At 73.1% G+C, this 56,430-nt stretch carries 52 protein-coding genes and 1 riboswitch (1 of these 53 only partly in view); of the genes, 32 read left to right on the forward strand and 20 right to left on the reverse strand.

The window, feature by feature from the left end; genetic code table 11:
* The first annotated feature begins 156 nt into the window (after positions 1-156).
* The 3 genes from ACIBAD_RS32570 to ACIBAD_RS32580 all read left to right on the forward strand — a co-directional run bounded on the left by ACIBAD_RS32570 (position 157) and on the right by ACIBAD_RS32580 (position 4,004).
* Positions 157-1,299 carry a glycosyltransferase family 4 protein gene (locus ACIBAD_RS32570; protein WP_134075108.1) on the forward strand — a complete coding sequence of 381 codons (1,143 nt, stop codon included), beginning with the start codon at positions 157-159 and terminating at the stop codon, positions 1,297-1,299.
* A 167-nt stretch (positions 1,300-1,466) separates the two neighbouring features.
* The gene (locus ACIBAD_RS32575; protein ID WP_398910340.1) at positions 1,467-2,228 is read left to right on the forward strand and encodes an SDR family NAD(P)-dependent oxidoreductase; all 762 of its coding nucleotides are present in this window, start codon (positions 1,467-1,469) and stop codon (positions 2,226-2,228) included.
* 159 nt (positions 2,229-2,387) lie between these two features.
* Positions 2,388-4,004, forward strand: coding sequence for a GMC oxidoreductase (locus ACIBAD_RS32580; RefSeq protein ID WP_398910342.1), 1,617 nt, complete (start codon positions 2,388-2,390; stop codon positions 4,002-4,004).
* A gap of 30 nt (positions 4,005-4,034) precedes the next feature.
* On the opposite strand, the gene ACIBAD_RS32585 is transcribed toward ACIBAD_RS32580, so the two are convergent.
* A complete protein-coding gene (locus ACIBAD_RS32585; RefSeq protein ID WP_398910344.1) occupies positions 4,035-5,831 on the reverse strand; it encodes an AMP-dependent synthetase/ligase in 1,797 nt (598 codons plus the stop codon).
* 229 nt (positions 5,832-6,060) lie between these two features.
* On the opposite strand from ACIBAD_RS32585, the gene ACIBAD_RS32590 reads away from it, so the two are divergent.
* From ACIBAD_RS32590 to ACIBAD_RS32615, 6 genes are all read left to right on the forward strand, one after another.
* Positions 6,061-6,843: a metallophosphoesterase gene (locus ACIBAD_RS32590; RefSeq protein WP_398910346.1), complete on the forward strand. Its 783-nt coding sequence runs from the start codon at positions 6,061-6,063 to the stop codon at positions 6,841-6,843.
* Between the two features lie 79 nt (positions 6,844-6,922).
* Positions 6,923-7,363 carry an SRPBCC family protein gene (locus tag ACIBAD_RS32595; protein WP_134075105.1) on the forward strand — a complete coding sequence of 147 codons (441 nt, stop codon included), beginning with the start codon at positions 6,923-6,925 and terminating at the stop codon, positions 7,361-7,363.
* Positions 7,364-7,366: 3 nt separating this feature from the next.
* Positions 7,367-8,593: an ArsA-related P-loop ATPase gene (locus ACIBAD_RS32600; RefSeq protein WP_134075104.1), complete on the forward strand. Its 1,227-nt coding sequence runs from the start codon at positions 7,367-7,369 to the stop codon at positions 8,591-8,593.
* Positions 8,594-8,687: 94 nt separating this feature from the next.
* A complete protein-coding gene (locus ACIBAD_RS32605) occupies positions 8,688-9,158 on the forward strand; it encodes a DUF5304 domain-containing protein (RefSeq protein ID WP_398910349.1) in 471 nt (156 codons plus the stop codon).
* Positions 9,159-9,219: 61 nt separating this feature from the next.
* Entirely contained in the window at positions 9,220-10,161 is a 942-nt protein-coding gene (locus tag ACIBAD_RS32610) for an ROK family glucokinase (protein WP_134075102.1), read from the forward strand.
* 73 nt (positions 10,162-10,234) lie between these two features.
* Complete coding sequence (locus ACIBAD_RS32615; RefSeq protein WP_398910351.1) at positions 10,235-10,978, forward strand: endonuclease/exonuclease/phosphatase family protein; 744 nt, start codon at positions 10,235-10,237, stop codon at positions 10,976-10,978.
* A 111-nt stretch (positions 10,979-11,089) separates the two neighbouring features.
* On the opposite strand, the gene ACIBAD_RS32620 is transcribed toward ACIBAD_RS32615, so the two are convergent.
* Together ACIBAD_RS32620 and ACIBAD_RS32625 are read right to left on the reverse strand one after the other, a co-directional pair.
* Positions 11,090-11,674, reverse strand: coding sequence for a hypothetical protein (locus ACIBAD_RS32620; RefSeq protein WP_398910353.1), 585 nt, complete (start codon positions 11,672-11,674; stop codon positions 11,090-11,092).
* On the reverse strand, positions 11,667-12,446 hold the full coding sequence (locus tag ACIBAD_RS32625; protein WP_208329138.1) for an alpha/beta fold hydrolase: 780 nt from the start codon (positions 12,444-12,446) through the stop codon (positions 11,667-11,669). Before ACIBAD_RS32625 ends, ACIBAD_RS32620 begins: the two co-directional genes overlap by 8 nt.
* A 160-nt stretch (positions 12,447-12,606) precedes the next feature.
* On the opposite strand from ACIBAD_RS32625, the gene ACIBAD_RS32630 reads away from it, so the two are divergent.
* The 5 genes from ACIBAD_RS32630 to ACIBAD_RS32650 all read left to right on the forward strand — a co-directional run bounded on the left by ACIBAD_RS32630 (position 12,607) and on the right by ACIBAD_RS32650 (position 17,015).
* Positions 12,607-13,368: a lysophospholipid acyltransferase family protein gene (locus ACIBAD_RS32630; protein ID WP_398910413.1), complete on the forward strand. Its 762-nt coding sequence runs from the start codon at positions 12,607-12,609 to the stop codon at positions 13,366-13,368.
* 35 nt (positions 13,369-13,403) lie between these two features.
* Positions 13,404-14,615, forward strand: a complete 1,212-nt coding sequence (macS, locus tag ACIBAD_RS32635) for a MacS family sensor histidine kinase (RefSeq protein ID WP_134075097.1) — start codon at positions 13,404-13,406, stop codon at positions 14,613-14,615.
* 44 nt (positions 14,616-14,659) lie between these two features.
* A complete protein-coding gene (locus ACIBAD_RS32640) occupies positions 14,660-15,304 on the forward strand; it encodes a response regulator transcription factor (RefSeq protein WP_134075812.1) in 645 nt (214 codons plus the stop codon).
* Positions 15,305-15,479: 175 nt separating this feature from the next.
* Positions 15,480-16,508: a 6-phosphofructokinase gene (locus tag ACIBAD_RS32645; RefSeq protein ID WP_134075096.1), complete on the forward strand. Its 1,029-nt coding sequence runs from the start codon at positions 15,480-15,482 to the stop codon at positions 16,506-16,508.
* A gap of 222 nt (positions 16,509-16,730) precedes the next feature.
* On the forward strand, positions 16,731-17,015 hold the full coding sequence (locus tag ACIBAD_RS32650) for a hypothetical protein (RefSeq protein WP_134075095.1): 285 nt from the start codon (positions 16,731-16,733) through the stop codon (positions 17,013-17,015).
* A 70-nt stretch (positions 17,016-17,085) separates the two neighbouring features.
* On the opposite strand, the gene ACIBAD_RS32655 is transcribed toward ACIBAD_RS32650, so the two are convergent.
* Complete coding sequence (locus ACIBAD_RS32655) at positions 17,086-18,984, reverse strand: anthranilate synthase family protein (RefSeq protein ID WP_398910356.1); 1,899 nt, start codon at positions 18,982-18,984, stop codon at positions 17,086-17,088.
* 281 nt (positions 18,985-19,265) lie between these two features.
* Here ACIBAD_RS32655 and ACIBAD_RS32660 point away from each other — a divergent pair, with 281 nt between their 5' ends.
* Together ACIBAD_RS32660 and ACIBAD_RS32665 are read left to right on the forward strand one after the other, a co-directional pair.
* Positions 19,266-20,630: a class II 3-deoxy-7-phosphoheptulonate synthase gene (locus tag ACIBAD_RS32660; protein WP_398910358.1), complete on the forward strand. Its 1,365-nt coding sequence runs from the start codon at positions 19,266-19,268 to the stop codon at positions 20,628-20,630.
* Positions 20,631-20,798: 168 nt separating this feature from the next.
* Positions 20,799-21,038, forward strand: a complete 240-nt coding sequence (locus ACIBAD_RS32665; RefSeq protein WP_398910360.1) for a bacterioferritin-associated ferredoxin — start codon at positions 20,799-20,801, stop codon at positions 21,036-21,038.
* A 15-nt stretch (positions 21,039-21,053) separates the two neighbouring features.
* Here ACIBAD_RS32665 and bfr read toward each other — a convergent pair whose 3' ends face one another.
* Positions 21,054-21,533, reverse strand: a complete 480-nt coding sequence (gene bfr / locus ACIBAD_RS32670; protein WP_134075091.1) for a bacterioferritin — start codon at positions 21,531-21,533, stop codon at positions 21,054-21,056.
* Positions 21,534-21,735: 202 nt separating this feature from the next.
* Between bfr and ACIBAD_RS32675 the strand changes: the two genes are divergently transcribed.
* Entirely contained in the window at positions 21,736-22,368 is a 633-nt protein-coding gene (locus ACIBAD_RS32675; protein WP_134075090.1) for a sulfite oxidase-like oxidoreductase, read from the forward strand.
* Positions 22,369-22,386: 18 nt separating this feature from the next.
* Here the strand turns inward: ACIBAD_RS32675 and ACIBAD_RS32680 are convergent, their stop codons facing one another.
* The 6 genes from ACIBAD_RS32680 to thiO all read right to left on the reverse strand — a co-directional run bounded on the left by ACIBAD_RS32680 (position 22,387) and on the right by thiO (position 28,116).
* Positions 22,387-22,935, reverse strand: coding sequence for a DUF4396 domain-containing protein (locus ACIBAD_RS32680; protein ID WP_398910363.1), 549 nt, complete (start codon positions 22,933-22,935; stop codon positions 22,387-22,389).
* An 85-nt stretch (positions 22,936-23,020) separates the two neighbouring features.
* Complete coding sequence (locus ACIBAD_RS32685) at positions 23,021-23,890, reverse strand: deoxyribonuclease IV (protein WP_398910365.1); 870 nt, start codon at positions 23,888-23,890, stop codon at positions 23,021-23,023.
* 4 nt (positions 23,891-23,894) lie between these two features.
* Positions 23,895-25,823 (reverse strand): Stk1 family PASTA domain-containing Ser/Thr kinase, encoded by a 1,929-nt coding sequence (gene pknB, locus ACIBAD_RS32690; protein WP_134075087.1) that lies wholly within the window; start codon positions 25,821-25,823, stop codon positions 23,895-23,897.
* 162 nt (positions 25,824-25,985) lie between these two features.
* The gene (locus tag ACIBAD_RS32695; RefSeq protein ID WP_398910367.1) at positions 25,986-26,780 is read right to left on the reverse strand and encodes a thiazole synthase; all 795 of its coding nucleotides are present in this window, start codon (positions 26,778-26,780) and stop codon (positions 25,986-25,988) included.
* A gap of 5 nt (positions 26,781-26,785) precedes the next feature.
* Entirely contained in the window at positions 26,786-26,986 is a 201-nt protein-coding gene (gene thiS, locus ACIBAD_RS32700) for a sulfur carrier protein ThiS (protein ID WP_134075085.1), read from the reverse strand.
* The gene (thiO, locus tag ACIBAD_RS32705; protein WP_398910415.1) at positions 26,983-28,116 is read right to left on the reverse strand and encodes a glycine oxidase ThiO; all 1,134 of its coding nucleotides are present in this window, start codon (positions 28,114-28,116) and stop codon (positions 26,983-26,985) included. Before thiO ends, thiS begins: the two co-directional genes overlap by 4 nt.
* Before the next feature lie 144 nt (positions 28,117-28,260).
* Positions 28,261-28,373, reverse strand: a riboswitch (TPP riboswitch).
* Positions 28,374-28,478: 105 nt separating this feature from the next.
* On the opposite strand from thiO, the gene ACIBAD_RS32710 reads away from it, so the two are divergent.
* The 5 genes from ACIBAD_RS32710 to ACIBAD_RS32730 all read left to right on the forward strand — a co-directional run bounded on the left by ACIBAD_RS32710 (position 28,479) and on the right by ACIBAD_RS32730 (position 32,963).
* Entirely contained in the window at positions 28,479-29,699 is a 1,221-nt protein-coding gene (locus ACIBAD_RS32710) for an FAD-dependent oxidoreductase (protein ID WP_134075084.1), read from the forward strand.
* A 91-nt stretch (positions 29,700-29,790) separates the two neighbouring features.
* Positions 29,791-30,156: an Rv2175c family DNA-binding protein gene (locus tag ACIBAD_RS32715; protein WP_134075083.1), complete on the forward strand. Its 366-nt coding sequence runs from the start codon at positions 29,791-29,793 to the stop codon at positions 30,154-30,156.
* Between the two features lie 119 nt (positions 30,157-30,275).
* Positions 30,276-30,938 (forward strand): thiamine phosphate synthase, encoded by a 663-nt coding sequence (thiE, locus tag ACIBAD_RS32720; RefSeq protein ID WP_398910370.1) that lies wholly within the window; start codon positions 30,276-30,278, stop codon positions 30,936-30,938.
* 92 nt (positions 30,939-31,030) lie between these two features.
* Entirely contained in the window at positions 31,031-31,948 is a 918-nt protein-coding gene (gene metF, locus ACIBAD_RS32725) for a methylenetetrahydrofolate reductase [NAD(P)H] (protein WP_398910372.1), read from the forward strand.
* 52 nt (positions 31,949-32,000) lie between these two features.
* Positions 32,001-32,963, forward strand: a complete 963-nt coding sequence (locus tag ACIBAD_RS32730; RefSeq protein WP_398910374.1) for a hypothetical protein — start codon at positions 32,001-32,003, stop codon at positions 32,961-32,963.
* Positions 32,964-33,035: 72 nt separating this feature from the next.
* On the opposite strand, the gene ACIBAD_RS32735 is transcribed toward ACIBAD_RS32730, so the two are convergent.
* From ACIBAD_RS32735 to ACIBAD_RS32755, 5 genes are all read right to left on the reverse strand, one after another.
* Positions 33,036-34,448 carry a phytoene desaturase family protein gene (locus ACIBAD_RS32735; protein ID WP_398910376.1) on the reverse strand — a complete coding sequence of 471 codons (1,413 nt, stop codon included), beginning with the start codon at positions 34,446-34,448 and terminating at the stop codon, positions 33,036-33,038.
* Between the two features lie 53 nt (positions 34,449-34,501).
* Positions 34,502-35,137 (reverse strand): DUF4126 domain-containing protein, encoded by a 636-nt coding sequence (locus ACIBAD_RS32740; protein ID WP_134075079.1) that lies wholly within the window; start codon positions 35,135-35,137, stop codon positions 34,502-34,504.
* Positions 35,138-35,265: 128 nt separating this feature from the next.
* Positions 35,266-35,667: a DUF3040 domain-containing protein gene (locus tag ACIBAD_RS32745; RefSeq protein WP_134075078.1), complete on the reverse strand. Its 402-nt coding sequence runs from the start codon at positions 35,665-35,667 to the stop codon at positions 35,266-35,268.
* A 306-nt stretch (positions 35,668-35,973) separates the two neighbouring features.
* Positions 35,974-36,747: a methyltransferase gene (locus ACIBAD_RS32750; protein ID WP_134075077.1), complete on the reverse strand. Its 774-nt coding sequence runs from the start codon at positions 36,745-36,747 to the stop codon at positions 35,974-35,976.
* Positions 36,748-36,834: 87 nt separating this feature from the next.
* The gene (locus ACIBAD_RS32755) at positions 36,835-37,326 is read right to left on the reverse strand and encodes an SAV_6107 family HEPN domain-containing protein (protein ID WP_398910378.1); all 492 of its coding nucleotides are present in this window, start codon (positions 37,324-37,326) and stop codon (positions 36,835-36,837) included.
* 195 nt (positions 37,327-37,521) lie between these two features.
* Here ACIBAD_RS32755 and ACIBAD_RS32760 point away from each other — a divergent pair, with 195 nt between their 5' ends.
* The 3 genes from ACIBAD_RS32760 to ACIBAD_RS32770 are packed head-to-tail and all read left to right on the forward strand — an operon-like array spanning position 37,522 to position 41,154.
* On the forward strand, positions 37,522-38,427 hold the full coding sequence (locus tag ACIBAD_RS32760; protein WP_398910379.1) for an ATP-binding cassette domain-containing protein: 906 nt from the start codon (positions 37,522-37,524) through the stop codon (positions 38,425-38,427).
* A complete protein-coding gene (locus ACIBAD_RS32765) occupies positions 38,399-40,483 on the forward strand; it encodes a YhgE/Pip family protein (protein WP_398910380.1) in 2,085 nt (694 codons plus the stop codon). Before ACIBAD_RS32760 ends, ACIBAD_RS32765 begins: the two co-directional genes overlap by 29 nt.
* Before the next feature lie 44 nt (positions 40,484-40,527).
* Positions 40,528-41,154 (forward strand): TetR/AcrR family transcriptional regulator, encoded by a 627-nt coding sequence (locus ACIBAD_RS32770; protein WP_134075074.1) that lies wholly within the window; start codon positions 40,528-40,530, stop codon positions 41,152-41,154.
* Positions 41,155-41,510: 356 nt separating this feature from the next.
* Here ACIBAD_RS32770 and ACIBAD_RS32775 read toward each other — a convergent pair whose 3' ends face one another.
* From ACIBAD_RS32775 to ACIBAD_RS32790, 4 genes are all read right to left on the reverse strand, one after another.
* The gene (locus tag ACIBAD_RS32775) at positions 41,511-43,934 is read right to left on the reverse strand and encodes a DUF3488 and DUF4129 domain-containing transglutaminase family protein (RefSeq protein ID WP_398910382.1); all 2,424 of its coding nucleotides are present in this window, start codon (positions 43,932-43,934) and stop codon (positions 41,511-41,513) included.
* Positions 43,931-45,304, reverse strand: a complete 1,374-nt coding sequence (locus ACIBAD_RS32780; protein ID WP_134075072.1) for a DUF58 domain-containing protein — start codon at positions 45,302-45,304, stop codon at positions 43,931-43,933. Before ACIBAD_RS32780 ends, ACIBAD_RS32775 begins: the two co-directional genes overlap by 4 nt.
* Positions 45,304-46,314, reverse strand: a complete 1,011-nt coding sequence (locus ACIBAD_RS32785; RefSeq protein ID WP_134075071.1) for a MoxR family ATPase — start codon at positions 46,312-46,314, stop codon at positions 45,304-45,306. Before ACIBAD_RS32785 ends, ACIBAD_RS32780 begins: the two co-directional genes overlap by 1 nt.
* Positions 46,315-46,449: 135 nt before the next feature.
* Positions 46,450-47,001 (reverse strand): carbonic anhydrase, encoded by a 552-nt coding sequence (locus tag ACIBAD_RS32790; protein ID WP_166682155.1) that lies wholly within the window; start codon positions 46,999-47,001, stop codon positions 46,450-46,452.
* A gap of 341 nt (positions 47,002-47,342) precedes the next feature.
* On the opposite strand from ACIBAD_RS32790, the gene rsmH reads away from it, so the two are divergent.
* The 7 genes from rsmH to murD form a co-directional block, all read left to right on the forward strand.
* Positions 47,343-48,272, forward strand: coding sequence for a 16S rRNA (cytosine(1402)-N(4))-methyltransferase RsmH (gene rsmH / locus ACIBAD_RS32795; protein WP_398910385.1), 930 nt, complete (start codon positions 47,343-47,345; stop codon positions 48,270-48,272).
* Entirely contained in the window at positions 48,269-48,811 is a 543-nt protein-coding gene (locus ACIBAD_RS32800) for a hypothetical protein (protein ID WP_398910387.1), read from the forward strand. The genes rsmH and ACIBAD_RS32800 overlap by 4 nt, the downstream gene beginning before the upstream one ends.
* An 84-nt stretch (positions 48,812-48,895) precedes the next feature.
* Complete coding sequence (locus ACIBAD_RS32805; protein WP_166682154.1) at positions 48,896-50,896, forward strand: penicillin-binding protein 2; 2,001 nt, start codon at positions 48,896-48,898, stop codon at positions 50,894-50,896.
* Between the two features lie 45 nt (positions 50,897-50,941).
* The gene (locus tag ACIBAD_RS32810) at positions 50,942-52,675 is read left to right on the forward strand and encodes a UDP-N-acetylmuramoyl-L-alanyl-D-glutamate--2,6-diaminopimelate ligase (protein WP_398910389.1); all 1,734 of its coding nucleotides are present in this window, start codon (positions 50,942-50,944) and stop codon (positions 52,673-52,675) included.
* Positions 52,672-54,096 (forward strand): UDP-N-acetylmuramoyl-tripeptide--D-alanyl-D-alanine ligase, encoded by a 1,425-nt coding sequence (gene murF / locus ACIBAD_RS32815; protein WP_134075066.1) that lies wholly within the window; start codon positions 52,672-52,674, stop codon positions 54,094-54,096. The genes ACIBAD_RS32810 and murF overlap by 4 nt, the downstream gene beginning before the upstream one ends.
* Positions 54,093-55,163, forward strand: coding sequence for a phospho-N-acetylmuramoyl-pentapeptide-transferase (mraY, locus tag ACIBAD_RS32820; RefSeq protein WP_030156005.1), 1,071 nt, complete (start codon positions 54,093-54,095; stop codon positions 55,161-55,163). Before murF ends, mraY begins: the two co-directional genes overlap by 4 nt.
* Positions 55,145-56,430 carry the 5' portion of a UDP-N-acetylmuramoyl-L-alanine--D-glutamate ligase gene (gene murD, locus ACIBAD_RS32825; protein WP_398910391.1) on the forward strand. It continues 286 nt past the right edge of the window, so the window shows 1,286 of its 1,572 coding nt (coding positions 1-1,286); its start codon is at positions 55,145-55,147; its stop codon lies off the right edge, out of view. Before mraY ends, murD begins: the two co-directional genes overlap by 19 nt.

Consider the following 56,430-nt stretch of genomic DNA (forward strand, 5'->3'; position numbering starts at 1 on the left):
CTGCACACCTACAATCACCACCGCGGACACACCGCGCTCGCAGGCAAACCACCCGCCAGCCGCGTCCCCAACCTCACTGGGCAATACACCTAGGGGGTGCGGCTCGCGTGCCTGGGGGCGGGGCCGCGCGAGGGCGTCCGGTACTGTCGGCAGGCGATGCACAAGACGCTGATCGTGACCAACGACTTCCCGCCGCGACCGGGTGGCATCCAGGCCTTCCTGCACAACATGGCACTGCGGCTGGATCCCGACCGGATCGTCGTCTACGCCTCCACCTGGAAGCACGGCGCGGAGGGCCGCGAGGCCACCGCCGCCTTCGACGCCGAGCAGCCGTTCCAGGTCGTGCGCGACCGTACGACGATGCTGCTGCCGACCCCGCGCGTGACCCGGCGGGCGGTCGGGCTGCTGCGCGAGCACGGCTGCGAGTCGGTGTGGTTCGGGGCGGCGGCCCCGCTGGGGCTGATGGGCCCGGCGCTGCGCCGGGCCGGGGCCAGGCGGATCGTGGCCACCACCCACGGGCACGAGGCGGGCTGGGCGCAGCTGCCGGCGGCGCGGCAGCTGCTGCGCCGGATCGGCGAGGGCACGGACACGCTGACGTACCTGGGCGAGTACACGCGCTCGCGGATCGCCTCGGCGCTGACGGACCGGGCGGCGGCGCGGATGGTGCAACTCCCGCCGGGGGTGGACGAGAAGACTTTCCACCCCGGGTCGGGCGGTGCGGAGATCCGGGCCCGGCTGGGGCTCTCGGACCGGCCGGTGGTGGTCTGCGTCTCCCGGCTGGTCCCGCGCAAGGGGCAGGACACGCTGATCGAGGCCATGCCGCGGATCCTGGCCGCCGTGCCGGACGCCGTACTGCTGGTGGTCGGCGGGGGTCCGTACGAGGCGGACCTGCGGGCGCTGGCCGTCTCCACCGGGGTCGCGGACTCGGTGGTCTTCACGGGCGCCGTCCCGTGGGCCGAACTGCCCGCGCACTACGGCGCCGGGGACGTCTTCGCGATGCCCTGCCGGACCCGGCGGGGCGGACTGGACGTGGAGGGCCTCGGCATCGTCTACCTGGAGGCCTCGGCGACCGGCCTGCCCGTGGTCGCGGGCGACTCGGGCGGGGCGCCCGACGCGGTGCTGCAGGGCGAGACGGGCTGGGTGGTCCGGGGCGGAGTCCCCGAGGACGCGGCGGACCGCGTGATCGCCCTGCTCCAGGACCCGGAGCTGCGCCGCCGCATGGGGGAGCGGGGCCGCGCCTGGGTCGAGGAGAAGTGGCGCTGGGACCTGCTGGCCGACCGCTTGCGCGAGCTGCTCTGAACGACCCGCGCGGGCGGGTCCGCCCCGGGCACCGCCGGCCGCCCCGGCCGCGCGATTACGCCGACCCGGGCGGGTCGACGGCGCGGCCGTGCACGTGCCGGCGGACACGGAAGGCATGTCTGCGGACGTGCCCGACCGCGGTGCGCCGGCGAGGAGTGGTGAGGACGATGGACGACGTGCTGCGCGGCACCGTGGCCCTGGTGACCGGTGCTTCGAGCGGGATCGGCCGGGCGGCCGCCCTGACGCTCGCCGGAAAGGGCGCCGCCGTCGCGCTCACCGCACGGCGTGCGGAGCGGCTCACGGAACTGGCGGCCCGGATCGAGGCCGGCGGGGGCGCCGCGCTCGTCCTGCCCGCCGACATCGCCGACGAGGCCGAGGCCGCGCGCGTGGTGGAGCGGACGGTCGAGGAGCTCGGGCGCCTGGACACCCTGGTCAACAACGCGGGCCTGATGCTCCTCGGGTACGCGTCCGAGTCGCCCCTCGCCGAGTGGAAGCGCACGGTGGACGTCAACCTGACGGCCCTGATGCACACCACCCACGCGGCCCTGCCGCACCTGGTCGGCGCCGCCGGGAACGGCCCCCGGAAGGTGGCCGACATCGTCAACGTGTCCTCCCTGGCGGGCCGCCGGGCCGCGGCCACGGCCACGGCGTACTGCGCCACGAAATTCGGCGTGGTCGCCTTCAGCGAGGCCCTGCGCCAGGAGCTGGCGCCGCAGCACGTACGGGTCTGCGTCGTGGAGCCGGGCGCCGTGGACACCGAGTTGCGCGGGCACAACTCCCCCGAGATGCAGCAGGCGCTGGAGCAGATGTTCGGGGGCATCGAGCGGCTGGAGGCGCAGGACGTCGCGGACGCGATCGCGTACGGCGTCACGCGGCCGTGGCGGGTCGCGGTGACGGAGATGGTGGTCCTGCCGACCGAACAGGTCTGAGGCCGGGGACGCGTAGGGGATCCGGCCCCCGGCCCCCGGCCCCCGGCCCCCGGCCCCCGGCCCCCGGGCACGGTGATCCTCCGCCACGCCTGACTGTTCCTCAGATGTCTGTCAACACCGCCTCTGGGTGGACGGCCCGATTCCGCCCATGATGCGGCCATGACACCTCAGCTGACGCGCCGTCAATTCCTGGGGATCGGCGCCCTCCAGACCGCTGCAGCCCTCGGCTTCACCCGCATAGGGCTGCAATCGGCCGCCGCCGCCGAGCCCCCGGCCGCGCAGTACGCCCCGGCCATCGTCGTGGGCTCCGGCTACGGCTCGGCCGTCGCCGCCCTCCGGCTCGGGCAGGCCGGCGTACGGACCGTCGTCCTGGAGATGGGCAGGCTCTGGAACACCCCAGGCCCGGACGGCAAGGTCTTCCCCTCCACCTCCGCGCCCGACCAGCGCTCCATGTGGTTCCGCACCCGCACCGAGGCCCCGCTCGCCCAGTTCCTCTGGCTCGACGTCGTCAACCGGGACATCAGCCCCTACCCCGGCGTCCTCGACCGGGTGAACCACGGCGACATGTCCGTCTACGTCGGCCGCGGCGTCGGCGGCGGCTCCCTCGTCAACGGCGGCATGGCCCCGACGCCCCGGCGCTCGTACTTCTCCGAGGTGCTGCCCCGGGTCGACGCCGACGAGATGTACGGCACGTACTACCCGCGCGCCCGCGCGATGCTCGGCGTCAACGACATCGACCCGGGCTGGTTCGAGTCCACGGAGTGGTACCGGTTCGCCCGGATCTCCCGCAAGCACGCCCAGAACACCGGCCTGAGGACCACCTTCGTGCCCAACGTGTACGACTTCGGGTACATGCAGCGCGAGGCCGCCGGCACCGCCACCCGCTCGGCGCTGGCCGGCGAGGTCATCTACGGCAACAACTTCGGCAAGAAGAGCGTCGACAAGACCTACCTCGCGGCCGCGATCGGCACCGGCAACGTCACCATCGAGACCATGCAGCGCGTCGTCGGGGTGCGCCAGGACCCGGCCGGCGGCTACGTGCTCACCGTCCGGACCAGCGATCTGACGGGAAGGGTCACCCAGGTCAGGGAGCTCGGCTGCAAGCAACTCTTCCTCGGCGCCGGCAGCCTCGGCACCACCGAGATCCTGCTGCGCGCCCGCGAGCGGGGCACCCTGCCCGGGCTCAGCGAGAAGGTCGGGCTCGGCTGGGGCCACAACGGCAACATCATGACCGCCCGGGCCAACCACCTGTGGGACACGGTCGGCTGCAACCAGGCCACCATGCCCGCCCTGGGCATCGACGACTGGGACAACGCCGCCAACCCGGTGTTCGCCGAGATCGCCCCGCTGCCGATGGGATTCGAGCACTGGATCTCGATGTACCTGGCCATTACCAAGAACCCCGAGCGCGGGTACTTCACCTACGACGCGGCCACCGACTCGGCGCGGCTGAACTGGCGCCGCGACCAGAACACCCCGTCGGTCCAGGCCGCCAAGAACCTCTTCGACCGGATCAACCGGGCCAATTTCACGATCTACCGGTACGACCTGTTCGGCGACAACAGGAACTTCGCCGACAACTTCACGTACCACCCGCTCGGCGGCTGCGTCCTCGGCCAGGCGACCGACGACTACGGCCGCGCCAAGGGCCACCAGGGGCTGTACGTGGTCGACGGCTCCCTGATCCCGGGCTCGCTCGGGGTGAACCCGTTCGTCACCATCACCGCGCTGGCGGAGCGGAACATGGCGCGGATCCTCGCCGAGGACCCGCGCTAGACGGCGGCCGCGGGCGGCCGCCACCGCGTCTCAGCCCCGGTACAGGGCCTCGATCTCGTCCGCGAAGTCCTTCGCCACGACATTCCGCTTCAGCTTCAGCGAAGGCGTGATGTGACCCGACTCCTCCGTGAATTGGGAGGGCAGAATGCGGAATTTCCGCACCGATTCCGCCTTGGAAACCGCCGCGTTGCCGTCGTCCACGGCCTGCTGGACGGCGGCGATGAGGTCCGCGTCCTCGCGCAGCTCCGCCGCCGTGACCCCGGCCGGCTTGCCGTGCTCCGCGGCCCAGCGGCCCAGGAACTCCTCGTCGATGGTGACCAGTGCGGCCACGAACGGCCGCGCGTCGCCGACCACCATGCACTCCGCGACCAGCGCGTGCGCCCGGATCCGGTCCTCGATCACCGCGGGGGCCACGTTCTTGCCGCCCGCCGTGACGATGAGCTCCTTCTTCCGCCCGGTGATCGCGAGGTAGCCGTCCTCGTCGAGGGTGCCGACGTCGCCGGTGTGGAACCAGCCGTCGGTCAGGGCCTCGGCGGTCGCCGTCTCGTTCTTCCAGTACTCCTTGAAGATGTGTTCGCCGTGCAGCAGCACCTCGCCGTCGTCGGCGATGCGCACCACGGAGCCCGGCAGCGGCTGGCCGACCGTACCGATCTTCGTGCGGTCCCACGGGTTGAACGCGGTGGCCGCGCACGACTCCGTCAGGCCGTAGCCCTCCAGCACCGTGAAGCCGATGCCGCGGAAGAAGTGGCCGAGCCGCTCGCCCAGCGGGGCGCCGCCGGAGATCGCGTACTCGCCGCGCCCGCCGAGGACGGTGTGCAGCTTGCTGTAGACCAGCCTGGAGAAGACCTTGTGCTTCAGCTTCAGGCCGAAGGACGGGCCGCCCGGGGCGTCCAGCGCCCGGCTGTACGCGATGGCCGTCTCGGCCGCCGCGTCGAAGATCTTGCCCTTGCCGTCGGCCTGGGCCTTGGCGCGCGCCGAGTTGTAGACCTTCTCGAAGACGCGCGGCACGCCGAGGATCAGCGTGGGCCGGAAGGACTGCAGCTCATCGGTGAGGTTCTTGATGTCCGGTACGCAGCCCAGGCGGATCGGCGCCAGTACGGCCGCCACCTCCACCAGCCGCCCGAAGACGTGCGCGGCGGGCAGGAAGAGCAGCACGGAGCATTCGCCGGTGCGGAACAGCGGGCTCAGGCGCTCCACCACGTTGCCGCACTCGGCGAAGAAGTTGCGGTGGGTCAGCACACAGCCCTTGGGACGGCCGGTGGTGCCCGAGGTGTAGACGATCGTGGCCGGGTCGTCGGCGTTCGCGAGCGAACTGCGCTCGTCGACCTCGGCGTCGGTGACCTCGCCGCCTGCGGCGTTCAGCGCGGCGAGCGCGCCCTGCTCGATCTCCCAGACCTCGCGCAGTTCCGGCAGCCGGTCGCGCAGCGAGGCCACGGCGGCGCTGTGCGCCGGGCTCTCGACGATCACGGCGACGGCGCCCGAGTCGCCGAGGATCCACTGGATCTGCTCGGGCGAGCTGGTCTCGTACACGGGGACGGTGACGCCGCCCGCGCTCCAGATCGCGAAGTCGAGGAGCACCCACTCGTAGCGGGTGCGGGAGATCAGGGCGACGCGGTCGCCCGGCCGGATGCCGGCCGCGATCAGGCCCTTGGCGGCGGCGCGCACCTCGGCGAGGAACTCGGTCGCCGTCACGTCCTGCCAGCCGCCGTCGACCTTGCGGCCCATGACGGCGGTGTCGGGATGCTGCGCGGCATTGCGGCGGATGAGATCCGTCAGGTTCCCGTCCGACGGGACCTCGTACAGGGCCGGAAGGCTGAACTCGCGCAAGACTGCTGCTCCTCTGGGCGCCATCGCCACCATGTGGACCGACCGGACGTTACCCACCGGTAGTGGGTTCCGGATAGAGGGAACCGGCCAGATGTTCCGTGCGTCACATGACACGGCCGTGCCATGCCGACAGTAGTCGACCCCGTTCAGGACTCGGAAGTAACCGCAGGTAGGCCGCCTGTGCCACCCCCTCTACCCGCGGAACCCGGGCCCCCCTAGGGTGGAGCGCATGGGTGGCAGGAAAAGCAGCACGCGCGTCCACGTCGTCAGCGACGTCCACGGCAACGCCGAGGCGCTCGCCCGGGCCGGGGACGGCGCCGACGCCCTGATCTGCCTCGGTGACCTCGTGCTCTTCCTCGACTACGCCGACCACTCGCGCGGCATCTTCCCCGATCTGTTCGGCGTCGAGAACGCCGACCGGATCGTGGCCCTGCGCACCGACCGCCGCTTCGACGAGGCCCGCGACCTCGGGCGCCGGCTCTGGGCCGGGCTGGACCGGGAACGGCTGATCGAGGGCGCGGTACGCCGCCAGTACGCCGAGATGTTCGCCGCGTTCCCGCAGCCCACGTACGCCACCTACGGCAATGTCGACATCCCGGGCCTGTGGACCGAGTACGCCGGACCCGGTACCACCGTCCTCGACGGGCAGCGGGTGGAGATCGGCGGCCGCGTCTTCGGCTTCGTCGGCGGCGGACTGCCCTCCCCGATGCGCACCCCCTACGAGGTGGACGAGGAGGAGTACGCCGCCAAGGTCGAGGCGCTCGGCGAGGTGGACGTGCTGTGCTCGCACATCCCGCCGGAGGTGCCGGAGCTCTGCTACGACACGGTCGCGCGGCGGTTCGAACGGGGCAGCGAGGCCCTGCTCGCGGCGATCCGGCGGACCAGGCCGCGGTACGCGCTGTTCGGGCACGTGCACCAGCCGCTGGCGCGGCGGATGCGGATCGGCGCCACGGAGTGCGTGAACGTCGGGCACTTCGCCGCCACCGGAAGGCCTTGGGCCCTGGAGTGGTGACCTCCGCACGCACGGTAGCCTGCACGCGGCGGCCGTGGGCCGCACACTTCCTCGAACACTCCCTGGAGGGGCGACCGCCATGGCCGAACACACCAGCTCGAGCATCACGATCGAGGCGGCGCCGGCCGACGTGATGGCCGTGATCGCCGACTTCGCCCGCTACCCCGAGTGGACCGGCGAGGTGAAGGAGGCCGAGGTGCTGGCCACCGACGCGGAGGGCCGCGCCGAGAAGGTCCGGCTGCTGCTCGACGCGGGCGCGATCAAGGACGACCACACCCTCGCCTACACCTGGAAGGGCGCGGACGAGGTCAGCTGGACCCTGGACAAGTCGCAGATGCTGCGCCAGCTCGACGGCTCGTACCGGCTCGCCCCGCTGGAGGGCGGCAAGCGCACCGAGGTCACCTACCAGCTGACCGTCGACGTCAAGATCCCGATGCTCGGCATGATCAAGCGCAAGGCCGAGAAGGTCATCATCGACCGCGCCCTCGCGGGCCTGAAGAAGCGCGTCGAGTCGGCCTGATCCATGCGCATCCTGCTGATCACCGGTCCCGGCGGGGCCGGCCGGACCACCGTGGCGGCGGCCACGGCCGTCGCCGCCGCACGGACCGGGCAGCGGGTGCTGCTGCTCTCCGGGGACCCCGGGGATCCCCTGGCCGCACTGGTCGGGGAACCGGCGGGGGAGCCCGTCGAGGCCGCGCCCGGACTGGCCGCCGTACCGGCCGGCGGGGTCCTGGTGGCCCGCGTGGACTCCGGCGAGGAGTTCCGCCAGGAGCTCGTCGCCCTCCAGGAACGCGGATCGGCCCTCCTCGGCATGGTCGGGGCCCGGCCGCTGGGGGCCGAGGAGCTCACCGAGCTGCCCGGCGCCGAGCAGTTCGCCCTGCTGCGCGCCCTGCGCCGGGCCGCCGCCGCCCCCGGCACCGACCTCGTCGTCGTCGACCTGCCCCCGCTCCACCAGGCCGTGGCCGCCCTCGCCCTCCCCGCCCAGCTGCGCCGCTACCTGGCCCGGCTGCTCCCGGCCGAGCGGCAGGCGGCCCGCGCCCTGCGGCCCGTACTGGCCCAACTGGCCGGCGTACCCATGCCCGCCCAGTGGCTGTACGAGGCCGCCGCGCGCTGGGACGAGGAGCTGGCCGCCGTCCAGGCCGTCGTGGAGGCCGCCGACACCTCGCTGCGGATCGTCGCCGAGCCGGGACCGGGCGCCGACGCCGCGCTGCGGACCGGGCTGCTCGGCCTCGCCCTCGAACAGCTCCCGGTCGGCGCGATCGTCGCCAACCGGATGGTGCCGCAGGGCTCGCCCGACCCGTGGCTGGCCGGGCTCGCCGCCCAGCAGGAGAAGTACGCCGCCCAGTGGGCCGGGGCCGGGTCGGCCGCAGACGTGCCCGTGCTGCCGCTCGGCCACCTCGGGCGGGACCCCGCGGGGCCGGAGGACCTGACCCGGCTGGCCGGGGCGGAGGGGCTCGTTCCGGGGGCCTCCGAGTCCCGGGCGCGGGCCCGCAGCGCGTGGGTGGTCGAGGACAGGATCGCCGACGACGGGGTACTCGTCTGGGTGGTGCCGCTGCCCGGCGCGCACAAGCGGGACCTCGACCTGGTCCGGCGCGGCGACGAGCTGCTGCTCGCGGCCGGCCCGTACCGAAGGATCGTTCCACTGCCCTCTGCGCTGCGCCGCTGCACGGTCTCCGGCGCCGCCCTCGCCGACGGGGTGCTCCGGATCCGCTTCACGCCGGACCCGGACCTGTGGCCGCGCAGGCCCTGAACGTCGAGCAGGCCCTGAACCGCGTACCCCCGTTCGGGTACCGTCGAAGGTAGTACGTACCGCACGCCCAGCAGCTGCCGCAGGAGAGTCCGCCATGAGCGAGGCCACCGACCGTCCCACCGACGACGACGCCTGGGCCAAGGCCTGCGCCGAGGACCTCGCCGCGGAGCAGGAGCGCCGCCGGGCCCGCCAGGGCGCCGGCGAGGGCACCGGGACCGCCGCCGAGGAGCTGTTCAAGCTGTTCGAGGCCGTCGCCGACAAGGTGTCCGGGCTGAACAACCCGCTGATCGGAGCCACAGCCCAGGGCGCCGTACGCCAGTTCGTCAACCAGGCGAAGGCCGCCGCCAAGCCCGTCGTCGAGCGCAACCCCGAGGTCTTCGACCACCTCGCGGCCGCCGGCTCCGAACTGCTCGCCGCGTACCGCTCGGCCGTCGAGCGCCACGAGCGCCGCTGGACCCGGGACGAGCCCGCTCCCGGCTCTCCTCCGGAGGGCCCCTCCGGCGACCGTTCCGACCCCCGCGACGAGGGTGGGAGCGGTCCGACGCAGCGGATCGATCTCGACTGAGACCCCGCTGCCCTCGGGTACCGTTGGCCGTGGCGGGGTTTGACCGGAAACCGAGGGACTAATGGGACTCACCATCGGCGTCGACATCGGCGGCACGAAGATCGCGGCCGGCGTGGTCGACGAAGAGGGCACCATCCTTGAGACGTACAAGGTGCCCACCCCGCCGACCGCGGACGGAGTGACGGACGCGATCTGCGCCGCAGTGTCCGAAGTCAGCAGCAGCCACACCATCGAGGCCGTCGGCATCGGCGCCGCCGGATACGTGGACGACAAGCGCGCGACCGTGCTCTTCGCGCCGAACATCAACTGGCGCCACGAGCCGCTCAAGGACAAGGTCGAGCAGCGCATCGGCCTGCCGGTCGTCGTCGAGAACGACGCGAACTGCGCGGCCTGGGGCGAGTACCGCTTCGGCGCCGGCCAGGGCCACGACGACGTCATCTGCATCACGCTCGGCACGGGCCTGGGCGGCGGCATCATCATCGGCAACAAGCTGCGCCGCGGACGCTTCGGCGTGGCCGCCGAGTTCGGGCACATCCGGGTGGTCCCGGACGGCCTGCTGTGCGGCTGCGGCAGCCAGGGCTGCTGGGAGCAGTACGCCTCCGGCCGCGCGCTCGTCCGGTACGCGAAGCAGCGCGCCAACGCCACCCCCGAGAACGCGGTGGCCCTCCTCGCGCTCGGCGACGGCACCCCCGAGGGCATCGAGGGCAAGCACATCAGCGAGGCGGCGCGGGCCGGCGACCTGGTGGCCATCGACGCCTTCCGCGAGCTGGCCCGCTGGGCGGGCGCGGGCCTGGCCGACCTGGCCTCGCTCTTCGACCCCTCGGCGTTCATCGTCGGCGGCGGCGTCTCCGACGAGGGCGACCTCGTCCTCGACCCGATCCGCAAGTCCTTCAAGCGCTGGCTGGTCGGCGGCGCCTGGCGCCCCCACGCGCAGGTACTGGCCGCGCAGCTCGGCGGCAAGGCCGGGCTCGTGGGCGCGGCGGACCTGGCCCGCCAGGGCTGACACACCCTGTGTTGTCCGAACTGCCCGCCGCGCCCTCTGTGGCACGGCGGGCAGTCTGGCTATGTTGCCGTGCATGCTGCCGAACCCTGTGACGGAACCCGACGGTTCCGCGGTGATCCGAGCCCTCAGCTACAACGTCCGCTCGATGCGGGACGACGAGGAGGCGCTGGCCCGGGTGATCCGCGCCTGCGCCCCCGACCTGGTCTTCATCCAGGAGGCCCCGCGGTTCTTCCGCTGGCGCAAGCACGCGGCGCGACTGGCCGCGAAGACGGACCTGGTGGTGCTGAGCGGAGGCGCCACGGCCGCGGGCCCGCTGCTCCTGTGCTCGATGCGGGCCTTCGTGGAGCGGACGGAGGACGTCCTGCTCCCGCGGACCCCGGGCCTGCACCGGCGGGGCTTCGCCACGGCGGTGGTCCGCTTCGGGGCCGCGCGGGTGGCGGTGCTCAGTGCGCACCTGTCGCTGGACGGGGCGGAACGCCGGGCCCAGGCCGAGCTCTTGCTGGAGCGCCTCACCGCGATGGATGCGCCGTACGGGATCGCGGCCGGCGACATCAACGAGGGCCCGGCCGGGCCCTCCTTCACGAGGCTGGCCGGTGTGCTCCAGGACTGCGGGGCCGTCGCGCCCTGGGGCGGGGGGCCGACATTCCCTTCCCGGGCCCCGGAGCGGCGGATCGACGCCGTCTTCGCCACGAAGGGCGTGGAGGTGCTGGCCTGTGGTGTCCCGGTGGACCTGCCGGGCCTGACCCCCGCCGACCTCGCCGCGGCCACGGACCACCTTCCGGTCCTGGCGGCGCTGGGCCTCGCGGCCCCGACGTAGGAGCGCGGGGGTTTCGGCTCCGCGCAGCGGCACCGAAACCCCCCCGCCGGCACCCGGCGGACGGAGTCCGGCGCAGCGGCGCGCGGGGAAGGCAGCGGCGCGCCGAGAAGGTCAGACCACGGCTCCGCGGCCCGGATCGTCATCCTCGTCGTCGCCCTGCGACATCCGCGCGACGAGCGTCGCGAACCCGCCCAGGAACCCGCCGATCCCCAGCGTCGTGAGCCACCAGGTCATGTCCCACTGCAACAGCACGGCCACGAGCAGCAGCACCGGGCCGCCCACCACCGCCAGCCACGCGAACTTCGCCGTCGTGTCGGCCGGCGGCAGCTCCGGCTCCGGGGGGACGAAGTGCCCCTCGTCCTTCTCGTCCGGCTCCGCCGGCGTGTGGTCCCGGGGGCCGCTCCCGGGCCCCGTACCGCCGACGCCGACGCCGGGCGCGAACACCACCGAGCTGCCCAGCGCCTTCGGCGCCGGCGGAGGCTCCGCCGGCGACTCCGCGGCCGGCTCCGCGGACGGCTCGGCCGGAGGCTCCGGCTCCACGTCCTCCTCCGGCAGCATCAGGTTCTCGATCGGCCGGTACGGCCTGGCCCCCGGCGGATCCGGCGGCTCCTGGCCGTACCCGGCGACGATCGCCGCCCAGGCCGCCTCCTCGTCCAGCGGGGGGACACCCCCCGGGGACTCCTCGTGCTCAGCCACCGCTGGCCGCCCCCTCCCTGCCGACGCTCTCCGCGAGCCGCCCGACGAACGCAAAACTGTCCGCGAAGATCTGCTCCGCGTCATGGTCCAACGTCGCGACGTGGTAGCTCTGTTCCAGCAGGGTCTCGGTGACGTCCGTCGACGAGATCCGGGCGAGGATCCGCGCCGAGTCGGCCGGGTCCACGACGTGGTCCTGCAGGCTGTGCAGCAGCAGTACCGGCTGCGTGACCTGCGGCAGCTCGGTGTCGACCAGCTTCAGGAACTGCCGCAGCGAGGCCGCGGCCCGGGTCGGGACCCGGGTGTAGCCGACCTCGGCGACGCCCGGCTTGGCGATGTCGCTCGCGATGCCCGGCGTGGAGCGCAGGAAGTGCTGCGCGACCGGAAGGGCGAAGGCCATCGGGTCGTTGATCTTGTTGACCGGGTTGACCAGGACGATGCCGCGCACGGCGTCCCCGTGCCGGGCCGCGAGCCGCAGCGTCAGGGCCCCGCCCATCGACAGCCCGAAGACGAACACCTGCGCGCACCGGTCCAGCAGCTCCCGCAGCGCCCGGTCCACCTCGGCGTACCAGTCCTGCCAGCCGGTGAGCTGCATGTCCTGCCAACGCGTCCCGTGCCCGGGCAGCAGCGGCACGGAGACCGTCAGACCCCGCCCGGCCAGGTACTCCGCCCACGGGCGCATGGACTGAGTGGTGCTGGTGAAGCCGTGGCAGAGGAGGACACCGACCTCTCCGCCCTCGTGGCGGAACGGCTCGGCTCCAGGGAGGACGGGCACCAGGGTCTCCTTCGACGGGTGGGGGGTGCGTAGCGCTGTGTGACTTCACCGTACGCGACGGGGGTGACACCGACCAGGGTCGTCGCCTCCTCCGCCCCGAGCCAGGGGTTATGGTCTGTTCGACAGACACAGGAAGGCGCATCAGTTGATCTACGGCGCAATGAAGTTCTCCATCGGGGGGTCCCTGAAGCTCGCCTTCAGGCCGTGGGTGGAGGGCCTGGAGAACATTCCCGCCGAGGGGCCGGCGATCCTCGCGAGCAACCACCTGTCCTTCTCGGACTCCTTCTTCCTGCCGGCCGTGCTGGACCGGAAGGTCACCTTCATCGCGAAGGCGGAGTACTTCACCTCCCCCGGCGTCAAGGGCAAGCTGACGGCCGCCTTCTTCAAGGGCGTCGGCCAGCTCCCCGTGGACCGCTCCGGCGCGCGCGGTGCGGGCGAGGCCGCGGTCAAGAGCGGCATCGAGGTCATCGAGCGCGGGGAGCTGTTCGGTATCTACCCCGAGGGGACCCGTTCACCCGACGGCCGCCTCTACCGCGGCAAGCCCGGCGGACTGGCCCGCGTGGCCCTGGCCACCGGGGCGCCGGTGATCCCCGTGGCGATGATCGACACGGAGAAGATCCAGCCGCCCGGCAAGGTCGTCCCCAAGCTGATGCGCCCCGGCATCCGGATCGGCAAGCCGCTGGACTTCAGCCGCTACCAGGGCATGGACGGCGACCGCTTCATCCTGCGCTCGGTGACCGACGAGGTCATGTACGAGATCATGAAGCTGTCCGGCCAGGAGTACGTCGACATCTACGCGACGGCCGCCAAACGGCAGATCGCCGACGCGGAGAAGGCCGAGAAGGCCGCGAAGGCCGCCGCGGACAAGAGCGCCGACAAGAACGACAAGCACGACAAGAGCGCCGAGACGGCCGCGGAGTAGAGCACGGGCGGCACCGCCCGCACGGGGTGGGGGAGATGGCGAAACGCGAGCGCGTCGTGCGCATGTCGGTCGAGCAGCCGCTGTGGCGGGCGCTGACCGCCTACCGGCTGATCACCATGGTCTACGCGGGCCTGCTGTTCGCCTCGGCGTACCGGGACTTCGACCGGCCCTGGGTCGCGGCCGGCTACCTCGCCGTGCTCGCCGCCTGGACCCTGGCGACCCACCGCCGGGTGGCGAACGCGGCCAGCTGCACCAAGCGCTTCCTCGGCGCCGACCTCACCGTCGCACTCGTCGGCATCCTGCTCACCCCGCTCGCGGACACCCACGCGCGGATCGCCGCGGGCGGCCCCACCCTCCCCTCCATCTGGACTGCGGGCTCCGTCCTCGCCTTCGCCATCAAGGGCGGCTGGCGCTGGGCCGGCTTCGCCTCGACCTTCGTCGCCGTGGCCAACATCGCCGTCCACGGCGGCGAGCCCACCCGCGACACCCTGCACAACGTGCTGCTGGTCTGGGTCGCCTCCATAGCCATCGGGTACGTCGTCGAGGTCGCCCGGGCCAGTGAGGCCACCCTGGCCCGCGCCCTGGAGATCGAGGCCGCCACCCGCGAGCGCGAGCGGCTCGCCCGCGACATCCACGACGGGGTCCTCCAGGTCCTCGCCATGGTCCAGCGGCGCGGCACCGAGCTGGGCGGCGAGGCCGCCGAGCTCGGGCGGATGGCCGGGGAGCAGGAGGTGGCGCTGCGCACCCTGGTCTCCAGCGGGCTGGTGCCCACCTCCCGGATCTGCCGGGACGAGTCGCTCGGCGCGCTGGTCGACGCGTACGAGGTGGAGGAGCCCGGCGCGGACGAGGGCGAGCTGGACCTGCGGAACCTGCTCGCGCCGCATGCCGGGTCCCGGGTCAGCTTCGCCGAGCCGGGTACGCCGGTGCTGCTGCCGGTGCCCGCGGCGAAGGAGCTGGCCGCGGCCGTCGGAGCCGCCCTCGACAACGTGCGCAAGCACGCCGGGGACGGGGCCCGGGCGTGGATCCTGGTCGAGGACTGGGGCGACGAGGTGATCGTGACCGTCCGCGACGACGGGCCGGGCATCCCGGCGGGGCGGCTCGACCAGGCCGAGGGCGAGGGCCGGATGGGCGTGGCCCTGTCCATCCGCGGCCGGCTGCGGGACCTCGGCGGCAGCGCCGAGCTGGTGTCCGTCCCCGGGCAGGGCACCGAAGTGGAACTGAAAGTACCGAGGGGGAGGACCCAGTGAGCAAGACCGCCGAGCCGCAGCCGCAGCCGCACGAGATCAAGGTGATGGTCGTCGACGACCACCCGATGTGGCGGGACGCGGTCGCCCGCGACCTCGCCGCCGCGGGCTTCGACGTGGTCGCCACGGCCGGCGACGGCCCCGAGGCCGTCCGCCGGGCCGTACCGGCCGCCCCCCACGTCCTGGTCCTCGACCTCAACCTGCCGGGCATGCCCGGGGTGCAGGTCTGCAAGGAGCTCGTCGGCGCCGACCCCGCGCTGCGCGTCCTGGTCCTGTCGGCGAGCGGTGAGCACGCCGACGTCCTGGAGGCGGTGAAGTCCGGGGCCACCGGCTACCTGCTGAAGTCCGCGGGCGCCCAGGAGCTGATCGACGCCGTGCGCCGCACCGCGGCCGGCGACCCGGTGTTCACCCCCGGCCTGGCCGGGCTGGTGCTCGGCGAATACCGGCGCCTGGCCACCGACCCGGCGCCCGCCGCCCCCGACGAGCCGAAGGTCCCCCAACTGACGGACCGGGAGACCGAGGTGCTGCGGCTGGTGGCCAAGGGCCTCTCGTACAAGCAGATCGCGGAGCGCCTCGTCATCTCGCACCGCACGGTGCAGAACCACGTGCAGAACACCCTGGGCAAGCTCCAGCTGCACAACCGCGTCGAGCTCGTCCGGTACGCGATAGAGCGCGGCCTCGACGACGCGTGACGGGACGTTCACCGTCTCGTACCTCGTACGCATGTCCTCGTACGAGTGAACGGTGAAACGCAACACCCCGTGATTCCAGCGGAATTGACCCTTCCCGGGCCCTTGCTGTGACCTGAGTCACCACTAGCGTGACCGCCATGCGGGCTCGGTGGGCCCTGTGGCGAAGGGAGATTCCATGAAGGTCGGAGTGCTGACGGGCGGCGGCGACTGCCCCGGTCTCAACGCGGTCATCCGGGCCGTCGTCCGCAAGGGCGTCCAGGAGTACGGGTGCGACTTCGTCGGGTTCAAGGACGGCTGGCGCGGCGCGGTCGAGGGCGACACCGTGCCGCTCGGCATCCCCGCCGTCCGCGGCATCCTGCCGCGCGGCGGCACCATCCTCGGCTCCTCGCGGACCAACCCGTTCAAGCAGGAGAACGGGGTCCGGCGGATCAAGGAGAACCTCGCCAAGTACGAGGTCGAGGCCCTCGTCGCGATCGGCGGCGAGGACACCCTGGGCGTGGCCGCCAAGCTGTACGGGGAGTACGGCATCCCGTGCGTCGGCGTCCCGAAGACCATCGACAACGACCTGTCGGCCACCGACTACACCTTCGGCTTCGACACGGCGGTGGGCATCGCCACGGAGGCCATCGACCGGCTGCACACCACGGCCGAGTCGCACATGCGGGTGCTGGTCGTGGAGGTGATGGGCCGGCACGCCGGATGGATCGCCCTGCACTCGGGGCTGGCGGGCGGCGCCAACGTCATCCTCATCCCGGAGCAGCGCTTCGACCTGGACCAGGTGTGCGCGTGGGTGACCTCCCGGTTCAAGGCGAGCTACGCGCCGATCGTGGTGGTCGCGGAGGGGGCCATGCCCAAGGACGGGGAGATGGTGCTGAAGGACGCCACCACCGACTCGTTCGGGCACGTCCGGCTGTCCGGCGTGGGGGAGTGGCTGGCCAAGGAGATCGAGGCGCGGACCGGCAAGGAGGCCCGGACCACGGTGCTCGGGCACATCCAGCGCGGCGGCACGCCGAGCGCGTTCGACCGGTGGCTGGCCACGCGGTTCGGGCTGCACGCGATCGACGCCGTGCACGAGGGCGACTTCGGGAAGATGGTCGCGCTGAAGGGGACGGACATCGTGCGGGTGCCGATCGCCGACGCGACGGCGAAGCTCAAGACGGTGGACCCGGCGCTGTACACGGAGGTCGGGGTGTTCTTCGGCTGACCCGGAGCGGTGGGCGGACCGCGGGTCGTACCGGACGCCGGGTGACGGAACGACCCGTGGTCCGTCGGGCCGTGCACGGCACGGCAGACCGTACGGAACGTGGCGGACCACGCGGCGGGGCGCCGCTCGGAGCACACGCTGTCCCCCGAGCGACGCGAGTTGGCCCCGAGTTCACGCGGGGGCCATGTGTGTGGCGCGGTCGCATGGCCTAGATTCGCCCCCGTGGACATACCTCCCGCGGGTCGCTGGATCCTGCTGGCCCTCGCCGCGATACAGCTCGTGTACGCCGTCCGGGCCCTGCGGCCCGCGCTCCGCTCCCGGCCGGGGCGGCGGGTGGACCCGTGGCTGGCGTTCGGGGATCACGCGGCCGGCGTGGCGGTGTCACTGGCGCTGGCCTCCGGGAACGTCACGGCCTTCCTCGTCGCCATGGCGGTGCTCGGCCCCCTCCTGGCCGCCCGGCTGGTACGGAGCGCCGCCGCCCGCCGCGAGAAGCCGACCCCGGCCTGACGGCTCCCGCCCGAAGGCCCCCGCCCGGCGGCCCCGCCGCGCGGAGCGGCCCCCGCGCAGCGGACCCGGCCTACGCCGGGGCGGCGGCGCGGAGTCCCGCCAGCAGCTCGTGCAGCAGCTGCGCCCCGCCCAGGGTGAGGACGGACTCCGGGTGGAACTGGACTCCCGCGAAGGCGGGGGCCCGCAGGGCGTGGACCTCCGCCGTCGCCGGGTCGCGGGAGACCTCCACGCCCCCTGCGGACAAGCGGGCGGCCACCTCGTCGGGGCAATGGGCCGTGTACGTGTTGTAGAAGCCCACCACCTCCTGCCTGCCGAAGAAGTCGATCCGGGTCTGCGCCCCCTGCGCCGGCTCCGCCTTGCGGATCAGCGGCAGGCCCAGTTCGGCCGCCAGCAGCTCATGGCCCAGGCAGACGCCGAGCAGGCCGTACCGGTGTCCCGCGAGGAGTTCGCCGGCCAGTGCGCGCAGCATCCGCATCTTCGGGTCGGCGGCGTCCGCCGGGTTCCCCGGCCCCGGGCCCATGACGATCGGGCCGGTCCACGACAGGGCCGCCTCCCGCAGCCCGGGGTCGTCGTAGCGGCGTACGGTCACCTCCAGCCCCGTCACCCGCAGCACGTGCGCCAGCATCGCCGTGAAGGTGTCCTCGCCGTCCACCACCAGGGCGTGGCCGGTCACGGCCGCCGGCCGCTCCTGCATCCGCAGCCAGAACGGGGCCAGGTCCGCCCTCCGGGCCGCCAGGGCGGCCCGGACCCGCGGGTCCTCCCCGAGCCGCGCCCCTTCGGAGGCCGCCCGCGGCGCCGCCGGGCGCACCCCGAGCGCCGCCAGCACCCCCGCCGCCTTCGCGTGCGTCTCCGCGACCTCGCCCGCCGGATCCGAGTGCCGCACGAGCGTCGCCCCCACCGGCACCCGCAGCGCGCCGTCCGCCGCGATGTCCGCGGTCCGGATCAGGATCGGCGAGTCCAGCGTCTGGGACCCGGAGGCGTCCAGGCCCAGCAGGGCCAGCGCCCCCGCGTAGTAGCCGCGCCCGCCCGCCTCGTACCGCTCGATCACCCGGCAGGCGTTCTGCACCGGCGACCCGGTCACCGTCGCCGCGAACATCGTCTCGCGCAGCACCTCCCGTACGTCCAGTGAGGAGCGGCCGCGCAGCTCGTACTCGGTGTGCGCGAGGTGCGCCATCTCCTTCAGCCGCGGCCCGACGACGACCCCGCCCCGGTCGCCGACCGTGCACATCATCTTGAGCTCCTCGTCCACGACCATGGACAGCTCCTCGGTCTCCTTGCGGTCTCCGAGGAAGGCGAGGAGGGACTCGGCGGTCGGGCCCCCGGCCGGATGGCGGTACGTCCCGCTGATCGGGTTCATCACCACCGTGCCGCCGGACATCCGTACGTGTACCTCCGGGCTGGCCCCCACCAGTGTGGGGTCCCCGGTGTGGACGACGTACGTCCAGTACGCCCCCCGCTCGCCCACCAGCAGCCGCCGGAACAGGGCGAGCGCGTCGGCCCGCCCGAAGCCCTCGATGCGGCCCCCGTACGTGCGCCGGATGACGAAGTTCGCCCCCTCGCCGCGGCCGATCTCGTCCCGGACCACGCGCTCGACGGTGGCCGCGTACTCCGCGTCGGGCACGTCGAAGCCGCCGCCCCGGACCCGCACCGGGTGCTCCGGCAGCGCGGCCAGCGCCTGCGCGAGGGGGATCTCGTACGCCTCCTCGGCGGTCAGCACGGCCAGCGGCGTGCCGTCGTCGCGCACGTCGAACCCGCGCTCGCGGATCTGCCGGAACGGGACCAGGGCGAGGGTGGGCAGCTCCCGTACGGGCAGCTCGGCGAGGCGCCCGGCCTCGTGCACCGGGCCGATCAGCACCTCGACGGTGTCGTGGTCGCGGCCGGGGGTCCGGCGGCGCAGCAGGGCGAACGGCGGGCAGGGCCCGTCGTCGAGCAGGCGGCGGAGCGGGTCGGGGGTGCTGCTGGGTTCCATGGGCTGGCGTCCTTCTCCGTGAAGCGGGGTGAAGGAGGAGCGGCCGGGCCCGGAAAACACCGAAGGCCGCCCCTCGGGCGGCCTTCGCGTCGTGCGTGTCAGTGGGTACGCGCGAGAAGTGGGCCGCCGGGAGCGGGCCACCACCAGTTCTGGTTCGAGTGCGCGTACACGCCGCCGACGATAGCCCACCCGCGAGGCGGCCTGCGAGCCCCCACGGGTCCGCAGAGACACCCGTCTCACGAAGTGGGCACCGGGCTGGACGTGGGGCAAGACGCCGTAATGTGTACGAGGTGACCGTGAACGCTGAAACCCAAGCCCCCGCCGCCAAGGCGACCTGGCGAGACCTTCCCGCGGCGCAGCAGCCTTCGTACCCCGATGCCGAGGCACTGCGCGCTGTCGTCGCGGACCTCGAGTCGTATCCTCCGCTCGTTTTCGCGGGTGAGTGCGACCAGCTGCGCGCCCGTCTGGGAGCCGTCGCCAGGGGCGAGGCGTTCCTGCTGCAGGGCGGCGACTGCGCCGAGGCCTTCGACGCCGTGTCCGCCGACCACATCCGCGCCAAGCTGAAGACGCTGCTCCAGATGAGCGCCGTCCTGACGTACGCGGCGTCCGTGCCCGTCGTCAAGGTCGGCCGCATCGCCGGCCAGTACTCCAAGCCGCGCTCCAAGGACACCGAGACCCGCGACGGCGTCACCCTGCCGACCTACCGCGGCGACTCCGTCAACGGCTTCGCCTTCACCGAAGAGGCCCGGATCCCGGACCCCGAGCGGCTGAAGCGCATGTACCACGCGTCCGCGTCGACGCTGAACCTGGTGCGCGCCTTCACCACCGGTGGTTACGCCGACCTGCGCCAGGTGCACGCCTGGAACCAGGACTTCGTGAAGTCCTCCCCCTCCGGGCAGCGCTACGAGCAGCTCGCGCGGGAGATCGACAACGCGCTGAACTTCATGAAGGCGTGCGGCACCGACCCGGCGGAGTTCAAGGCCGTCGAGTTCTACGCCTCCCACGAGGCGCTGCTGCTCGCCTACGAGGGCGCGCTGACCCGTACGGACTCCCGCACCGGGAAGCTGTACGACACCTCCGGCCACATGGTCTGGATCGGCGAGCGCACCCGCCAGCTGGACCACGCGCACATCGAGTTCTGCTCGCAGATCGCCAACCCGATCGGCATCAAGCTCGGCCCGACCACCACCGTGGACGAGGCGCTGACGTACATCGACCGCCTGGACCCGGAGCGTGAGCCGGGCCGGCTGACCTTCGTCGTCCGCATGGGCGCCGACAAGGTCCGCGACAAGCTCCCCGAGCTGGTCGAGAAGGTCACGGCCTCGGGCGCGACCGTCGCCTGGGTCACCGACCCGATGCACGGCAACACCTTCGAGGCGGCCTCCGGCCACAAGACGCGCCGCTTCGACGACGTGCTCGACGAGGTCAAGGGCTTCTTCGAGGTCCACAAGGCCCTGGGCACGCACCCGGGCGGCATCCACGTCGAGCTCACCGGTGACGACGTCACCGAGTGCGTGGGCGGCGGCGACGAGATCTTCGTCGACGACCTGCACCAGCGCTACGAGACGGCCTGCGACCCGCGGCTCAACCGCAGCCAGTCCCTGGACCTGGCCTTCCTCGTCGCCGAGATGTACCGCGACCAGTAGGCGGATCAGTACGTAGGTAGCTACGACGGTGGGGCACGGATCGATGTGATCCGTGCCCCACCGTCGTTTCCAGGGCTTTTCGGTACGCCTTGCTTTGGGTACGGTTAGGTAAGCCTCACCGAATACGGGATGGCTGCAGAAACCATTCCTGTCAGGGAGGTGAACCGCGTGTACGTCTGCTCTTGCTTCGGTGTCACCGACAAGCAGGTCAAGGACCACGCGGCCGCCGGGGCCTGCACCCCGCGCCAGATCGCCTCCGTCACCAAGGCCGGCACCGACTGCGGATCCTGCGTGCGCACCATCCAGGGCATCCTGGGCCGCGGGGCCTGCCCGCGCCGGGAGCTGCTGGAGAAGGGGAACGCGGCCGCCGTGCTGGCCGCCGACCCGGAGCTCGCGGAAGCGGCGTAGGGCCCGGCCCGGGGCTCAGCTGTCCGGCTGCTCGATCTGCTGCGCGAGGTAGAGCGGCTCCCCGATGCTCTCGATGAGCTCCAGCTGGGTGTCGAGGTAGTCGATGTGGTGCTCCTCGTCCGCCAGGATGTCCTCGAAGAGCCGCGCCGAGGTCACGTCGCCCTTGCCGCGCATCACCTCGATCCCGCGCTTGAGGCGGTCGATGGCCTCGACCTCGACCTGCCGGTCCGCCTGGAACATCTCCGTCAGGGTCTGACCGACCCGTACGTGGAACAGCCGCTGGTAGTTCGGCAGCCCGTCCAGCATCAGGATGCGCTCGGTGATCTTGTCCGCGTGCTTCATCTCGTCGATGGACTCGGCACGGGTGTAGTTCGCGAGCTTCGTCCAACCCTTGTTGTCCTGGATCCGGTAGTGGAGCCAGTACTGGTTGATCGCCGTGAGCTCGCCGGTCAACTGCTCGTTCAGAAACTCGAGGACCTCGGGGTCGCCCTGCATCGCAGAGGCTCCTTCCAGGCAATGTCAGCAACGTGACGGGGCTGGGGGTGTCGCCCCAGCCGTGACTGGGGGAGTGCGCGCATCCTCGCACCGCCGCAAGGGGTCGTCCAGTAAGTGCCTCCTTAGTGTGAGTTGGTGTGACTTGCCCGTATAGGGGCATACCTGGTCGTGACCACCCTGCCGCGTCTGTCACCATGGAGGCATGGGTCAGCCGGAAAGCCGGGAATCTCCGGGAGCAGAGCAACTGGAGCTTCCTCCGGGGCAGCGGCTGCAGCGCGGCTGGCCGGTCACCCACTACGGCCCGGTCCCCAAGTTCAAGCCGGACCGCTGGGAGTTCCGCGTCTTCGGGGCCACCGCCGACGGCGAGAAGCACTGCTGGAACCACGAGGAGTTCACGGCCCTGCCGTTCGAATCGGTCGTGGCGGACCTGCACTGCGTGACGAAGTTCAGCATGCCGGGCGCCGAGTGGGGCGGGGTCCTCGCCCGCGAGATACTCGCCCTGGCGCCGCCGTCGCCGCAGGTCACGCATGTGATGGTGTGGGCCGAGTACGGCTTCAGCTCCAATCTGCGGCTGGCCGACTTCGCCTCCGACCGGACCGTCTTCGCCACCCACGAGGGCGGCGAACTGCTCACCGCCGAACACGGTTTCCCGGTACGGCTCGTGGTGCCGCACCTGTACGCGTGGAAGGGCCCGAAGTGGGTCCGCGGCATCGAGTACATGACCGCCGACCGCCGCGGCTTCTGGGAGGAGCGCGGCTACCACAACATCGGCGACCCCTGGCGAGAGCAGCGCTACTCGTACCAGGAGGAGCCCGGGGACGGCCCCGAGCTCTAGGGGGTCCGCCCGCGCCTGTCAGTGGTACCGGTGGACGACCGCGTGGCCCTTGCCGCGGCCGATCAGCCACTTGTTGACCGGCGTCGTCACGACGAAGGCGAGCGCGAGCGAGATCGCCAGTGCGGTCCAGAACAGCGCCTCCGAGAGGCGCGCGTCCATCGCTCCGGGCCAGAGCGCGATCACACCGTTGTCGATCAGCTCCATGACGGCGATCGAAAGGGTGTCCGCCGCCAGCGCCACCCGGACGGCCGCACGCAGGTCCACGCCCGCGGCGAGGATCCCGCGCAGAGTGAGCGCGTAGCCGAAGAAGAACGCCAGGATGATCGCAAGGATCATCGTCGGAACGTTTCCCCAGCCCAGTGCCGTGCCGATGACCATGCCGAGCACCTCGCCGATGGCGCATCCGGTGAGGCAGTGGAGGGTGGCCCGGGCGGCCATGGCCCAGCTCGCCCCGCCGTGGCCGGCGTGGCCGGCGTGGTCGTCCCGGTGTTCGCGGGACGAGCGGTGCTCGTGTTGCTGGTGCTGCGCGTGCTGCTGGTGCTGCTCGTCTGCATGTTCGTGTTCCATCGGAACCCCCTGGGAACGCCGGATAACGGTCCTGCGCACAGCAGAACCGTATACCCCTCAGGGGTATTCCGCACGGCGGGTGCGGTCAGTGGAGCTCGCGCAGTTCCTTCAGCAGGGCCACGTCCGCCGCGTGGCCCTCCTTCCCGCCCGGCGTCTCGGTGATCAGCGGGACGCCCTCCATCGCGGGGTGCGCGAACAGCTCGGCGAAGGCGTCCCGGCCGATGTGGCCCTGCCCGATGTTGGCGTGGCGGTCCTTGTGGGAGCCGACGCCCTCCTTCGAGTCGTTCGCGTGGATCAGCTTCAGCCGCCCCTCGCCCACCGTGTCCACCAGCAGGTCCAGCGTCTGCTTCGTCCCGCCCGGCTCCGCCAGATCGTGCCCGGCGGCGAACACGTGGCAGGTGTCCAGGCAGATCCCGAGCTTCGGGTGGTGGTCGAGCGCCTCGAAGTACGGACCGAAGTCCCAGGTCCGCGAGCACAGCGAGGAGCCCTGCCCGGCCGTGGACTCCAGCAGCAGGAACGGGTCGTCGTCGCGCGTCAGCTCGTCGAGCAGCGGCAGCATGTGCTCCCTGACCTGCGCGTACGCCGCCTCGCGCGGGCGCCCCCCGGTCGCCGAGCCGGTGTGCACGACGACCCCGAGCGCCCCGATCTCCCGGCCGCGGCGCAGCGAGTGCCGCAGCGACTCCACCGACTTCTCGACGGTCGCCTCGGTGTGCGAGCCGAAGTTGATCAGGTACGGGGCGTGGACGTACGCCGGGATCGAATCCTCGGCGCACTGGCTGCGGAACAGCTCGTCCTGCGCGGGGTTGCCCACCGGGGTGGCCCAGCCGCGCGGATTGGCGACGAAGACCTGGACGGCCTCGGCGCGCATTTCCCGCGCGTACGTCAGCCCCACCGAGGCGAGCCCGCCGGCGACGGGGACGTGCCCGCCCACGGGATTGCGCGTTGCCTGGTCCATACCGCTACAGCCCCTTGGTCCGCAGGACGATCGTGCTGCCCTCGGGGGCGCTCTGGCCGCCCGGCACCGACTGGGCGTCCACCGTGTTGCTGAAGGACAGGAACGGCCGCTCCACCTTCACCTTGAAACCGGCCGCCTCCAGCGTCTTGCGGGCCACGTCCGCCTCCTGGCCGACGACGGGCGGCACCGGGATCTGCCGGGGTCCCTTGGACACGGTGAGCGTCACCGTGTCACCGGTCGCGGCCTGGGCGCCGGCGCCGATCGACTGGTTGGCGACCGTACCGGCCGGGAACGGCGAATTGACCTGCTCGGCGGCCGTCTCGACCTTGAGGCCGAGGTCCTGGAGGGCGGCCCGAGCCTGGTCCAGGGGCCGTCCGACCACGTTCGCCACCTGCACCGGCCGGCCCTTGCTGACCACGATCGCGACCGCCGTGTCGGGCGACCGCTTCTGCCCGCCCGTCGGGTCGGTGGAGACGACCGACCCCTGGGCGACGTCCTGGCTGAACGCCTGCGTGACCATGCCGGGCGCCAGACCGCTCTTGGTCAGCTCGGCCTTCGCGTCCTCCAGCGGCCTGCCCTTCACGTCCGGTACGACGACGACCTCCGGGCCGCGCGAGACCGTGAGGACCACCGCACCGTTGCCGCGGATGCGCTTGCCGCTCTCGGGGTCGGAGTTCATCACCGTCCCGCGGTCGAAGCTGTCGCTGAACCTCCGGTCGACCCGCTTCACGCCGAGGCCGGCCGCGGACAGGTCCGACTTGGCCTGCGCCTCCGTCTTCCCGAGCAGGTTGGGGACCTTGGTGAACTGGCCCGAGTTGATGTACCAGACCCCGGTGCCGATGCCGAGCGCGAGCAGCACGCCGACGATGACGAGCAGCGTGCCGCGGCGCGGCCTGCGCGAGGCGGGCGCCCGGGTCTGGGAGCGGGAGCCGCCCGGAGCGGGCTCCGGGCGGTCCGGGCGCTCCAGCCGGGACGTCTGCTGTACGGGCGGCTGCGCCGCGACGGGCCGCGGGATCACGCTGGTGCGGTCCTCGGTGGCGCTCCGGTCCTCGGCGCGCGCCTGCGGCGGCACCGCGTCCAGCTCGGCGTCGCCGAGCAGCGCGCGGGCGTCGAGCACCAGGCCGAGCAGTCCGGCGGCGTCGGTGGGCCGCAGCTCCGGATCGCGGGCCGTGGCGTACGTGACGAGCTGGTCCAGGATGGCCGGCAGCCCCGGGACGGCGGCCGACGGGGGCGGCACGTCCTCGTGCAGGTGCTGGTAGAGCACCTGGGCGGGGGTGCCGCCGGTGTGCGGCTTGGAGCCGGTGAGCATCTCGTACAGGACGACACCGCAGGCGTAGACGTCCACGCGGGTGTCGCTGACGCCGTTCTCGATCTGCTCGGGGGCGAGGTAGGAGACGGTGCCGAGGACGGCGCCGGTCGTGCTGGTGACGGTGTCGACGCTGCGGACCAGGCCGAAGTCCGCGACCTTGACCCGGCCGTCGTCGCCGATCAGGACGTTCTCGGGCTTCATGTCGCGGTGCACGAACCCGGCGCGGTGGGCGGCGCCGAGGGCGGCGAGGACCGGCTCCAGGATGTCGAGGGCGGCGCGGGGCCGGAGCGCGCCGCGCTCGCGCAGCACGTCGCGCAGGGTGCAGCCCGAGACGTACTCCATGGCGAGGTACGTGTACGGCCCGTCGGTGCCCTGGTCGAAGACGGCAACGACGTTGGGGTGCGCGAGGCGCGCGACGGATTTGGCCTCCCGGATGAAGCGGTCGACGAACCCGGCGTCGGCGGCCAGCGCCGGATGCATCACCTTGAGGGCGAGCACGCGGTCGAGGCGGGTGTCGACGGCCCGGTAGACCGTCGCCATGCCGCCGGCCGCGATACGCGCCTCGACGCGGTAGCGGCCGTCGAGTGTCTGCCCGACGAGGGGGTCATCCAGGGTCGTATCCACCCGGCGATTCTACGAGCGTCCTCACTGCGGCCTACCAGGGGCCGGGGAGGTTGCAGCGCAGCTGTGACGTGGGAGCCGCCGGGGGTGCCCCCGCCTGCAGCGCGGCCGTGACATGAGGCGGGGGTCCGGGGCTCACGGCGCGGGTCCCGAACCCCCGCCCGCTCAGAACGCCGGGCGCTCCGGGTCCAGGGCGGCTCGGCCCTCGGTGGGGGAGGAGGCCTCCGCGAAGCGGCGCTGGGGGATGCGGCCCGCCCGGTACGCCAGGCGGCCCGCCGAGACGGCGTCCCGCATGGCCGCCGCCATCAGGACCGGCGCCTTCGCCCGGGTCACCGCCGAGGCCAGCATCACCGCCGCGCAGCCCAGCTCCATCGCCAGCGCCACGTCCGAGGCCGTGCCCGCCCCCGCGTCCAGGATCACCGGGACCCCGGCCCGCTCCGCGATCAGCTCGAAGTTGTGGGGGTTCCGGATCCCCATCCCCGAGCCGATCGGGGACCCCAGCGGCATGATCGCCGCGCAGCCCGCGTCCTCCAGCTTGCGCGCGAGCACCGGGTCGTCGTTCGTGTACGGCAGGACCGTGAAGCCCTCGTCCACCAGGGTCTCCGCCGCGTCCAGCAGCTCCACCCCGTCCGGCAGCAGGGTCCGCTCGTCGGCCACGACCTCCAGCTTGATCCAGTCCGTGCCCAGAGCCTCCCGCGCCAGGCGCGCGGTCAGCACGGCCTCGCCCGCCGTGAAGCACCCCGCCGTGTTCGGGAGTACGGCGATGCCCAGCCTCGTCAGCACCGACAGGACGGAGCCCTGCACCGTCGGGTCCAGCCGCCGCATGGCCACCGTCGTGAGCTCCGTACCGGACGCGATCAGCGCCCGTTCCAGGACGTCCAGGCTGGGCGCCCCGCCCGTGCCCATGATCAGGCGGGACGAGAAGGTCCGGCCGCCCAGCACGAAAGCGTCGTCAGCCATCGCGCTCAGCCTCCCTGCACCGCGGTGAGGACCTCGACCCGGTCGCCCTCGCCCACCGGCGTGAGCGGCCACCGCCCGCGCGGGACCACGGTCTCGTTCAGTGCGGCCGCGACGCCGGACGGCGCCGCGGTCAAGGTGGCGACCACGGCGTCGAGCGTGGTGCCGGCCGCGATCTCGCGCGGCTCGCCGTTGACGGAGATGGTCATGCGTACGACTCCTGACGTGCGGCGGAGAACCGGCGCGGGGTGAACGGTCGGGCGATCTCCGGCAGCGTGCCGGTGGTCAGCAGCTCCGCCATCACGTCGCCGGTGAGCGGGGTCAGCAGCACCCCGTTGCGGTAGTGCCCGGTGGCCAGGTGCAGGCCGGGCAGGTCGGTCGGGCCGAGCAGCGGGGCGTTGTCCGGGGATCCGGGGCGCAGTCCGGCCCGCGTCTCGGTCAGCGGCAGCTCGGTGATGCCGGGCACCAGTTCGTGGGCATCGCGCAGCAGCTCGTACACCCCGCCCGCGGTGACCGTGGTGTCCCAGCCGAGTTCCTCGCTGGTGGCCCCGACGACGAGCTCGCCGTTCTCGCGCGGCACCAGGTAGACGTGGCTGCCGCGGACCACCGCCCGTACCGTCCGCGACAGGAACGGCGCGTACGCCGCCGGCACCGCGAGGCGCAGCACCTGTCCCTTCACCGGCCGTACGGGGGGCAGCACCTGCGCCGGTACGCCGGCCAGCCGGCCGCTGAGCGAGCCGGCGGCCAGGACCACCTGGTCGGCGCGCAGCTCCGTACCGTCGTCGAGCCGCGCGCCCACGGCCCGGTCGGCGGCGGTCAGCAGCCGCTCCGCGGCCGCCCGGCGGATCTCCGCGCCGGCGCCCTCGCAGGCGGCCAGCAGCGCGGCCGCCAGCCGGCGCGGATCGACCTGGTGGTCGCCGTCCACGCGCAGCCCGCCCCGCACGCCGGGGGCCAGCATCGGCTCCAGGCGGCGGCACTCGCGGCCGGTGAGCCACTCGGACTCCAGGCCGCAGCGGCGCTGGAGGGCGTGCAGTTCGCGCAGGTGCAGCCGGTCGTCGGCGTCGAGGGCCACGGCGAGGGTGCCGCAGGCGCGGTAGCCGATGTCCATCCCGCCGCTGGCCTCGGCCAGCTCGGCGGCGAACTCGGGGTAGCGGGCGGCCGAGGCGACGTTGAGGCCCAGCAGGGTCTCCTCGCCGTAGTGCAGCTCCGTGACGGCGGCGAGCATGCCGGCCGCGACCTGCGCGGCGCCGCCGCCGGGCGCCGGATCGGCGAGTACCGTCCGCAGTCCGCGCCGGGCCGCCCGCCAGGCGGTGACCAGGCCGATGATCCCGCCCCCGATGACGAGGACGTCGGACCCGGTGGACCCAGTGGACCCCGTGGACCGAGTGGACCCTGTGGACCCAGTGGACCCGGTGGACCGAGTGGACCCTGTGGATCCGGTGGACCCCGGGGATCCCGCTCCGGATCCCTTCCGAGATGAGTGCATGGGCGTCCAGCCCCTCCCTTCGCCGGCATGACCCGGATCAGGTTCGTACGGTCGGAGGCCGCTCAGCCTCCCTCTCAGCCCGGTCCGCCCGGACTCCCGCGATAGGTAACAGGCGCCAGCCTAACCCCGGCGCCGGGGGCGGGTAAGGCTGCCTCCCCGGCCGCCGCGCCGGGCCACTGTTCCTGACGAGGTGTCAGATCGCTAGGCTGGGCGCTGTGAGCGAGCAGACGGAACAGACTCAGAGCGGCGTCGTCATCGTCGGCGCCGGAATGGCCGGGGTGCAGACCGCGGTCGCGCTGCGGGAGCAGGGGTGGCGCGGCCCCGTGACCCTGCTGGGCGCCGAGCCCCACCAGCCGTACGACCGGCCGCCGCTGTCGAAGGCGGTGCTGCTCGGCAAGGCCGAGGACTCCGCGTTCGACGTGGACTTCGAGGGGCTCGGCGTCGTGCTCCGGCTCGGGGTGGAGGTCACCGGGCTGCGGGCCGCCGAGCGCGAGCTGGACACCGAGGCGGGCCCGGTCCCGTACGAGGTGCTGGTCCTGGCGACCGGCGCCGAACCGCTGACCCTGCCCGGCTCCGAGGGCGTCCCCGGAGTGCACCTGCTGCGCACCCTCGACGACGCGGCCCGGCTGCGGCCGGTGCTGGCCCGGACCCCGGCGACCGTGGTGGTCGGGGCGGGCTGGATCGGCGCCGAGTTCGCCACCGCGGCCCGCGAGGCGGGCTGCGCGGTGACCGTGGTCGAAGCTGCCGACCGGGTGCTGGCCGGGGCGCTGCCCGCGGAGGTCGCGGCCCCCATGGCCCGCTGGTACGAGGAGTCCGGGGCGGCCCTGCTGACCGGAGCCAAGGTGTCCTCGGTGGAGTCCGGGCGGGTCCTGCTCGCGGACGGGCGGGAGCTGCCCGCGGGCGCGGTGGTCGTGGGCATCGGGGCCCGGCCGGCGACCCGGTGGCTCGCGGACTCGGGGGTCGAGCTCGGGCCGGAAGGCGCGATCGTGGCGGACGAGTACCTGCGCACCTCCCTGCCGGGGGTGTACGCGGTCGGCGACTGCGCGTCGTTCCCGTCGGCCCGCTACGGGGCGCGGCTGCTCGTGCACCACTGGGACAACGCCCTGCAGGGGCCGCGGGTGGTCGCGGCGAACATCGTGGTGGGGAAGGCGGCGCAGGTCTACGACCCGGTGCCGTACTTCTGGTCGGAGCAGTTCGGGCGCTTCGTGCAGTACGCCGGGCACCATGCGGGCGCCGACGAGCTGCTGTGGCGCGGGGACCCCGCCGAGGCCGCGTGGTCGGTGTGCTGGCTCCGGGGCGGGGCGCTGGCCGCGGTCCTGGCGGTGGGCCGGCCGCGGGACCTGGCGCAGGGGCGGAAGCTGATCGAGACGGGGGCCCCGGTGGATCCGGCCAAGGTCGCCGATCCCGCGGTCCCGCTGAAATCGGCGCTGGTCTAGCCGCGTGCGGAAGGGCGCGGAGCGGGTCGGGGGGACCCGGACGGGTCGGCTCGGGTACCGGGTGTCGGTCCGAAGTGGCAGGCTTGTGCCCGTGACCGAGATTGACGCAAAGATCGATGCCCTTGTCCCCGCCTGGCTGTACGTCCCCGACATCGCCGAGATGCTCGACATCGAGGTGACCCGGGTCCGCCAGCTGGTCAAGGAAGGTCAGCTGATCGCCGTACGCCGGGGCGAGAACCGCTCTCTCCAGGTGCCCGCCCCCTTCATCGACGGCGACAAGGTCGTCAAGGGCCTGCCCGGCCTGCTGACCGTGCTCCGCGACGACGGCTTCTCCGACGAGGAGATCCTGGAGTGGATGTTCACCCCGGACCCGACCCTGCCCGGTACGCCCGCGCAGGCGCTGAGCGAGAATCGCGGCACGGAGGTGAAGCGCCGCGCTCAGGCGCTCGCCCTCTGACCCGACAGACCCGGGCGACCGGTGCAACCCGGCGGCCCGGGTGATCCGGGCCGCCTGATCCATCCGCGGTGCGCGGGCCCCGGACGGCCCGTGCACCGCATCCATCCCGGGGGGTACCCATGTCCGCGAACGCTTCCGCGCGCGCCCAGCTGTCCGACGCCCGGCTCTACCTGTGCACGGACGCCCGCAAGCGGCAGGGGGACCTCCCCGAGTTCCTCGACGCGGTCCTGGCCGGCGGCGTGGACATCGTCCAGCTCCGGGACAAGGGCATGGAGGCCGGTGAGGAGCTCGAACACCTCCGGGTGTTCGCCGACGCCGCGCGGCGGCACGGCCGGCTCCTCGCGGTGAACGACCGAGCCGACGTCGGCCACGCCATCGGCTCCGACGTCCTGCACCTGGGCCAGGGAGACATCCCGGTGCCCGCCGCGCGCGCGATCCTCGGCGAGTCCGTCCTGATCGGCCGGTCCTGCCACGCCGAGTCCGAGGTCGACGCCGCCGTGGCCGAGCCGGGCGTGGACTACTTCTGCACCGGCCCCTGCTGGCCCACCCCCACCAAGCCCGGCCGGCACGCCCCCGGCCTCGGGCTCGTCCGGTACGCGGCCTCGCTGGCCCCCGCCCGCCCCTGGTTCGCCATCGGCGGCATCGACGCCGGCAACCTCGACGAGGTCCTCGACGCCGGAGCCACCCGCATCGTGGTGGTCCGCGCACTGACCGAGGCCTCGGACCCGGGCGCGGCCGCCGCCGACCTGGCCAAGCGGGTCCGCGAGCGCGATTCCGCCTAACTCCTCCCGGGCCGTCCGTGCAGGTGTCCAAAAACGTGTCCAAAAGGCGGACGCGGCTTCGGCCTGCACGAAGGCGCGTCTAACCTGCCCGTATGGCCCTTGGTACCGCTTCCACCCGCACGGACCGCGCACGCACGGTCCGTGACCTGCTGGCGTCCGGGAGCCCGTCGTACTCCTTCGAGTTCTGGGCCCCCAAGACGGAGAAGGGCGAGCGCAACCTCTGGAACGCGCTGCGCCGGATCGAGGCGGTGGGCCCGAGCTTCGTCTCCGTGACCTACGGGGCCGGCGGCTCCACCCGCGGCGGCACCGTCAAGGCCACCCAGGAGATCGCAGCCGACACCACCTTGACCCCCGTCGCGCACCTCACCGCGGTCGACCACTCCATCGCCGAGCTGCGCCACGTGATCGGCCAGTTCGCCGACGCCGGCATCCGCAACATGCTGGCCCTGCGCGGCGACCCGCCGGGTGATCCCATGGGTCCCTGGGTCGCGCACCCCGAGGGCGTGCACTACGCCGCCGACCTGGTCCGGCTGCTGAAGGAGTCCGGCGACTTCTGCGTGGGCGTCGCGGCCTTCCCCGACATGCACCCGCGCTCGGAGGACTGGGACACGGACATCCGTCACTTCGTGGACAAGTGCCGCGCAGGGGCCGACTATGCGATCACCCAGATGTTCTTCGATCCGGAGAATTATCTGAGGCTGCGCGACAGTGCCCTGAAGGCGGGCTGCGAGACCCCGATCATCCCCGAGGTCATGCCTGTTGTGGGCATCAGGCAGCTCGACCGGCTGCCGCAACTCAGCAACGCAGTCTTCCCCGCAGCCGTGAAAGAGCGCATGCTCGCCGTCAAGGACGATGCAGCCGCTGTACGCTCCATTGGGATCGAGTTCGCCACGGAGTTCTGCGCGCGGCTGCTGTCCGAGGGTGTCCCGGGGCTGCACTTCATCACGCTGAACAATTCCACGGCGACTCTCGAAATCTACGAGAACCTGGGCCTGCACCAGCGGGCCTGATCGGCCGGCCCCCCGTTTCCTGGGCGGTTGGCCGTACCGAGAGGTGCCACGCATGGGAATGACGGTCCTCTACATCGCGTTCGGTTTCGTCGCGCTGTGGCTGCTTGCCGAGGTCCTGATGCAGTACAAGGCCCGGCTGCGCTGGCGGTTGCTCGCGTTCGCCGGGTTCCTCGGTGTGGTCGCCGGGGTGGTGCTGCCGTCGGTGCCGGTCATCGGCATCGGCGCGGCCGCGTTCGCCGTGGGCCAGACCCTGGTGACACTCTCCTTCCGCAAGGGCTTCGAGGCCGGCTGGGCGCTGCGCCGCGGCGGCGAGCCCGTACGGAAGCAGAACCGGCGCCGCCGGGCGGGCGGTGCGCGCCCCGAGCCCGCGCTCCAGGTCACCGCGCTGGAGTACGGGCCCGACGGGGCGGCGCCGGACACCGAGGGGGCCGACCGGGCCGACGCACCCGGCCAGGCGCAGCAGGAGCCCCAGTTCCAGGCCGCGACCGCGGAGTTCTACAGCCCGGAGCCGCTGCCCGAGGACACGGGCTCGTACGGGATACAGAGCTTCGCCCCGACCGCCGACGCGGGCCGGACGGCGGCGTTCGCCCCGCCCTTCTCCACGGCCGAGCAGGACCCCCACCAGTACGCGCCCTACTACGACGGGCAGGGCTACGCCCCGCAGGGCCAGGGCGGCTACGACTACTCCGCGGGCTATCCGGCGGCCGGCGAACAGCAGGTCTACGCCGCCTACTCGGACCCGTACGTCGGCACGGGCGGGGCCGTGATCCCGCAACAGCCGTACGACTACACCCCGTACACCGACTACTCCGGCGCCGACCCGTACGTGAGCGCGGGCGGGCAGCAGCAGTACGCGATGGACACCCCGCCCGGCGGGGTGTGGGTGCCGCAGCAGCGGTCCACCGACGGGGCCGCCGCCGGCTACCCCGGGGACGACCAGGGCCAGTACCCGCAGCAGCAGCCGCAGCAGTACCCGTACCAGGGCACCGGCGAGTACGAGCAGTACCGCTACTGAACGGCGGGGCGCGGCGGTTGCCGAGGCACCGAGGTGTGGGCCCCCGGGGAACGTTCCCCGGGGGCCCACCCGTCACTGGGAGCCGCGGAACCCCGCGCCCTCCACGATCAGCCCGGCCACCAGGGCCCCGGTCATCCCGGCGTGCGCGAGCCCGCCGCCGGGGTGCGCCCAGCCGCCCGCGAGGAACAGCCCGGGCAGGGCGGTGGGGTTGGCGGGGTAGAGCATCGCCCCGCCCGCTCCCGCGAGGGCCGGCGGGGGCACCGCGCCGCCCGGCGCGCCGGTGTCCGCCTCGATGTCCGCCGGCGTGCGCTCCCGCGTCCACAGCAGCCGCTCACGCAGTCCGGGCACGGCCCGGGCCGCGAGGTCCAGGAGCTCCTCCGTGCGGGGCGCAGCGGCGCCCCCAGGGCCGCAGAGGGCGCTCACGGTGACCGCCTCGTGGTCCGCGTCGGGCCGCACGGCCGGATCGTCGGGGCGCAGCACGGTCAGTTGGGCGCCGGGGGAGTGCACCAGGGTGCGGTGGACGGCGTCCGCGGGGCGCGCGCCGCGCAGCGCGAGCAGCAGGGTGAGCCGGCTGGCCACCCCCGGCCCGCGGGCGGGCGCGCCGCCGGCCGGCAGCGGGACCCCCAGCTGCCGCGGATCGACCCCGCAGACCACGGAGTCGGCGGCGGCCTCGGTGCCGTCGGCCAGCAGCAGCCCGGCCGCCCGGCCGCCTTGCTCCAGGACCTCCCGTACCGGCGCGTCGAAGGCGAAGGCGACTTTCCGTTCCAGGCAGCGCTCGTACACGGCGGTGGCCAGCTCCCGCATCCCGCCGCGCACGTACCAACTCCCGAAGGTCTGCTCCATGTACGGGAGCACGGCCGCCGCGGCGGGCGCGGTGGCGGGGTCGACCCCGTACGCCCGCACCCGCGCGGCGAGCAGCTCGCCGAGCTTCCCGCCCAGTTCGCGCTCGGCCACCTCGGCGAGGGTCGGGGGCCGGCGGCGCAGCAGTCCGCTCTTGCGCAGCGCCGGGTACGGATCGCCGCCCAGCACCTGCCAGTCGGGGCGCAGCGGCTCCTCCAGCAGGGGGCGGCGGGTGGCGTTCCAGGCGTCCCGGGCGCGGCCCAGGACCCCGTTCCAGCGCTCTCCCGCGCCCGCGCCGAAGGCCTCGTCGAGGACGGCGGCGGCGCCGCCGCGCGAGCCGCTCGGGAGGGTGACGGCGGTGCCGTCGGCGAGGACGTGCCGGACGGCGGGGTCGGCCTGGACCAGCTCGACGCAGTCCTCCAGGGGCCGCTTGCCGGTCTTGACGAACAGGTCGCGGTAGACGGCGGGCAGGTGCAGCAGGCCGGGACCGGTGTCGAAGGCGAAGCCGTCGCGCTCGTACCGGCCGACGGAGCCGCCGTACGTGGATCCGCGTTCGTACACCGTCACCTGGTGCCCCGCCACGGCCAGCCGGGCCGCCGTAGCCATCGCGCCCATGCCGGCGCCGATCACCGCAATTCGTGCCATGCGGATGACCCTATCGAGCGGGCTCGGGGGCGGCCGTGGGAGGTCGGTCGAGGTCAGCGGGGTGGCGGCGCGGCCCGCGCGAGCGCCTCGCGCTCCTCGGCGGCGAGCCGCTTCTCCTCGCGGCGCTGGGCGCGGCGGCGCAGGAAGCGGCGGATCCGGCTCCACAGGAAGACGAGTATGGCCAGACCGGCCGCCAGCAGGACGGCCGCGATGACCGCGGCTGCCTGGGGGTTGAACATCGCGAAGGTGACGATTGCGGCCACGCCCAGGTCCTCGGCGGTGCTCAGCGCGATGTTGCTGAAAGGCTCGGGCGAGGTGTTGACGGCCATCCGGGTGCCGGCCTTGACGAAATGGCTGGCCAGTGCGGTGGAACCGCCGATCGCACCGGCGGCCAGGTCGGAGAGCGAGCCGCTCTGGCCGGCCAGCAGGGCCCCGACCACGGCCCCGGCCAGGGGGCGGATCACGGTGTGCACCGCGTCCCAGACGGAGTCCACGTACGGGATCTTGTCGGCGACGGCCTCGCACAGGAACAGCACGCCGGCGACGATCAGCACGTCGGTGCGCTGGAGGGAGGCGGGGACCTCGTCGGTCAGTCCGGTCGCGCCGAAGACGCCGAGCAGGAGGACCACGGCGTAGGCGTTGATCCCGCTGGCCCAGCCGCTGGTGAAGACCAGGGGGAGCACACTCACCGGCCCATCATGCCGCAGGACCGGGCCGTGGAACGGGCGATCGGGGAGACGGGGCGGATCGGCGCGGCAGAGCCGTGAGGGGACGGCCGCCGTACGGCGGCCGTCCCCTCACCCATGTCTGCGGGGGCCTACTGCCCCTGTTCGTCGCGGCGGCGCTGCCACCGCTCCTCGATGCGGGTCATCATCGACCGACGCTGCCGGTTGCGGCCGTGGGCCGAACTGCCTGCACTGCCGGAGACGGGCTGCTCGCCAGGCTTGGGTGCCTTGCGCCAACCGGTGACCACGAGGACCGTACAGCCGAGCATGACGAGGAATCCCACCACGCTGACCCAGAGTACGTTCGGAATGATCACACCGGTCATGAGGAGCGCGATACCCACCACAATGCCTGCGACTGCCTGGTAGACCCGTCGCCGGGTGTACGTACGCAGTCCGCTTCCCTCAAGCGCTGTCGCGAACTTGGGGTCTTCGGCGTACAGCGCTCGCTCCATCTGCTCGAGCATTCGCTGCTCGTGCTCCGAGAGCGGCACGGGAGTCCTCCTCATCCGTCGGTCGCGGGGGGTAGCGACCAGGGGTCCCCTTCAGGATAGGCGGGGAATCGCCCCCGTGATACCCGCCCTCTACGCAAGGTTGCGAAAACACCGCCCGGAAAAGGCGCCGCCCCGAAAGGCGCCGCCCGAGCAAACCTTGCGTGAAACCGTACCGCCGGGTGGGCGGTCACTGAGGCGCTTATTCCCCACTGGCCCGTCCACCATGCCGGTCACTGCTCACGATCATACGGCGCCGGGCGCCTGAACGGAGGGTGTCCGGCGTACTCCGTGAGCGAACCCCGCAGATCAGGCGGGCTCGCCGTCGAGAGGCTTCTGACCGAGCACGTGCAACTGCGTGGCGACCGCGTGGAAGGCGGGCAGCTCGGCGGCGGCCTCCTCCAGGCGCAGCAGGGCCTCGACCGCGCCCGGCTCGGTGTCGACCAGGACGCCGGGGACGAGGTCGGCGAAGACGCGGACCCCGTGCACCGAGCCGACCTCCAGGCCGGCCCCGCCGACCAGCTCGGCGAGCTGCTCGGCGGTGAAGCGGCGCGGTACCGGGTCGCCCGCACCCCAGCGGCCGGCCGGGTCGGTGAGCGCCGTACGGGCCTCGGTGAAGTGGCCGGCGAGGGCGCGGGCCAGCACGGCCCCGCCGAGGCCGGCGGCCAGCAGGCTGAGCGTGCCGCCGGGGCGCAGGGCGGCGACCGCGTTGGCCACGCCTTCGGCCGGGTCGTCCACGTACTCCAGCACGCCGTGGCAGAGCACCACGTCGTACGCGTCGCGCTCGACGACCTCCAGCAGGCCCTGGGCATCGCCCTGCACCCCGCGGACCAGGTCGGCCACGCCCTCCTCGGCGACGCGGCGCTCCAGCCCGAACAGTGCGTTCGGGCTGGGGTCGACCACGGTCACCCGGTGGCCCAGCCGGGCCACCGGAACGGCGAACTTGCCGGTGCCGCCGCCGGTGTCCAGCACGTCCAGCACGTCCCGCCCGGTCGCCTTCACCCGGCGGTCGAGGGCCTCCTTGAGGACCTCCCACACCACGGCGGTGCGAAGGGAGGCACGGGGGCGGGAAGTGTCCGACACGACTGGTGACTCCTCGGCGCGACAGGGTGAGAGATGCGTGCCCCACCCTATTGCCTGCAGGAAGCCGTGCCGGTCACCCCGGCCTGCTCAGCCCGCGTCCGGATGCTCCGGGTGCTCCGGGCGGGGCTGCGGCAGCGTCGGCGCCACCGGCTGGAGGGCGAGCATCCGCTCCACCAGCCGCAGGAACATCTCCACGGCACGCACCAGATCGTCCGCGTCCCGGACCGTCGCCGCGTCCGCTATCCCCGCCTCGGCCCGCGCCCGGCGGTCGGCGCCGGAGGCGAAGAGCGCGCTCCACTCCGTCAGCTCCGGGGCTATCTCCGGCAGTACCTCCCACGCGCTGCGGATCCGGGGCCGGCGCCGGGCGCCGGCCGGCTCCGGCCGCCCGCGCGCGGCGAGCACGGCCGCGGCGGTGCGCAGCGCGGCGAGGTGGGCGGTGGCGTACCGCTCGTTGGGCCGGGTCAGCCGGGCGGCTTCGGCCAGGCCGGCGCGGGCCTTGGCGAGCAGATCGAGCGCGGCCGGCGGTGCCGCCGACCTGCGCGGGACGGGGTGGACAGGGGACGGGGACGGTGTGGCCATGACGAACCTCCTGTCGTTGCGTACTGCTGTGTCTGTGTTTGTGCCTGCCCTCATGGTGACGGTCGCCACTGACAATCTCGCTGACCTGCGCATTTACCCCCTTCTTCCGGTCAACTGCCCCCCTGTGCGCATGCGGTGCTCCTCAAAGTGGTAGTTTTTGAACTGACCAGTCAGTTCAAAAAGATGGGGGGCGGTGTGGACAGCCCGCACGGAGCGGCCGTCAAGGCCGAGGACTTCGGACTCAAGGGCCCGCGCGGCTGGGTGTTCCGGGGAGTGCGCCTCGACGCGGAGCCCGGCTCGCTCATCGCGGTCGAGGGCCCCTCCGGCAGCGGCCGGACCTGCCTCCTCCTCGCCCTCACCGGACGCATGAAGGCCACCGAGGGCCACGCGGAGATCGCCGGCCACCGGCTGCCGCGGCACATGGCCGCGGTCCGCCGGATCGCCGCCCTCGGCCCGGTCACCGGCGTCAACGAGCTCGACCAGTCCCTCACCGTCGCCGAGCAGCTGCGCGAGGGCGCGCTGCTCCAGCGCCGCTACGAGGGCCCCGTCCGCGCCCTGCTGCGACCGCGCGCCGAGCGCCGCACCGCCGCCCAGGACCGGATCGCCGCCGCCCTGGCCGCCGCCGGGCTGGACCTCGCCACCCTGCCCAAGGGCCCGCGCACCTCCGTACGGGACCTGGAGCGCCTGGAGGCGGTCCGGCTGTCCGTGGCCATCGCCCTGCTGGGCGCGCCGCGGCTGCTGGCCCTCGACGACCTGGGCCTCAAGCTCTCGGACTCCGAACGCGCCGAGGCCTGGACCCTGCTGCGCTCGATAGCCGCCGGCGGGACCACCGTCCTCGCGGTGTGCAGCGAGGCGCCGGACGACGCGAGGGTCCTGCGCACGGGGGCCGCGGCGGACAAGCCGGCGGACGAGGCCGAGGCCGAGGCCGGGGCCGAAGCCGAGGCCGGGCCCGCGGCCGGCAAGAAGCCCGAGGACGCCGAGGACGCCGAGGACGCCCAGGACACCGAAGACACCGAAGACACCGAAGACACCGAAGACACCGAGACGACCGAAGACACGAAGGGGGACGACGATGCGCTCGCCGAAGCTGGCCGCGCTTGAGCTGAAGCGGTTCGGGCGGGGGAAGCTGCCCGTCGCCGCTCTCATCGCGCTGCTCCTGCTGCCGCTGCTGTACGGCGCGCTGTACCTGTGCTCCTTCTGGGACCCGTACAAGAACCTGGACAAGGTGCCCGTCGCCCTCGTCAACGCCGACAGGGGCGCCACCGTCGACGGCAAGCACGTCGACGCCGGCGGCGAGATCGCCAGGAAGCTCCACGACAGCAAGACCTTCGACTGGCGCGAGGTCAGCGCCGACGAGGCGGCCAAGGGAGTGGAGAAGGGGACGTACTACCTCTCCCTCACCATGCCCGCCGACTTCAGCACCAAGATCACTTCGAGTGCGGGCGACGACCCCACCACCGGGGCCCTGCAGGTCCGTACGAACGACGCGAACAACTACATCGTCGGGTCGATCTCGCGCACCGTCTTCTCCGAGGTCCGCTCCGCGGCGTCCGCCAACGCCTCCCGCGGCTTCCTCGACAAGATCTTCCTCTCCTTCTCCGACCTCCACGACAAGACCGCCGAAGCCGCCGACGGAGCCGACCAGCTCAAGGACGGAGCCGGCAAGGCCCAGCAGGGGGCCAAGGAGATCGCCGACGGCCTCGACACGGTCGAGGAGAAGAACGGGGAGATCACCGGCGGGCTGAAGAAGCTCAACTCGGCCGCGGGCAAGCTGGAGACCGGGACGAAGGACATCGCCGACGGCACCCAGACCCTCGCCGACAAGGTCGGCGGCGCCGCCTCCCAGGCGAAGCCGTTCCTCAAGGACCCCCGGCAGATCGCCGACACGGCCATCCTCGTCGCGGACACCGCCAAGGTCGTCAACAACCACCTCGACACCTTCGCCAAGAAGGCCCCGGCGGCGGCCTCGGTCACCCAGCGGGTCTCCACCGGCGCCTCCGACATCTACGCCAAGGCCTGCACGGCCGGTACCCAGCCGGTGCCCGCCACCTGCCCCCAGCTGAAGAGGCTCAAGGACGACGCCGCCGAGGCCGCTCTGCTCGCCGGCGACGTCAACACCCTGGTCAAGGACACCAACGGCGACCTCGGCAAGCTCAAGCGGCAGCTGACCGACCTGGAGAAGCAGGCCCGCGACCTCGCCGCGGCGGCTCCCGGCCTCTCCTCCAAGCTCGACGCCGCCGTCAGCCAGGTCAACGCCCTCAACGCAGGCGCCCACAAGGTCGCCACCGGCATGGGCCAGCTGCATGCCGGCCTCGGCAAGGCCACCGACGGCTCCGAGGCCCTCGGCGCCGGCGTCGGCAAGCTCGGCGACGGTGCCCACAGCCTCGACGGCGGCATGTACAAGCTCGTCGACGGCACCGGAGAACTCGCCGGCGGCCTGCACGACGGCGCCGGCAAGATCCCGGACTACGACCAGCAGCAGCGCGACACGCGCACCCAGGTGATGGCCGACCCGGTCAAGCTCGCCAACCAGTCGCTGCACAAAGCGCCCAACTACGGCACCGGCTTCGCGCCGTACTTCATCCCGCTCTCCCTCTGGGTCGGCGCGATGGTCGCCTACATGCTGATCGCGCCGATGAACCGGCGCGCCCTGGCCGCCGGCGCCTCGCCCTGGCGGATCGCCTTCGCCGGCTGGCTGCCCGTGGTGGGCGTCGGCGTCCTGCAGGTGCTCGCGCTGATGTCCGTACTCCACTGGGGCCTCGGCCTGGAGATGGCCCGCCCCGCGCTGGCCATCGGCTTCCTCGCGCTGGCCAGCGCCTGCTTCGCGGCGATGGTCCAGTGGCTCAACGCGAAGTTCGGGGCCGCCGGACGGATCCTCGTCCTGGTCGTGCTGATGCTGCAGCTGACCTCGGCGGGCGGTACGTACCCCGTTCAGACCAGCCCCGCCTTCTTCAACTGGATCCACCCGTACCTGCCGATGACCTACATCGTCGACGGACTGCGCCGCCTCATCTCCGGCGGAGACCTCACCCGGGTCTGGGTCGGGTGCGCGGTCCTGGCGGCCTTCACCGCGGGATCGCTCGTCCTCACCGCGCTCGCCGCCCGCGGCAAGCAGGTGTGGACGATGGACCGGCTCCACCCGGAACTGAGCCTGTAGTGACCGGGCCCGTAGAGATCGGTTGACCTGTGAGAATCAGCGCCATGGAACGCAGCAGCACCGGTACCGGCGGCGGCCGCCGGCAGGCGACACGCCAGAAGCTCTACGAGGCGGCCGTCACCCTCATCGCCGAGCAGGGCTTCTCCGCGACCACGGTCGACGAGATCGCCGAGCGGGCGGGGGTCGCGAAGGGCACCGTCTACTACAACTTCGCGAGCAAGAACGAACTCTTCGAGGAGCTGCTGCGGCACGGAGTCGGGCTGCTGACGGCCTCGCTGCGCGACGCGGCGCAGGAGACGGAGCAGCGCGGCGGCAGCCGGGTCGAGGCGCTCGACGCGATGATCCGGGCCGGGCTCGTGTTCATCGACCGGTACCCGGCCTTCACGCAGCTGTACGTCGCCGAGCTGTGGCGGACCAACCGGGCGTGGCAGTCCACGCTGATGGTGGTCCGGCGGGAGGCGGTGGCCGTCGTGGAGACGGTGCTGCGGGAGGGCGTGGAGCGGGGGGAGCTGAGCGCGGAGATCGACGTACCGCTGACCGCCGCCGCGATGGTGGGCATGGTGCTGGTGGCCGCCCTGGACTGGCAGTCGTTCCAGAGCGAGCGCTCGCTGGACGACGTGCACTCGGCGCTGTCGCTGCTGCTGCGGGGCCGGGTCAGCGGGAACCGCTGAGCGGGCCGGCCCCGGGGGGCCGCCGCGGGTGCCCCCCGATCGGCGGTGCCGCGGGGTTCCGGGACGGCGTAGAACTGGGGGCGCCGCACCCGCTCCGCGTGAGTACGCGTACCTAGTGACGGAAATGAGTACGTACGCGGATGGCCCCGACCTGGGCGAACGCCAGACTGGGGACACGGACGGGGACCCGGCCCGGACCGCCGACACGGGGCGGCCGGTGCGGACCGGGTACCTACACCGCGGTACGGCGGGGCTCGGGGGGAACGAGCCCCGCCGTTTCGCGTCCGCGGGGTGCCGCGCCACTGCGCCGGGCCGGCGCGGGGCGGGGTCGAGCCGCCCGCGGGGCCGCTACCGCGTCAGCCGCGGTTCCGGACCGGGATGCGGGCCCGGGTACGGGCCAGCACGGTCGCGCCCCGGGCCGTCACGGCCGACCAGCGGGCCGCCGCCGACCAGCGCAGGCGGGCCGCCGAGCGGGGCAGGAGCAGCGCCCGTGCGCGGCCTCCGCGGGCCAGCGGAGCCAGCAGCGCGGCGCGGGCCAGCAGGACGTCCGCCGACAGCTCCGCGTACGCCGCCTCCGTGCCCGGCGGGGCGTACAGCGAGCGCTCCACCGCCTCCGCGACCCGGTGCACGGCGTGCGCCGCCTCCGGCGTCAGCCGGCCCAGCTCCACCACCCGGGCCGCCGCACGGCGCGGGGACAGCGCCTCGTCGGGGGCGATGCCCACGTCCCAGGCCGCGTCCGCCAGTTCCTGCCAGGCCGCCAGGACCTGCCCCGCCGCCAGCCGCCGCCTGCGCAGCCGGGTCCGCCACAGGAGGGGGAGCAGGGGGAGGGCCGCCAGGGCCAGGACCGACAGCGTCCAGGCCAGTACCGTCTGCAGCGACGGGCCGCCGGCACCGGAACCCGCCTTCGGCTGCTGCGCCGCGGCCCCGCACTCACCCAGCTTCTTCTCCTCCGGCGGGCAGTCCTCGGCCTTCGACGGCGCCGCCGAAGGCTGCGTCGCACCCTGCGAGGGCAGAGCGGTCGGCGCGGACGGCTGGGGCGCAGGGGCCTCGGCCCGCGAGTAGTCCGGGATCGTGATGCCCTGGCGAGGCGTCGGTTCGAAGCGGGTCCAGCCCACGCCCTCGAAGTACAGCTCCGGCCACGCGTGCGCGTCCCGCATCGACACGTTCACGCTGCCGTCCGACTGCTTCTCGCCGGGCGTGAACCCCACCGCCACCCGCGCCGGGATCCCGAGCGAGCGCGACATCGCCGCCATCGAGAACGCGAAGTGGATGCAGAACCCCTCCTTGTCGGCGAGGAACCGGGCGATGGCCTGCGGCCCCGTACCCGAGCCCACCTTCGTGTCGTAGCGGAAGCCGCCGTTCACGGCGAAGTAGTCCTGCAGCTTCACCGCCCGCGTGTAGTCGTCCTTCGCGCCCTTCGTCACCTGGCGAGCCGTATCGCCGACCACCGCCGGCAGGTTGTCCGGAATCTTCGTGTACTCGGCCTTGATGAGCGGATTCGGCTCCGGCGCCGCCTGCAGCTGCTCCGCCGTCGGTCGCAGCAGCAGGCTCCGCACCGTGTACATCGCGCCCTGCACGTTCTGGAACCTGTCCCGGCCCAGCTGGTCCCCGACCAGCGTCCGGCCGGCCGGCTCGAACCGCCACTTGCCCGGGATGTCCACGGACGTCGCCGGGTACGGCATCGGCAGGTAGCGCTGGGCGTACGTGTCCGCGGCCGAGATGCTCGTCCGTACCTCGCTGCCGGTCGCCCGGACCTGCTCGCTCATCCCCGGCGGGGCCGGCAGCCGCTCCGGAACGTCGGTCAGGGACCGCGCCGAGGCCTCCCACTTGACGCCGTTGAACTCGTCCAGCGCCAGGATCCGCAGGTACTGCTCGCCGAGCTGCGGGCTGTCCGTCCGGTACTTCAGCACCACCCGGTTGTCCTGGGCGTTCAGGCTGCCCTGCAGGGAGACCAGCGGGTTGACCGCCGAGATCGTCCCGCCGACCCCGATACCGCCGTCGCCGGCCTCGCCGCCCTGCGCGCCCAGCAGCCCGCCGCCGAGCGCGGGCAGCGCCGCCGGCACCGCCAGCGCGATGCCCAGCGCCACCGCGCCGATCCGCCGCCCGGTGCGTACGGGGGCCAGCGCCTGGCCGGAGCCCGCGCCGACGCCCCCGGAGCCCGCCGACACCCGCGCGCTCGGGGCCGCGCCGAAGACCCGGCCCCACTGGGCGAGCCGGTCGCGGCCCTCGGCCAGCAGCAGCAACAGGTAGCCGCAGCCGGCCAGCAGGAAGGAGATCCAGGTCGCCCCGGAGCCCCCGGAGAGCCCCGCGGCGACCGAGTACAGCGCGAGCAGCGGCAGCCCGGCCGCGGCGGCGGTCCGCAAGGTCACCGCCAGCAGGTCCACCAGCAGCCCGATCACCAGCACCCCGGCCAGCAGCAGCAGCCGGATGCCGTCCGTCAGCGGCGCCGGGATCGCGAACTCGCCGACGTCCTGGACGCCCCGCTGGAACAGGGCGCCGAAGTCCGTCACGAGATAGGCCATCGCCCCGGTCCCGGTGGATTCGCCCTTGCCCGCGAACAGGAACATCAGGACCAGCAGCGACACCAGCACCTGCGAGGCCACGGTGAGCGTGCGCCCGAGCGGCACCCGCCGGACCCCGGCCCCCACCGCGCTCTGCACGGCCAGCAGGACCCCGGCCTCAAGCACCCAGCCCGACGAATCCACCAGCGCGGCCAGCGACCACGAGGTGAGCAGCGTCGCCAGCATCGCGAAGAGCGTCACGCGCGCCCGCCCGCTCATCCCCAACCTCCGGAAGTACCCGTGCCGAGCGGAGCGTTCCCGGCCCGGCGCCACAGCTCCCCGAACGCCACCCCGGGCGGCACGGCGAGCGCCGTCCAGCCCGCGTCCCGCAGCCTGCCCACCCGTGCCTCCACCCGCGAGGGCCGCCCGGCCCAGAGCGCGGAGTCGAGCACGAAGGCCACCCCGGCCCCGCAGCGCCCGCGCATCTTGGCCGCCACTTCCGTCTGTACGTCGTCCAGGTCTCCGAAGAAGGCGATGAGGAGCCCGTCACCGCCGGCTCCGGCGAAGCCCCCGCCCTCGTGGCCGCCGCCGCTGCGCACCGCGTCGTACGCGCGCGTGAGGCCGGCGCCGTCGGAGTGCCCGACGACCGCGAGGGTGTCCATCATCAGGCCGGCGGCCTCCGCGGACTCCTGCCCGCCGGAGGAGAAGCCGCCGCTGCCGCCGTTGCCGGGCGCCGAAGTGCCCGAGTCGGTCAGCAGCCGCGCTGAGAAACCCTGTTCGAGCAGGTGCACCAGGGTCGAAGCGGCCCCGGAGACCGCCCACTCGAAGGCGGAATCCGGTCCGGCGCCCTCGAAGGCGACCCCGCGGGTGTCCAGCAGGACCGTGGCCTTGCTCCGCTGCGGCTGCTCCTCGCGGCGCACCATCAGCTCGCCGTAGCGGGCGGTGGAGCGCCAGTGCACCCGGCGCAGGTCGTCGCCGCGCCGGTAGGTCCGCGGGATCACGTCGTCGTCGCCGGCCAGGGCCAGCGAGCGGCGGCTGCCGTCGCCGTAGCCGGAGGTCTCGCCGGTCAGCCGGACCGGGACCAGCGGCTCGGTACGCGGGATGACGGTGAGCGTGTCGTACGTGCTGAACGAGCGGGTCAGCTCGACCAGGCCGAAGGGGTCGGTCAGCCGCAGCTGGAGCGGGCCCAGCGGGTAGCGGCCGCGCAGGTCGGAGCGGACCCGGTAGGACACCTCGCGGCGCCCGCCCGGCTCGACCCGGTCCAGGACGAAGCGGGGCCGGGGGCCGAGGACGTACGGCACCCGGTCCTGGAGCATCAGCAGTCCGGTGGGCAGCCGGGAGACGTTCTCCATGCGCAGCTGCACCCGGGCCTCGGAGCCCGCGGGCACCCGCATCGGGGTCAGCCGGCGGCTGCCGGAGACCCGGTGGCGGGTGCGGTGCAGCGCGAAGACGCAGATCAGCGGCAGGACGGCGAGCAGCAGACCGACCCGGAGCAGTTCGCCCTGGCCGAGGACGTACGCGCACAGCGCGGCGGCGACCCCGGCGGCCAGGAAGGACCGGCCGCGGGTGGTCAGCCCCGCCAGCGAGGCGCGCAGCCCGCCGGCGCCCCGGCTCTCGCCGCCGGCGCCGCGCGGGGCACCGGCGCTCATCAGAAGCCCCGGATGCCCGCGCCGGGCGGCATCTCGCCGCGGCCGTGCGCGGCGGGGACGGGGGTCCGCTGGAGGATGTCGTGGACGACCTGCTCGGCGGTGCGCCGGTTCAGCTGGGCCTGCGCGGTCGGCAGCAGCCGGTGCGCGAGGACGGGCGCGGCCAGCGCCTGCACGTCGTCGGGCAGTACGTAGTCCCGGCCGGACAGCGCGGCGGAGGCCTTCACGGCGCGCAGCAGGTGCAGGGTGGCGCGCGGCGAGGCGCCCAGGCGCAGGTCGGGGTGGCTGCGGGTGGCCGAGACCAGGTCGACGACGTAGCGCCGGACGGGGTCGGCGACGTACACCTCGCGGACGGCCTCTATCAGCTTGACGATGTCGTGGGCGTGCGCGACGGCCTGGAGGTCGTCGAGCGGGGAGATCCCGCCGTGTACGTCGAGCATCTGGAGCTCGGCGTCGGGGCTCGGGTAGCCGACGGAGACGCGGGCCATGAAGCGGTCGCGCTGGGCCTCGGGGAGGGGGTAGGTGCCCTCCATCTCCACCGGGTTCTGGGTGGCGACCACCATGAACGGGCTCGGCAGCGCGTACGTCGTGCCGTCGATGGTGACCTGGCGCTCCTCCATCGACTCCAGCAGCGCCGACTGGGTCTTCGGCGAGGCGCGGTTGATCTCGTCGCCGATGACGATCTGCGCGAAGATCGCGCCCGGCTTGAACTCGAACTCGCGGCGCTGCTGGTCGTAGATGCTGACACCGGTGATGTCGGAGGGCAGCAGGTCCGGAGTGAACTGGATGCGCTGCACCGAGCAGTCGATGGACTTCGCCAGCGTCTTGGCGAGCATGGTCTTGCCGACGCCGGGGACGTCCTCGATCAGCAGGTGCCCCTCGGCGAGCAGCACGGTCAGCGCGATGCGTACGACCTCGGGCTTGCCCTCGATCACGCTCTCGACGGAGTGGCGCACCCGCTCCGCCGTGCTCGTCAGATCCGCGAGGCTCGCTCGGTCGTCATACGTCGTCACCTGGTTCTCCTCGGCCCTTTCCGCAGGGCCGACGCCCTCAGCGCACTCCGGCCCACCCCGACACGGACGCCGGCCCGGACGGTTTTCCGGGCGGCGTCTTCCCGCATTCTTGACGGCGCCCAGGCCTTGTGTCACTCACGAGGCGGGATCGATCTCCCGCAGGAGTCCGGTGTGCACGTCGAAGACGAAGCCTCGCACATCGTCGCGGTGCGGCAGGAAGGGGTTCGTCCGGACCCGCTGCATGGACTGGCGGACGTCCTGGTCGACGTCCCGGAAGGCCTCGACGGCCCAGGCGGGGCGCTGGCCGACCTCGTCCTCCAGCTCGTGCCGGAAGTCCTCGGTCAGGCTTTCGAGGCCGCATCCGGTGTGGTGGATCAGTATCACCGTGCGGGTGCCCAGGGCGCGCTGGCTGATCGTGAGCGACCGGATGGTGTCGTCGGTGACGACGCCGCCCGCGTTGCGGATGGTGTGGCAGTCGCCGAGCTCCAGCCCGAGGGCCTTGTGCAGGTCGAGGCGGGCGTCCATGCAGGCCACGACGGCCACGTGCAGGACGGGGCGGGCGTCCATGCCGGGATCCGAGAATTCCGCGGCGTACTCACGGTTCGCCGCCAGCAGCCGGTCCGTGACGGAGCCGCTGCCGGGTGCCTGGGGGGTGGACTCTGCGGGCAGGGATGCGGAAGTCGTCATGCATACGACGTTAGTGGTCACCGCTGGTAAAGGCATGGAGTGAGGGGGGACAAAGAACGTCAACCGTCCTTGTTGTGAGCTAACCCACAGGGGTGAGGCGGCGGCGGCCGTATGGGTGATTCGAGGCTTTTGCGGGTTCCGTACGAGTGGAGCGCACGGCGCGCGGGGCGGTTCGTTGACCGCGGCGACCGTTGCACTAAAGTGGCGCGAACCGGCCGGAGCCCGGCCCTGACCGGCCGCCCGGCCCCCTGGTAACACTCCGCGTGCGCGGCGCGGCGTATGCCTGCCGCGCCGTTATCTGAGAGGGCGCTTTGACTAGCGAGTCCCGACATGTCCCGGTGATGCTCCAGCGGTGCCTGGACCTGTTGGCCCCGGCGCTGGAGAGGCCCGGGGCCGTCGTCGTCGACTGCACCCTCGGCCTCGGCGGCCACAGCGAGGCCCTGCTGACCCGGTTCCCCGAGGCGCACCTGATCGGCCTCGACCGCGACAAGGAGGCCCTGCGGCTCTCGGGCGAGCGGCTCGCGCCCTTCGGTGACCGCGCCACCCTCGTCCACGCCGTGTACGACGAACTGCCCGACGTGCTGGACCGGCTGGGCATCCCCGCCGTCCAGGGCGTCCTCTTCGACCTGGGCGTCTCGTCCATGCAGCTCGACGAGGCCGACCGCGGGTTCGCGTACGCGCAGGACGCCCCGCTGGACATGCGGATGGACCAGACGACCGGGATGAGCGCCGCCGAGGTCCTCAACACGTACCCGCCGGGCGAGCTCGTACGGATCCTGCGCCAGTACGGCGAGGAGAAGCAGGCCAAGCGGATCGTCTCGGCGATCGTCCGCGAGCGGGAGAAGGAGCCGTTCACGAACAGCGCGCGGCTGGTCGAACTGATCCGCGACGCGCTGCCGCAGGCGGCGAAGCGCACCGGCGGCAACCCGGCCAAGCGGACCTTCCAGGCGCTGCGCATCGAGGTCAACGGCGAGCTGTCGGTCCTGGAGCGGGCGATCCCGGCGGCCGTGGAGCGGATCGCGGTGGGCGGCCGGATCGCGGTGCTGTCGTACCACTCGCTGGAGGACCGGCTGGTCAAGCAGGTCTTCGCGGCGGGCGCGGCAACGACGGCGCCTCCGGGGCTGCCGGTGGTGCCGGAGAAGTACCAGCCCAAGCTGAAGCTGCTCACCCGGGGCGCGGAGCTGCCCACGGAGGAGGAGATCGCCGAGAACAGGCGGGCCGCGCCGGCCCGCTTCCGCGGGGTCGAGCGCATCCGCGAGGCGCGGCTGTGAGCAGAGCCGGGGGACTGGGGCGACTGCGCGGCGGCCCCTCGGGGCAGGCGGCGCGGATGCCGTTCGTCCTGCTGGTGGTGGCGCTGCTGGCCGGCGGGCTGATCAGCCTGCTGCTGCTGAACTCGGCGCTCAACCAGGGCTCCTTCCAGCTGAGCCGGTTGAAGAAGGAGACCACCGCGCTCACGGACGAGGAACAGGCGCTGCAGCGGGACGTCGACGGCTACTCGGCGCCGGACGCCCTGCAGCGGCGGGCGCACGAAATGGGCCTGGTCCCGGGCGGCAGCCCCGTCTTCATCGGCCCGGACGGCAAGGTGACGGGTACGGCGGCCCCCGCGGAACCCCCGCCGTCCCCGACCCCGGCCGCCGCCGCGGGCTCCGCCCCGGCAGCCGCCCCCGGCCCGCCCCAGTCCGCCGCCCCGGCCGGCACGCCCGGCTCCGCCCCGGCGGGCACCCCGGGCGGTGCCCCGGCGGGCGCGCCGCAGGCCGGGCAGCCCGCGCCGGGCGGTGCCACCCAGTCCAACCCGACCTCCGGAAGGTGACGTCGTGACGCGGACCCTCCCCCAGCTCCCGCCGGGGGTACCCACGGCGGGAGCTTCCCCCCGCACCGGTGCGGCGGTGGGGGCGTGAGCGCCCCGGGCGGGCGGCGCGTGCCCGGGCCCGGGCCGGGGCGGGCGCGAGCCACCTCGCGGCCCGCCACACGGCGGCCGGGCCCCGCGAGGCAGCCGCACACCATCCGGCTCGGCAGCCCCAAGCCCCGGCTGAGGCTCGTCAGCGTCGGGCTGACCCTCGTCATGCTGGCCTTCGTCGTGCGGCTGCTCCAGGTGCAGGCCGTAGACGCCTCCGCGTACTCCGCCAAGGCCTCCGAGAACCGCTTCGCCAGCTACACCCTCGCGGCCGAGCGCGGCGAGATCACCGACCGCAAGGGCGTCGCCCTCGCGACCAGCGTCGACGCGTACGACATCACCGCCGATCCGAAGATGTTCACCCCGCAGGACAGCAAGGCCCCGGACGCCCCCGAGCAGGCCGCCGCCCTCCTCGCGCCGATCCTCGGCAAGGACGCCAAGGAGCTGACCGCCCGCCTCAAGACCAAGAACACCCGCTACGTGATCCTGGCCCGCCGCCAGACCCCCCAGGTCTGGAACCAGATCAAGGACCTCAAGCGGGTCTTCGCCGACAAGGCGGCCGCCGACAAGAAGAACAACGGCCCCGGCGCCAACGTCCTCGCCGGCGTGTTCAACGAGGACAGCAGCAAGCGCGTGTACCCCAACGGGGACCTGGCCGCCGGGATACTGGGCTACGTCAACGCCGAGGGCAAGGGCGCCGGCGGCCTGGAGTCCTCCCTCGACAAGAAGCTGGCCGGCAAGGACGGCGCGATCACCTACGCCCAGTCCGGCGGCCGCCGCGTGCCCACCGCCGGGTCCAGCGAGAAGCCCGCCGTACCCGGCGAGGACGTCGAGCTGACCATCGACCGCGACATCCAGTGGGCGGCGCAGAGCGCCATCAGCGAGCAGGTCGCCAAGTCCGAGGCCGACCGCGGCTACGTCATCGTCCAGGACACCCGCACCGGCGAGGTGCTGGCCATGGCCAACGCCCCCGGCTTCGACCCCAACGACCTGTCGAAGGCCAGCTCCGCCGCCATGGGCAACGCGGCCCTCCAGGACGTGTACGAGCCCGGCTCCACCGCCAAGGTGATGTCGATGGCCGCCGTACTGGAGGAGAAGAAGGCCACCCCCGAGACCCACGTCGAGGTCCCCAACCGGCTGCACCGCGGCGACCGGCTGTTCAAGGACGACATCGACCACCCGACCTGGTACCTGACCCTCAACGGGGTCCTCGCCAAGTCCTCCAACATCGGGACCATCCTGGCCACCGGCCAGCTCGGCGCCACCCAGCCCGAGGCCAACAGGGTCCTCCACTCCTACCTGAACAAGTTCGGCATCGGGCAGCCCACCGGCCTGAACTACCCGGGCGAGTCCCGCGGCATCCTCGCCCGGCCCGAGGCCTGGTCCACCTCCCAGCAGTACACGATCCCTTTCGGTCAGGGCCTGTCCCTCAACGCCATGCAGGCGGCCTCCGTGTACTCGACGATCGCCAACGGCGGGGTACGCGTCGCACCCACCCTGGTCCGCGGCACCAAGGGCCCCGACGGCCGCTTCACCCCGGCCCCGGCGCCCGAGCAGACCCGCGTGATCAGCCAGGACACCGCCAAGACCCTGTCCCGGATGCTGGAGTCGGTCGTCGACGACCAGGAGGGCACCGGCACCAAGGCCCGCATCCCCGGCTACCGGGTCGGCGGCAAGACCGGCACGTCCAACCGGGTGGATCCGGCCACCGGCCGCTACAAGGGCTACACCGCCTCCTTCGCCGGATTCGCGCCCGCCGACAACCCGCGGATCACCGTGTACTGCGCCATCCAGAACCCCACCAAGGGCAGCTACTTCGGCGGCCAGATCTGCGGCCCGATCTACAAGAAGGTCATGGAGTTCGCCCTCAAGACCCTCCAGGTCGCCCCGACCGGAACCGCCCCCGCCGGGCTTCCGGTCACCTTCGACGCCGGCCCCGCACCCGCCCCCCAGCCCCCCGCAGCGCCCCCCGCACAGCCCGGCCGGCAGCCCGGCCAGTGACCCGGCGGGCCGGCCGGCCCGCCAGAAATCCGTGAGGCACCATCAGTGACAACGATCACCCCGAAACCCGGGAACCCGTCGGGCGCCGACCACGCGGCCGGGCCCTCACTTCGCGAGCGGCCCGCCGCGCCCGGTACGCTCACCGCCGTGTCCCACGCTGATCAGCCCAGAACTGCCCAGAAAGACGCCCCGGCAACGCCGCCGGGAGCGCCCCGGCCCCAGGCCGCCCGCCCGACACCCCTGGGCGGGCTGGCCACCCTGCTGGGCATCGAAGCCCCCGCCGCGGCCGCCGCTGCGGAGCCCCCGCAGATCACCGGGATCACGCACGACTCCCGTGCCGTGCGCCCGGGCGACCTGTACGCGGCCCTGCCCGGCGCCAAGCTGCACGGCGCCGACTTCGCCGCCCAGGCGGCCGCCCTCGGCGCCGCGGCCGTGCTGACCGACCCGGCGGGCGCCGAACGCGCGGCCGCGACCGGCCTGCCGGTCCTGGCCGTCGCCGATCCGCGCGGCCGGATGGGCGAGCTCGCCGCCACGATCTACGGCCGCCCCGGCGAGGGCCTGCTCCAGATCGGCATCACCGGCACCTCCGGCAAGACCACCACGGCATACCTCGTCGAGGGCGGTCTGCGCGGGGCCGGACGATCCACCGGGCTGGTCGGCACCGTCGAGATGCGCATCGGCGACGAGCGCATCAAGTCGGAGCGCACCACCCCCGAGGCCACCGACCTGCAGGCCCTGTTCGCGGTCATGCGCGAACGCGGGGTCGAGGCCGTCGCCATGGAGGTCTCCAGCCACGCCCTGGTGCTCGGCCGGGTGGACGGATGCGTCTTCGACGTCGCCGTCTTCAACAACCTGAGCCCGGAACACATGGAGTTCCACTCGGACATGGAGGACTACTTCCAGGCCAAGGCGCAGCTCTTCACCGAGCGCCGCGCCCGCCTCGGCGTGGTCAACGTCGACGACGAGTACGGCCGCCGCCTCGCCAAGGAGGCGGCCATCCCGGTGGTCACCTTCTCCGCCACCGGCGATGCCGCCGCCGACTGGCGCGCCGAGGACGTCGTGTTCGGGCACGTGGACTCCACGCTGACCGTGGTCGGCCCCGAGGGGCAGCGCGTACGGGCCACGGCCCCGCTGCCCGGCCCGTTCAACGTCGCCAACACCGTCGCCGCGATCGTCACGCTCGCCGCCGCCGGCCTCGACCCGCAGACCGCCGCCGACGGCGTCGCCGCGGTCCCCGGGGTCCCCGGCCGGCTGGAGCGGGTGGACGCGGGCCAGCCGTACCTCGCCGTCGTCGACTACGCGCACAAGACGGACGCGGTCGAATCCGTGCTCCGCGCGCTGCGCGAAGTCACCACCGGCAAGCTGCACATCGTGCTCGGCTGCGGCGGCGACCGCGACACCACCAAGCGCGCCCCGATGGGCGCCGCGGCCGCCCGGTTCGCCGACACCGCCGTGCTGACCTCCGACAATCCGCGGTCCGAGGACCCCCTCGCGATCCTCGCCGCGATGTTCGAGGGCGCCGCCTCCGTACCCGCCGAAGAGCGCGGCACCGTCCTCGTCGACGCCGACCGGGCCGCGGCCATCGCCGCCGCCGTCGCGCGCGCCGAGGCCGGGGACACCGTGCTGGTGGCGGGCAAGGGCCACGAGCAGGGCCAGGACACGGCAGGCGTCGTACGGCCCTTCGACGACCGCGCGGTGCTCCGGGCCGCGATCGAACTCCGGCAGAACCAGCAGCACCTGCAAGGCAACGACGTCCGACAGGCCGAGGTGAACCAGTGATCGCCCTCTCCCTCGCCGAGATCGCCGACATCACCGGCGGGCGGCCCCACGACATACCGGATCCGTCCGTGCGGATCACCGGGCCCGTGGTCATCGACTCCCGTCAGGTGGAGGCCGGCAGCCTGTTCGCCGCGTTCGCCGGCGAACACGTCGACGGCCACGACTACGCCGAGCGCGCGGTCGCCTCCGGCGCCGCGGCCGTCCTCGCCGCCCGGCCCGTCGGCGTACCCGCGATCGTCGTCGCCGATGTCGAGAAGGCCCTCGGCGCCCTCGCCCGAGCCGTCGTCGAGCGCCTCGGCACCGACGTGGTGGCCCTGACCGGCTCCGCCGGCAAGACCTCCACCAAGGACCTCATCGCCCAGGTGCTCCAGGCCCACGCACCCACCGTGTGGACCCCGGGCTCCCTCAACAACGAGATCGGCCTGCCGCTCACCGCGCTGCGCGCCACGGAGGAAACCCGGCACCTGGTGCTGGAGATGGGCGCCCGCGGCATCGGGCACATCGCGTACCTCACCGACCTGACCCCGCCGCGGATCGGACTCGTCCTCAACGTCGGGACCGCCCACATCGGCGAGTTCGGCGGCCGCGAGCAGATCGCCCAGGCCAAGGGCGAGCTCGTCGAGGCCCTGCCGTCCGAGGCCGAGGGCGGAGTGGCCGTCCTCAACGCCGACGATCCGCTGGTGCGCGCGATGTCCGCCCGGACGAAGGCCCGTACGGTGCTGTTCGGCGAGGCCGACGACGCCGACGTACGGGCCTCGGAAGTCCGTATGACACCCGCAGGACAGCCCTCCTTCACACTCCACACACCCACCGGGTGCGGCGAAGTGACCTTGCGCCTGTACGGTGAGCACCACGTGTCGAACGCGCTCGCCGCGGCCGCCGTCGCCCATGTACTGGGCATGTCCGTCGAGGAGATCGCCACCGCGCTCTCCGGGGCGGGCACCTTGTCCCGGTGGCGGATGGAGGTCACCGAGCGGGCGGACGGCGTGACGATCGTCAACGACGCCTACAACGCGAATCCCGAGTCCATGCGGGCCGCTCTGCGCGCGCTTGCCGCGATGGGCGGCGCGGCCAGGGCCGGCGGGGGACGTACGTGGGCGGTGCTCGGTCCCATGGCCGAGCTCGGGGACGCATCGTTGGCCGAGCACGACGCGGTGGGACGGCTTGCCGTCCGGCTCAACGTGAGCAAGCTCGTCGCAGTCGGGGGCAGGGAAGCGTCCTGGCTGCAACTGGGCGCATATAACGAGGGTTCGTGGGGTGAGGAGTCGGTGGTCGTGTCCGACGCGCAGGCGGCGATCGACCTGTTGCGCAGGGAACTGCGCCCGGGTGACGTCGTGCTGGTGAAGGCTTCCAGGTCGATCGGCCTGGAGCGGGTCGCTCTGGCTCTGCTGGCCGGCGAGGGCGAGGTCGCCGACCGATGAGGCAGATCCTCTTCGCCGGTGTCATCGGCATGTTCCTGACCGTGGTCGGCACCCCGCTGCTGATCAAGCTGCTGGCCCGGAAGGGCTACGGCCAGTTCATCCGCGACGACGGCCCGCGCGGCCACGCCGGGAAGAAGGGCACGCCCACCATGGGCGGCATCTCCTTCATCCTGGCGACGATCATCGCGTACGCCCTGACGAAGGTGATCACGGGCAGCCCGGCCACCTTCTCCGGCGTGCTGGTGCTCTTCCTGATGTCCGGCATGGGCCTCGTCGGCTACCTCGACGACTACATCAAGATCGTCAAGCGCCGTTCGCTCGGTCTGCGGGCCAAGGCCAAGATGGCCGGCCAGCTGATCGTCGGCATCGCCTTCGCCGTGCTCGCGCTGCAGTTCAAGGACGCCCGCGGCAACGCCCCGGCCTCCACCAAGCTGTCGTTCGTCACGGACTTCGGCTGGTCGATCGGCCCGGTGCTGTTCGTGGTCTGGGCGCTGTTCATGATCCTGGCGATGTCCAACGGCGTGAACCTGACGGACGGCCTGGACGGCCTGGCCACCGGCGCCGCGGTGATGGTCTTCGGCGCGTACACGTTCATCGGCGTCTGGCAGTTCCAGGAGTCGTGCGCCAACGCGCAGACCCTGACGAACCCCAACGCCTGCTTCGAGGTACGAGATCCGCTGGACCTCGCGATCGTCGCCTCCGCGCTGATGGGCGCCTGCTTCGGCTTCCTGTGGTGGAACACCTCGCCCGCCAAGATCTTCATGGGCGACACCGGCTCGCTGGCCCTCGGCGGCGCCCTCGCCGGTCTCGCGATCTGCTCCCGCACGGAGTTCCTGATCGCCCTCCTCGGCGGCCTCTTCGTCCTCATCACCATGTCGGTCGTCATCCAGGTCGGCTCCTTCAAGCTCACCGGGAAGCGCGTCTTCCGGATGGCCCCGCTGCAGCACCACTTCGAGCTGAAGGGGTGGTCCGAGGTCCTGGTGGTGGTCCGGTTCTGGATCATCCAGGGCATGTGCGTGATCGTGGGCCTCGGACTCTTCTACGCGGGATGGGCAGCCGACAAGTGAGCACCACCGACCTGGCCGGCCTGCTCGGCCCCGATCCCCTGGGCCGGTTCGGTCTGCCGGGCCGGATCACCGTGGCCGGCCTCGGCGTCAGCGGCATCAGCGCCGCCCGGGCGCTGGCCGGACTCGGCGCGACGGTGACCGTCGTCGACAACGGCGACGGGGACGCGCACCGCGCGAAGGCCGCCGAACTCGCCGAGCTGGGCATCGAGGTCCGCCTGGGACACCTGCCCGACGGGGTCCGGGCCGGGGAAGCCCTGCCCGAGGGCACCGAACTGGTCGTCACCTCGCCCGGCTGGCAGCCCGAGAGCCCGCTCTTCCGGGCCGCCGCCGAGGCGGGCGTCGACGTCGTCGGCGACGTCGAGATCGCCTGGCGGCTGCGCGGGGCCGGCGTGGAACTGCGCGCCGCCCGCCGGGCCGCGGAGGCGGACGCCGGCGGGGACGCCGACGCCGAGCGGGCCCCGGCCGGGCCCGCCGAGTGGCTCGCGATCACCGGCACCAACGGCAAGACCACCACCACCCAGATGCTCGCGTCGATCCTGAAGGCGGCGGGCCTGAAGACCGCGGCCGTCGGCAACATCGGCACCCCGATCATCGACGTGGTCCTCGGCGACGAGGCGTACGACGTCCTCGCCGTCGAGCTCTCCAGCTACCAGCTCCACTGGGCGCCCTCGCTGCGCGCCCATTCGGCGGCCGTGCTCAACCTGGCCCCCGACCACCTCGACTGGCACGGCTCGATGGAGGCGTACGCCGCCGACAAGGGCCGGATCTACGAGGGCAACACGGTCGCCTGCGTCTACAACGTCGCCGACCCGGCCACCGAGGCCCTGGTCGTCGAAGCGGACGTGGAGGAGGGCTGCCGGGCGATCGGCTTCACCCTCGGCGCCCCCGGCCCCTCCATGCTCGGCGTCGTCGACGGCATCCTCGTGGACCGCGCCTTCGTCGAGAACCGGCAGAAGAACGCCCAGGAGCTCGCCGAGGTCGAGGACGTCAACCCGCCGGCGCCGCACAACATCGCCAACGCGCTCGCCGCGGCGGCCCTGGCCCGGGCCTTCGGCGTCGCGCCGCGCGCGGTCCGCGACGGGCTGCGCGACTTCCGCCCCGACGCGCACCGCGTCGCGCACGTGGACGAGGTCGCCGGGGTCACGTACATCGACGACTCCAAGGCCACCAACACGCACGCCGCCGAGGCATCCCTGGCGGCCTTCGAGCCCGTCGTGTGGATCGCCGGAGGCCTCGCCAAGGGTGCGACCTTCGACGAGCTCGTCCA

This window comes from Streptomyces sp. NPDC051109 (genome assembly GCF_044455885.1).
GTDB lineage: Bacteria > Actinomycetota > Actinomycetes > Streptomycetales > Streptomycetaceae > Streptomyces.

Bases quoted from the DNA above. Each gene is read 5' to 3' on its own strand.
- ACIBAD_RS32575 (WP_398910340.1), top strand. From the start codon at position 1,467: ATGGACGACGTGCTGCGCGGCACCGTGGCCCTGGTGACCGGTGCTTCG.
- ACIBAD_RS32735 (WP_398910376.1), bottom strand. From the start codon at position 34,448: ATGGCACGAATTGCGGTGATCGGCGCCGGCATGGGCGCGATGGCTACG.
- thiE (WP_398910370.1), top strand. From the start codon at position 30,276: ATGTCCGCGAACGCTTCCGCGCGCGCCCAGCTGTCCGACGCCCGGCTC.
- ACIBAD_RS32780 (WP_134075072.1), bottom strand. From the start codon at position 45,304: ATGAGCGCCGGTGCCCCGCGCGGCGCCGGCGGCGAGAGCCGGGGCGCC.
- ACIBAD_RS32770 (WP_134075074.1), top strand. From the start codon at position 40,528: ATGGAACGCAGCAGCACCGGTACCGGCGGCGGCCGCCGGCAGGCGACA.
- ACIBAD_RS32570 (WP_134075108.1), top strand. From the start codon at position 157: ATGCACAAGACGCTGATCGTGACCAACGACTTCCCGCCGCGACCGGGT.
- ACIBAD_RS32685 (WP_398910365.1), bottom strand. From the start codon at position 23,890: ATGGACCAGGCAACGCGCAATCCCGTGGGCGGGCACGTCCCCGTCGCC.
- ACIBAD_RS32590 (WP_398910346.1), top strand. From the start codon at position 6,061: ATGGGTGGCAGGAAAAGCAGCACGCGCGTCCACGTCGTCAGCGACGTC.
- ACIBAD_RS32680 (WP_398910363.1), bottom strand. From the start codon at position 22,935: ATGGAACACGAACATGCAGACGAGCAGCACCAGCAGCACGCGCAGCAC.
- ACIBAD_RS32775 (WP_398910382.1), bottom strand. From the start codon at position 43,934: ATGAGCGGGCGGGCGCGCGTGACGCTCTTCGCGATGCTGGCGACGCTG.
- ACIBAD_RS32645 (WP_134075096.1), top strand. From the start codon at position 15,480: ATGAAGGTCGGAGTGCTGACGGGCGGCGGCGACTGCCCCGGTCTCAAC.
- ACIBAD_RS32765 (WP_398910380.1), top strand. From the start codon at position 38,399: ATGCGCTCGCCGAAGCTGGCCGCGCTTGAGCTGAAGCGGTTCGGGCGG.
- ACIBAD_RS32595 (WP_134075105.1), top strand. From the start codon at position 6,923: ATGGCCGAACACACCAGCTCGAGCATCACGATCGAGGCGGCGCCGGCC.
- ACIBAD_RS32695 (WP_398910367.1), bottom strand. From the start codon at position 26,780: ATGGCTGACGACGCTTTCGTGCTGGGCGGCCGGACCTTCTCGTCCCGC.
- ACIBAD_RS32610 (WP_134075102.1), top strand. From the start codon at position 9,220: ATGGGACTCACCATCGGCGTCGACATCGGCGGCACGAAGATCGCGGCC.
- mraY (WP_030156005.1), top strand. From the start codon at position 54,093: ATGAGGCAGATCCTCTTCGCCGGTGTCATCGGCATGTTCCTGACCGTG.
- ACIBAD_RS32615 (WP_398910351.1), top strand. From the start codon at position 10,235: ATGCTGCCGAACCCTGTGACGGAACCCGACGGTTCCGCGGTGATCCGA.
- ACIBAD_RS32600 (WP_134075104.1), top strand. From the start codon at position 7,367: ATGCGCATCCTGCTGATCACCGGTCCCGGCGGGGCCGGCCGGACCACC.
- macS (WP_134075097.1), top strand. From the start codon at position 13,404: ATGGCGAAACGCGAGCGCGTCGTGCGCATGTCGGTCGAGCAGCCGCTG.
- ACIBAD_RS32605 (WP_398910349.1), top strand. From the start codon at position 8,688: ATGAGCGAGGCCACCGACCGTCCCACCGACGACGACGCCTGGGCCAAG.
- ACIBAD_RS32630 (WP_398910413.1), top strand. From the start codon at position 12,607: ATGAAGTTCTCCATCGGGGGGTCCCTGAAGCTCGCCTTCAGGCCGTGG.
- ACIBAD_RS32675 (WP_134075090.1), top strand. From the start codon at position 21,736: ATGGGTCAGCCGGAAAGCCGGGAATCTCCGGGAGCAGAGCAACTGGAG.
- ACIBAD_RS32790 (WP_166682155.1), bottom strand. From the start codon at position 47,001: ATGACGACTTCCGCATCCCTGCCCGCAGAGTCCACCCCCCAGGCACCC.
- rsmH (WP_398910385.1), top strand. From the start codon at position 47,343: ATGCTCCAGCGGTGCCTGGACCTGTTGGCCCCGGCGCTGGAGAGGCCC.
- metF (WP_398910372.1), top strand. From the start codon at position 31,031: ATGGCCCTTGGTACCGCTTCCACCCGCACGGACCGCGCACGCACGGTC.
- thiS (WP_134075085.1), bottom strand. From the start codon at position 26,986: ATGACCATCTCCGTCAACGGCGAGCCGCGCGAGATCGCGGCCGGCACC.
- ACIBAD_RS32755 (WP_398910378.1), bottom strand. From the start codon at position 37,326: ATGGCCACACCGTCCCCGTCCCCTGTCCACCCCGTCCCGCGCAGGTCG.
- bfr (WP_134075091.1), bottom strand. From the start codon at position 21,533: ATGCAGGGCGACCCCGAGGTCCTCGAGTTTCTGAACGAGCAGTTGACC.
- ACIBAD_RS32655 (WP_398910356.1), bottom strand. From the start codon at position 18,984: ATGGAACCCAGCAGCACCCCCGACCCGCTCCGCCGCCTGCTCGACGAC.
- ACIBAD_RS32730 (WP_398910374.1), top strand. From the start codon at position 32,001: ATGGGAATGACGGTCCTCTACATCGCGTTCGGTTTCGTCGCGCTGTGG.
- ACIBAD_RS32580 (WP_398910342.1), top strand. From the start codon at position 2,388: ATGACACCTCAGCTGACGCGCCGTCAATTCCTGGGGATCGGCGCCCTC.
- ACIBAD_RS32640 (WP_134075812.1), top strand. From the start codon at position 14,660: ATGGTCGTCGACGACCACCCGATGTGGCGGGACGCGGTCGCCCGCGAC.